This is a genomic window from uncultured Sphingomonas sp. (assembly GCF_936927845.1).
GTDB lineage: Bacteria > Pseudomonadota > Alphaproteobacteria > Sphingomonadales > Sphingomonadaceae > Sphingomonas.
This window is the reverse complement of sequence record NZ_CAKZHV010000060.1, coordinates 1-55,712: the sequence shown is the minus strand read 5'-3', so window position 1 is coordinate 55,712 and position 55,712 is coordinate 1. Positions and strand designations below refer to the sequence as shown.

Annotated in this window: 58 protein-coding genes and 1 pseudogene (1 of these 59 running past the window's edge); 27 read left to right on the top strand and 32 right to left on the bottom strand. The window is 67.7% G+C overall.

Translation table 11 applies throughout. From position 1 onward, the window contains the following. On the bottom strand, positions 1–48 hold the beginning of the coding sequence (locus Q0579_RS12110) for an ABC transporter ATP-binding protein/permease (protein WP_298813154.1). 1,770 nt of this gene lie to the left of the window's left edge; the window shows 48 of its 1,818 coding nt (coding positions 1–48); its start codon is at positions 46–48; the stop codon falls past the left edge of the window. 144 nt (positions 49–192) lie between these two features. Between Q0579_RS12110 and Q0579_RS12105 the strand changes: the two genes are divergently transcribed. After that, entirely contained in the window at positions 193–423 is a 231-nt protein-coding gene (locus Q0579_RS12105) for a hypothetical protein (RefSeq protein ID WP_298812641.1), read from the top strand. Between the two features lie 181 nt (positions 424–604). Here the strand turns inward: Q0579_RS12105 and ubiG are convergent, their stop codons facing one another. Continuing rightward, positions 605–1,435, bottom strand: coding sequence for a bifunctional 2-polyprenyl-6-hydroxyphenol methylase/3-demethylubiquinol 3-O-methyltransferase UbiG (gene ubiG, locus Q0579_RS12100; RefSeq protein ID WP_298812638.1), 831 nt, complete (start codon positions 1,433–1,435; stop codon positions 605–607). 53 nt (positions 1,436–1,488) lie between these two features. Between ubiG and Q0579_RS12095 the strand changes: the two genes are divergently transcribed. Next, the gene (locus Q0579_RS12095; RefSeq protein WP_298812636.1) at positions 1,489–2,757 is read left to right on the top strand and encodes an aspartate kinase; all 1,269 of its coding nucleotides are present in this window, start codon (positions 1,489–1,491) and stop codon (positions 2,755–2,757) included. Positions 2,758–2,951: 194 nt separating this feature from the next. On the opposite strand, the gene Q0579_RS12090 is transcribed toward Q0579_RS12095, so the two are convergent. Further along, positions 2,952–3,368 carry a secondary thiamine-phosphate synthase enzyme YjbQ gene (locus Q0579_RS12090; RefSeq protein ID WP_298812633.1) on the bottom strand — a complete coding sequence of 139 codons (417 nt, stop codon included), beginning with the start codon at positions 3,366–3,368 and terminating at the stop codon, positions 2,952–2,954. Between the two features lie 37 nt (positions 3,369–3,405). Between Q0579_RS12090 and Q0579_RS12085 the strand changes: the two genes are divergently transcribed. From Q0579_RS12085 to pal, 9 genes are all read left to right on the top strand, one after another. Further along, positions 3,406–4,437, top strand: a complete 1,032-nt coding sequence (locus Q0579_RS12085) for a nitronate monooxygenase (RefSeq protein WP_298812631.1) — start codon at positions 3,406–3,408, stop codon at positions 4,435–4,437. Between the two features lie 133 nt (positions 4,438–4,570). Next, positions 4,571–4,993 carry a hypothetical protein gene (locus Q0579_RS12080; protein WP_298812629.1) on the top strand — a complete coding sequence of 141 codons (423 nt, stop codon included), beginning with the start codon at positions 4,571–4,573 and terminating at the stop codon, positions 4,991–4,993. 65 nt (positions 4,994–5,058) lie between these two features. Then, positions 5,059–5,856: a hypothetical protein gene (locus tag Q0579_RS12075; protein ID WP_298812627.1), complete on the top strand. Its 798-nt coding sequence runs from the start codon at positions 5,059–5,061 to the stop codon at positions 5,854–5,856. A 94-nt stretch (positions 5,857–5,950) separates the two neighbouring features. Beyond that, positions 5,951–6,412 (top strand): YbgC/FadM family acyl-CoA thioesterase, encoded by a 462-nt coding sequence (locus Q0579_RS12070; RefSeq protein ID WP_298812625.1) that lies wholly within the window; start codon positions 5,951–5,953, stop codon positions 6,410–6,412. After that, positions 6,409–7,101 (top strand): protein TolQ, encoded by a 693-nt coding sequence (gene tolQ / locus Q0579_RS12065; RefSeq protein WP_298812623.1) that lies wholly within the window; start codon positions 6,409–6,411, stop codon positions 7,099–7,101. The genes Q0579_RS12070 and tolQ overlap by 4 nt, the downstream gene beginning before the upstream one ends. 12 nt (positions 7,102–7,113) lie before the next feature. Continuing rightward, positions 7,114–7,545: a protein TolR gene (gene tolR, locus Q0579_RS12060; RefSeq protein WP_298812621.1), complete on the top strand. Its 432-nt coding sequence runs from the start codon at positions 7,114–7,116 to the stop codon at positions 7,543–7,545. Next, positions 7,545–8,672, top strand: coding sequence for a cell envelope biogenesis protein TolA (locus tag Q0579_RS12055; RefSeq protein WP_298812619.1), 1,128 nt, complete (start codon positions 7,545–7,547; stop codon positions 8,670–8,672). The genes tolR and Q0579_RS12055 overlap by 1 nt, the downstream gene beginning before the upstream one ends. Further along, the gene (gene tolB, locus Q0579_RS12050) at positions 8,669–10,078 is read left to right on the top strand and encodes a Tol-Pal system beta propeller repeat protein TolB (RefSeq protein ID WP_298812617.1); all 1,410 of its coding nucleotides are present in this window, start codon (positions 8,669–8,671) and stop codon (positions 10,076–10,078) included. Before Q0579_RS12055 ends, tolB begins: the two co-directional genes overlap by 4 nt. Positions 10,079–10,165: 87 nt before the next feature. Beyond that, positions 10,166–10,693 carry a peptidoglycan-associated lipoprotein Pal gene (gene pal, locus Q0579_RS12045; protein WP_298812615.1) on the top strand — a complete coding sequence of 176 codons (528 nt, stop codon included), beginning with the start codon at positions 10,166–10,168 and terminating at the stop codon, positions 10,691–10,693. A gap of 118 nt (positions 10,694–10,811) precedes the next feature. Here pal and Q0579_RS12040 read toward each other — a convergent pair whose 3' ends face one another. Together Q0579_RS12040 and Q0579_RS12035 are read right to left on the bottom strand one after the other, a co-directional pair. After that, on the bottom strand, positions 10,812–11,633 hold the full coding sequence (locus Q0579_RS12040; protein WP_298812612.1) for an oxygenase MpaB family protein: 822 nt from the start codon (positions 11,631–11,633) through the stop codon (positions 10,812–10,814). 25 nt (positions 11,634–11,658) lie between these two features. Continuing rightward, on the bottom strand, positions 11,659–12,174 hold the full coding sequence (locus Q0579_RS12035; protein ID WP_298812597.1) for a MucR family transcriptional regulator: 516 nt from the start codon (positions 12,172–12,174) through the stop codon (positions 11,659–11,661). A 261-nt stretch (positions 12,175–12,435) separates the two neighbouring features. On the opposite strand from Q0579_RS12035, the gene Q0579_RS12030 reads away from it, so the two are divergent. From Q0579_RS12030 to Q0579_RS12020, 3 genes are all read left to right on the top strand, one after another. Continuing rightward, positions 12,436–13,869 (top strand): amidohydrolase, encoded by a 1,434-nt coding sequence (locus Q0579_RS12030; protein WP_298812593.1) that lies wholly within the window; start codon positions 12,436–12,438, stop codon positions 13,867–13,869. Next, entirely contained in the window at positions 13,866–15,170 is a 1,305-nt protein-coding gene (locus Q0579_RS12025) for an amidohydrolase family protein (protein ID WP_298812590.1), read from the top strand. Before Q0579_RS12030 ends, Q0579_RS12025 begins: the two co-directional genes overlap by 4 nt. A gap of 332 nt (positions 15,171–15,502) precedes the next feature. After that, positions 15,503–16,789, top strand: a complete 1,287-nt coding sequence (locus Q0579_RS12020) for a glycoside hydrolase family 130 protein (protein ID WP_298813152.1) — start codon at positions 15,503–15,505, stop codon at positions 16,787–16,789. A 573-nt stretch (positions 16,790–17,362) separates the two neighbouring features. On the opposite strand, the gene bchE is transcribed toward Q0579_RS12020, so the two are convergent. Next, the gene (bchE, locus tag Q0579_RS12015; RefSeq protein ID WP_298812587.1) at positions 17,363–18,904 is read right to left on the bottom strand and encodes a magnesium-protoporphyrin IX monomethyl ester anaerobic oxidative cyclase; all 1,542 of its coding nucleotides are present in this window, start codon (positions 18,902–18,904) and stop codon (positions 17,363–17,365) included. 78 nt (positions 18,905–18,982) lie between these two features. Between bchE and Q0579_RS12010 the strand changes: the two genes are divergently transcribed. Next, positions 18,983–19,369: a hypothetical protein gene (locus Q0579_RS12010; protein WP_298812585.1), complete on the top strand. Its 387-nt coding sequence runs from the start codon at positions 18,983–18,985 to the stop codon at positions 19,367–19,369. On the opposite strand, the gene Q0579_RS12005 is transcribed toward Q0579_RS12010, so the two are convergent. Next, complete coding sequence (locus tag Q0579_RS12005; protein WP_298812583.1) at positions 19,366–19,818, bottom strand: hypothetical protein; 453 nt, start codon at positions 19,816–19,818, stop codon at positions 19,366–19,368. The genes Q0579_RS12010 and Q0579_RS12005 overlap by 4 nt on opposite strands. A 119-nt stretch (positions 19,819–19,937) precedes the next feature. On the opposite strand from Q0579_RS12005, the gene Q0579_RS12000 reads away from it, so the two are divergent. The 4 genes from Q0579_RS12000 (at position 19,938) to Q0579_RS11985 (ending at position 24,280) form a co-directional block, all read left to right on the top strand. Continuing rightward, on the top strand, positions 19,938–21,872 hold the full coding sequence (locus tag Q0579_RS12000; RefSeq protein WP_298812580.1) for a heme lyase CcmF/NrfE family subunit: 1,935 nt from the start codon (positions 19,938–19,940) through the stop codon (positions 21,870–21,872). Between the two features lie 71 nt (positions 21,873–21,943). After that, entirely contained in the window at positions 21,944–22,420 is a 477-nt protein-coding gene (locus tag Q0579_RS11995; RefSeq protein WP_298813151.1) for a DsbE family thiol:disulfide interchange protein, read from the top strand. Next, positions 22,417–22,818: a cytochrome c-type biogenesis protein gene (locus tag Q0579_RS11990; protein ID WP_298812578.1), complete on the top strand. Its 402-nt coding sequence runs from the start codon at positions 22,417–22,419 to the stop codon at positions 22,816–22,818. The genes Q0579_RS11995 and Q0579_RS11990 overlap by 4 nt, the downstream gene beginning before the upstream one ends. A gap of 55 nt (positions 22,819–22,873) precedes the next feature. Continuing rightward, complete coding sequence (locus Q0579_RS11985) at positions 22,874–24,280, top strand: cytochrome P450 (protein ID WP_298812577.1); 1,407 nt, start codon at positions 22,874–22,876, stop codon at positions 24,278–24,280. A 36-nt stretch (positions 24,281–24,316) separates the two neighbouring features. Here the strand turns inward: Q0579_RS11985 and Q0579_RS11980 are convergent, their stop codons facing one another. The 8 genes from Q0579_RS11980 to Q0579_RS11945 all read right to left on the bottom strand — a co-directional run bounded on the left by Q0579_RS11980 (position 24,317) and on the right by Q0579_RS11945 (position 32,482). Then, entirely contained in the window at positions 24,317–25,342 is a 1,026-nt protein-coding gene (locus tag Q0579_RS11980; protein WP_298812574.1) for a response regulator, read from the bottom strand. 6 nt (positions 25,343–25,348) lie between these two features. Next, positions 25,349–25,804, bottom strand: coding sequence for a response regulator (locus Q0579_RS11975; RefSeq protein WP_298812571.1), 456 nt, complete (start codon positions 25,802–25,804; stop codon positions 25,349–25,351). Then, positions 25,801–27,315: a sensor histidine kinase gene (locus Q0579_RS11970; RefSeq protein WP_298812568.1), complete on the bottom strand. Its 1,515-nt coding sequence runs from the start codon at positions 27,313–27,315 to the stop codon at positions 25,801–25,803. The genes Q0579_RS11975 and Q0579_RS11970 overlap by 4 nt, the downstream gene beginning before the upstream one ends. 72 nt (positions 27,316–27,387) lie before the next feature. Further along, complete coding sequence (locus tag Q0579_RS11965) at positions 27,388–28,167, bottom strand: 3'-5' exonuclease (protein WP_298812566.1); 780 nt, start codon at positions 28,165–28,167, stop codon at positions 27,388–27,390. 17 nt (positions 28,168–28,184) lie between these two features. Further along, complete coding sequence (locus Q0579_RS11960; protein ID WP_298812564.1) at positions 28,185–29,282, bottom strand: MBL fold metallo-hydrolase; 1,098 nt, start codon at positions 29,280–29,282, stop codon at positions 28,185–28,187. Between the two features lie 436 nt (positions 29,283–29,718). Continuing rightward, complete coding sequence (locus Q0579_RS11955) at positions 29,719–30,405, bottom strand: DUF1013 domain-containing protein (protein ID WP_298812562.1); 687 nt, start codon at positions 30,403–30,405, stop codon at positions 29,719–29,721. A gap of 128 nt (positions 30,406–30,533) precedes the next feature. Then, entirely contained in the window at positions 30,534–31,556 is a 1,023-nt protein-coding gene (locus Q0579_RS11950; protein WP_298812561.1) for a glycosyltransferase family 1 protein, read from the bottom strand. Between the two features lie 5 nt (positions 31,557–31,561). Next, on the bottom strand, positions 31,562–32,482 hold the full coding sequence (locus tag Q0579_RS11945) for a UDP-2,3-diacylglucosamine diphosphatase (protein WP_298812560.1): 921 nt from the start codon (positions 32,480–32,482) through the stop codon (positions 31,562–31,564). 239 nt (positions 32,483–32,721) lie between these two features. Between Q0579_RS11945 and Q0579_RS11940 the strand changes: the two genes are divergently transcribed. Continuing rightward, the gene (locus Q0579_RS11940) at positions 32,722–32,985 is read left to right on the top strand and encodes a hypothetical protein (RefSeq protein WP_298812557.1); all 264 of its coding nucleotides are present in this window, start codon (positions 32,722–32,724) and stop codon (positions 32,983–32,985) included. 88 nt (positions 32,986–33,073) lie between these two features. Here Q0579_RS11940 and Q0579_RS11935 read toward each other — a convergent pair whose 3' ends face one another. Next, a complete protein-coding gene (locus Q0579_RS11935; protein ID WP_298812554.1) occupies positions 33,074–34,075 on the bottom strand; it encodes an NAD(P)H-quinone oxidoreductase in 1,002 nt (333 codons plus the stop codon). 67 nt (positions 34,076–34,142) lie between these two features. Here Q0579_RS11935 and Q0579_RS11930 point away from each other — a divergent pair, with 67 nt between their 5' ends. Next, on the top strand, positions 34,143–34,352 hold the full coding sequence (locus Q0579_RS11930; protein WP_298812551.1) for a DUF1192 domain-containing protein: 210 nt from the start codon (positions 34,143–34,145) through the stop codon (positions 34,350–34,352). A gap of 244 nt (positions 34,353–34,596) precedes the next feature. Beyond that, positions 34,597–36,906, top strand: coding sequence for an ATP-dependent Clp protease ATP-binding subunit ClpA (gene clpA, locus Q0579_RS11925; RefSeq protein ID WP_298812549.1), 2,310 nt, complete (start codon positions 34,597–34,599; stop codon positions 36,904–36,906). A 247-nt stretch (positions 36,907–37,153) separates the two neighbouring features. Here the strand turns inward: clpA and Q0579_RS11920 are convergent, their stop codons facing one another. The 8 genes from Q0579_RS11920 to rimP are packed head-to-tail and all read right to left on the bottom strand — an operon-like array spanning position 37,154 to position 44,492. Further along, positions 37,154–37,732: a thymidine kinase gene (locus tag Q0579_RS11920; protein ID WP_298812547.1), complete on the bottom strand. Its 579-nt coding sequence runs from the start codon at positions 37,730–37,732 to the stop codon at positions 37,154–37,156. Positions 37,733–37,744: 12 nt separating this feature from the next. Further along, on the bottom strand, positions 37,745–38,131 hold the full coding sequence (gene rbfA / locus Q0579_RS11915) for a 30S ribosome-binding factor RbfA (protein ID WP_298812543.1): 387 nt from the start codon (positions 38,129–38,131) through the stop codon (positions 37,745–37,747). Next, positions 38,124–38,504 (bottom strand): glyoxalase superfamily protein, encoded by a 381-nt coding sequence (locus Q0579_RS11910; RefSeq protein WP_298812540.1) that lies wholly within the window; start codon positions 38,502–38,504, stop codon positions 38,124–38,126. Before Q0579_RS11910 ends, rbfA begins: the two co-directional genes overlap by 8 nt. A gap of 6 nt (positions 38,505–38,510) precedes the next feature. Then, a complete protein-coding gene (gene infB, locus Q0579_RS11905; RefSeq protein ID WP_298812538.1) occupies positions 38,511–41,345 on the bottom strand; it encodes a translation initiation factor IF-2 in 2,835 nt (944 codons plus the stop codon). Beyond that, positions 41,342–42,073 (bottom strand): DUF448 domain-containing protein, encoded by a 732-nt coding sequence (locus Q0579_RS11900; protein WP_298812535.1) that lies wholly within the window; start codon positions 42,071–42,073, stop codon positions 41,342–41,344. The genes infB and Q0579_RS11900 overlap by 4 nt, the downstream gene beginning before the upstream one ends. Next, positions 42,054–42,296, bottom strand: a complete 243-nt coding sequence (locus tag Q0579_RS11895; protein ID WP_298812532.1) for a 4-oxalocrotonate tautomerase family protein — start codon at positions 42,294–42,296, stop codon at positions 42,054–42,056. Before Q0579_RS11895 ends, Q0579_RS11900 begins: the two co-directional genes overlap by 20 nt. Then, complete coding sequence (nusA, locus tag Q0579_RS11890; protein WP_298812530.1) at positions 42,296–43,930, bottom strand: transcription termination factor NusA; 1,635 nt, start codon at positions 43,928–43,930, stop codon at positions 42,296–42,298. Before nusA ends, Q0579_RS11895 begins: the two co-directional genes overlap by 1 nt. A gap of 1 nt (position 43,931) precedes the next feature. Next, entirely contained in the window at positions 43,932–44,492 is a 561-nt protein-coding gene (gene rimP, locus Q0579_RS11885; RefSeq protein WP_298812528.1) for a ribosome maturation protein RimP, read from the bottom strand. A 219-nt stretch (positions 44,493–44,711) separates the two neighbouring features. On the opposite strand from rimP, the gene Q0579_RS11880 reads away from it, so the two are divergent. After that, positions 44,712–45,947 (top strand): PQQ-dependent sugar dehydrogenase, encoded by a 1,236-nt coding sequence (locus tag Q0579_RS11880; RefSeq protein WP_298813149.1) that lies wholly within the window; start codon positions 44,712–44,714, stop codon positions 45,945–45,947. A 19-nt stretch (positions 45,948–45,966) separates the two neighbouring features. On the opposite strand, the gene Q0579_RS11875 is transcribed toward Q0579_RS11880, so the two are convergent. Both Q0579_RS11875 and Q0579_RS11870 read right to left on the bottom strand, forming a co-directional pair. Beyond that, positions 45,967–46,350 carry a PaaI family thioesterase gene (locus Q0579_RS11875; protein WP_174191958.1) on the bottom strand — a complete coding sequence of 128 codons (384 nt, stop codon included), beginning with the start codon at positions 46,348–46,350 and terminating at the stop codon, positions 45,967–45,969. Continuing rightward, the gene (locus Q0579_RS11870; RefSeq protein ID WP_298812523.1) at positions 46,347–46,829 is read right to left on the bottom strand and encodes a PaaI family thioesterase; all 483 of its coding nucleotides are present in this window, start codon (positions 46,827–46,829) and stop codon (positions 46,347–46,349) included. Before Q0579_RS11870 ends, Q0579_RS11875 begins: the two co-directional genes overlap by 4 nt. Positions 46,830–46,944: 115 nt before the next feature. Here Q0579_RS11870 and Q0579_RS11865 point away from each other — a divergent pair, with 115 nt between their 5' ends. Continuing rightward, complete coding sequence (locus Q0579_RS11865) at positions 46,945–47,751, top strand: crotonase/enoyl-CoA hydratase family protein (RefSeq protein ID WP_298812518.1); 807 nt, start codon at positions 46,945–46,947, stop codon at positions 47,749–47,751. 25 nt (positions 47,752–47,776) lie between these two features. Here Q0579_RS11865 and Q0579_RS11860 read toward each other — a convergent pair whose 3' ends face one another. From Q0579_RS11860 to Q0579_RS11845, 4 genes are all read right to left on the bottom strand, one after another. Next, positions 47,777–48,334 (bottom strand): hemerythrin domain-containing protein, encoded by a 558-nt coding sequence (locus Q0579_RS11860; protein WP_298812515.1) that lies wholly within the window; start codon positions 48,332–48,334, stop codon positions 47,777–47,779. A gap of 86 nt (positions 48,335–48,420) precedes the next feature. Beyond that, positions 48,421–48,867, bottom strand: coding sequence for a thioesterase family protein (locus Q0579_RS11855; RefSeq protein ID WP_298812513.1), 447 nt, complete (start codon positions 48,865–48,867; stop codon positions 48,421–48,423). Between the two features lie 370 nt (positions 48,868–49,237). Next, positions 49,238–50,020 carry an SDR family NAD(P)-dependent oxidoreductase gene (locus Q0579_RS11850; RefSeq protein WP_298812511.1) on the bottom strand — a complete coding sequence of 261 codons (783 nt, stop codon included), beginning with the start codon at positions 50,018–50,020 and terminating at the stop codon, positions 49,238–49,240. A 21-nt stretch (positions 50,021–50,041) separates the two neighbouring features. Further along, positions 50,042–51,223: an acetyl-CoA C-acetyltransferase gene (locus Q0579_RS11845; RefSeq protein WP_298812509.1), complete on the bottom strand. Its 1,182-nt coding sequence runs from the start codon at positions 51,221–51,223 to the stop codon at positions 50,042–50,044. Between the two features lie 81 nt (positions 51,224–51,304). On the opposite strand from Q0579_RS11845, the gene Q0579_RS11840 reads away from it, so the two are divergent. The 3 genes from Q0579_RS11840 to Q0579_RS11830 all read left to right on the top strand — a co-directional run bounded on the left by Q0579_RS11840 (position 51,305) and on the right by Q0579_RS11830 (position 54,503). Further along, positions 51,305–51,970 carry a nitroreductase gene (locus Q0579_RS11840; RefSeq protein WP_298812507.1) on the top strand — a complete coding sequence of 222 codons (666 nt, stop codon included), beginning with the start codon at positions 51,305–51,307 and terminating at the stop codon, positions 51,968–51,970. A 78-nt stretch (positions 51,971–52,048) separates the two neighbouring features. Then, entirely contained in the window at positions 52,049–53,119 is a 1,071-nt protein-coding gene (locus tag Q0579_RS11835) for a polysaccharide pyruvyl transferase family protein (RefSeq protein ID WP_298812505.1), read from the top strand. Then, on the top strand, positions 53,112–54,503 hold the full coding sequence (locus Q0579_RS11830; RefSeq protein ID WP_298812503.1) for a Coenzyme F420 hydrogenase/dehydrogenase, beta subunit C-terminal domain: 1,392 nt from the start codon (positions 53,112–53,114) through the stop codon (positions 54,501–54,503). The genes Q0579_RS11835 and Q0579_RS11830 overlap by 8 nt, the downstream gene beginning before the upstream one ends. Positions 54,504–54,542: 39 nt before the next feature. On the opposite strand, the gene Q0579_RS11825 is transcribed toward Q0579_RS11830, so the two are convergent. Together Q0579_RS11825 and Q0579_RS11820 are read right to left on the bottom strand one after the other, a co-directional pair. Further along, on the bottom strand, positions 54,543–55,031 hold the full coding sequence (locus Q0579_RS11825; protein ID WP_298812500.1) for a hypothetical protein: 489 nt from the start codon (positions 55,029–55,031) through the stop codon (positions 54,543–54,545). 328 nt (positions 55,032–55,359) lie between these two features. Then, positions 55,360–55,712 (bottom strand): annotated as a pseudogene (locus Q0579_RS11820) (hypothetical protein); the annotation flags it as partial.

The window sequence follows — 55,712 nt, the reverse complement described above, 5'->3', positions numbered from 1 at the left end:
CAGCAGCGGACGCTCCGGGCCGGTCTTGACGGTCGGATCGGGAGGCATTGCGCGTGATGTCGGGTGCGCGACCTGCTTCGTCAATGCGCGCAGGGTTGATCCGGAACGGCGCAAAGCCCCAGGCTTGTCAATAGTGCAGATGGAACCCCTCTACTAATCCCGCGTTTTGAACGACGTAGGAAAGGGCGGATCATGGAAGCTGCGTTCTTCGTCATGGCGATCATGGGCTGCGGTGATGCAAACACCGCGTGCACGGAGGCGCGAGTCGACACGGTGCGCTACAGCAACGTGGCGCAGTGTCAGGCGGCGATGCCGGCGGCACTCGCGCGCAACAACGACCTTTCGTTTCCGGTGATCAGCGCGACCTGCCGTTCGAGTGCGCCGCAATGGGCAAAGGCCGCGAAGGCGTCGCCGCGCGGGTAATCAACTTTTCTCGTCTATCGCTGCAGTCGCTAGCTTATGGTCGTGTTGCGGTGGCGAGGGTTACGACCGCCTCATGACGTTCGTTCAGGCACCACCAAACGCAGGTCTGGTGCGCCGCATTAGTGTCAGCACCAATCGTTGATCGCTCATTAGCCTGCTTCACCGGATTGCGCGGCAGCGCTCATACAGTTGTGTGTGAGGTCACCACCGGGTTGGGCAGCGTGACCGTGGCGACTTGATGCGACGATCCTTCGTCTGCGCGCCGTGCAGTCAGGAAGTAATCGAGCGTGGTCGATTGACCGAGCGCGAACCCGCTCGCCGACAGGATCAGCCCGGTCGTGTCGATCACCTCCAGCCCCGCGTCGCGCACCATCGCCGCGAGTTCCTCGGGGGTGAGGAACTTGTCCCAATCGTGCGTGCCGCGCGGGATGACGCCGGTGCGCTCCGCCCCCTCCACCAACGCCAGGCGGGTCAGCCAGGTGCGGTTGGGCGTCGACATGACGAGCAAGCCGCCAGGCGCGACCGCGTCGGCGAGCCCGCGCACGAAGGCGACGGGGTCGGCAACGTGCTCGATCACCTCCATCGAGGTGACGAGGTCGAAACGCTCGCCCGCCGCTGCCTCGACGCCGCCGACGCGGTAGTCGATCGCGAGCCCGCGGCGTGAGGCATGGTCGCGCGCAACCGAGATGCTCTCGCCCGCCGCGTCGATCGCGGTGACGCTGGCGCCCAGCCTTGCGAGCGGTTCGGCGAGCAGCCCCGCGCCGCAGCCGACGTCGAGCACGCGGCACCCACGCAGCGCCTGAAAGCTTTGATCGTCCAGATCCCAGTGGCTGTCGACGCGTTGGCGGATGTAGCGCAGCCGGACCGGGTTGAGGCGGTGGAGCATCGCCGACGAACCCTTCGGATCCCACCATTCCGCCGCCATGCGCCCGAAATGCGCCGCCTCGCGGTCAATCACCGATGCGTGAACCGGGCTGGAGGTCGTCGCGGTTGTTACGGTTGCGGTCGTCATGGCGCGATCCTATCAGGACCGCCCTCTTACCCCAAGGCGTTTGGACCAGCGGCATGGCGCGCATCGTGATGAAGTTCGGCGGCACCTCGATGGCGGGCATCGAGCGCATCCGTTCGGTCGCCGCGCGCGTCAAACGCGAGCACGACGCGGGCAACGAGGTGGCGGTGGTCGTCTCCGCCATGGCGGGCGAGACCGATCGGCTGGTCGGCTTCTGCCGCGAGGCGTCGCCCTTGTACGATCCGCGCGAGTATGACGTCGTCGTCGCCTCGGGCGAGCAGGTGACGAGCGGATTGCTCGCGATCGCGCTGCAGGCGATCGGGGTCAGCGCGCGGTCGTGGCTGGGGTGGCAATTGCCGATCCACACCGACCAGGCGTTCGCCAAGGCGCGGATCGGGGAGATCGACACCGAAGCGCTGAACGCGAGCCTGTCGGCGGGCGAGGTGGCGGTGATCCCGGGGTTCCAGGGCGTGAGCGAAGACGGGCGGATCACGACGCTGGGCCGCGGCGGGTCGGACACCTCGGCGGTTGCGGTCGCGGCGGCGATGAAGGCGGACCGCTGCGACATCTACACGGACGTCGACGGCGTCTACACCACCGACCCGCGCATCGTGCCGCGCGCGCGCAAGCTGCGTCAGGTAACGTATGAGGAGATGCTCGAACTGGCGTCAGTCGGCGCAAAGGTGTTGCAGACGCGTTCGGTCGGGCTCGCGATGAAGGAACAGGTGCGCGTGCAGGTATTGTCCTCGCTGACCGGCGAGGATGCACCCGCGGCGGATACATTGCCCGGCACGATGATCGTGGGCGAAGAGGAGATCGAAGACGTGGAACGCCAGCTCATCACCGGCATCGCGCACGACAAGAACGAGGCCAAGATCACGCTGACGGGCGTGCCCGACAAGCCCGGCTCGGTCGCGGCGATCTTCGCGCCGCTGTCGGCAGCGAACATCAACGTCGACATGATCATCCAGAACATCGCGCACAGGAGCAGCGGATCGACCAGCGCGACCGATGTCACCTTCACCGTGCCGTCGGCCGACCTGCCGCGCTCGATCGAGGCGCTCAATCAGGCGCGCGCCGAGATCGGTTTCGGCGAGCTGATCCACGACACGCGGGTGGCGAAGATCAGCGTCGTCGGCGTTGGCATGCGCAGCCACGCGGGCGTCGCCTCGACGATGTTCGAGACACTGGGCGCGCGCGGGATCAACATCCTCGCCATCTCGACCAGCGAGATCAAGGTCAGCGTGCTGATCCATGAGGACGAGACCGAACTGGCGGTGCGCGTGCTGCACACGGCGTACGGGCTGGACGCGGAGGCGGCGTAAGGGGCTTTCAACGCTGGCGCTTCGTGGGGCGCTGACGCGCTCTCCTCCCTGGAAGCGAGGGGAGATTAGGCTGGCGCATGTCGCCTGAGTAATGCGCTTCACCATCGTCACCCCGGACTTGATCCGGGGCCCCGCTTCAATCGGTCGGGCGCGAACAAGCGGGATCCCGGGTCAAGCCCGGGATGACGGGAGCGTCACTCGCCGATGACGTGGAGCGCGACGCGCCTGCGGTGCGGTGCGGCGCGGTGTTCGAACAGGTAGATGCCCTGCCACGTGCCGAGCACGGGCGCGCCGCGTGCGATCGGGATTGAGAGCGACACGTCCGTCAATGCGGTGCGCAGATGGGCGGGCATGTCGTCGGGGCCTTCGTCGTCGTGTTCGTAGTCGCGTGATTCAGGCGCAACCTTTGCGAAATAGCGCTGTATGTCGCGGCGGACGGCGGGGGCGGCGTTCTCGTTGATGAGCAGCGACGCCGAGGTGTGGCGGCAGAACACCGTCAGCAGCCCGGTCTCGATCGCCTGCCCGTCCAGCCAGCGCGTCACCTCGTCCGTGATCTCGACCAGCCCTTGTCCGCGGGTCTGGATCGCCAGTTCGCCCGATGCCTGCTTCATGCTTTCTCCATTGCGCCGCCCGCGCTAGGGCTTGTCCATGAACGAGATGAACAACGTCGGCGCCGATCGCCTGTCCCGCCGCATGGAACGCGGCTGCGCCTTTCTCGGGTCCGAGGTCGCGATCATGGCAGGCGCGATGTCGTGGGTGTCGGAGCGCAACCTGGTTGCCGCGATGTCGAACGCGGGCGGGTTCGGGGTGATCGCGTGCGGCGCGATGACGCCCGCGCTGCTCGACGCGGAGATTGCAGGCACCAAGGCGCTGACCAAGCGGCCGTTCGGGGTCAATCTGATCACGATGCACCCGCAGTTGGACGAGCTGATTGCGGTCTGCGCCAGCCACGGCGTCGGTCACGTCGTGCTCGCGGGCGGATTGCCGCCCAAGGGTTCGCTGGAGGCGATCAAGGCATCGGGCGCCAAGGTCATCTGCTTCGCGCCGACGCTGGCGCTGGCGAAGAAGCTGATCCGCAGCGGTGTCGACGCGCTGGTGATCGAGGGGATGGAGGCGGGCGGGCACATCGGCCCGGTGTCGACCAGCGTGCTCGCGCAGGAGATGCTGCCCGAGATCGCGGACAAGGTACCCGTCTTCGTCGCCGGCGGGATCGGCCGCGGCGAGGCGATCGCGGGTTACCTCGACATGGGTGCCGCAGGCGTGCAGCTCGGCACGCGCTTCGTGTGCGCGACCGAGTGCGTGGCGCATCCGAACTTCAAGCGCGCGTTCATCCGCGCGAGCGCGCGCGACGCGGTGGCGAGCGTGCAGATCGACCCGCGCCTGCCCGTCATCCCGGTGCGCGCGCTCAAGAATGCGGGCGGTGAGCTGTTCACCGCCAAGCAGCGCGAGGTCGCGCAGCGGCTGGACGAGAGTGCGGTCGCGATGGCCGAGGCGCAGCTCGAGATCGAGCATTACTGGGCGGGTGCGCTGCGCCGCGCGGTGATCGACGGCGACGTCGAGCACGGCAGCGTGATGGCGGGCCAGTCGGTCGGCATGGTGACCCGCGAGGAACCGATCGCCGACATCATCGCGCAGTTGATGAACGAGGCCGCCGACGCGCTGCGCGCCCGCGCGGCGTAACCGCGGGGTCGCGGCACTCGGGCCCAAGCGCCTCCGCGAGCGACGGTCGCGCCGCCCGCCGAATGCGCTAGGCTGGGTCTTATCGCGGGAGGACGGCATGGCGGTGATCGGTGCGGCGTTGATCGGGGCATGGTTGCTGATGCTGGTCGCGCCCGAGGCCCGTTACGTGCGGGGGTTGCGCCACCTGTTGGTCGAGCGTCCCGCTGCTGCGCTCAACCGGATCACGCCGTCGCACATCCTGATGGCCGTTGCGGTCACGGTCGTGGTCGGCACGGCGATGTGGTTCGAGGCGGGTGACCTGATCGGGTTCCTGTCGCTGGCCGCACCGGAATTCGTCTCATGGGCGCTGACATTCGAGATCGGCACGCTGGTGGAGGCGGGCGTCGCGGTGCTGACCATCACGGCATCGCGATGCAGCGGTGTTTCGGGCACGATGGCGCGCCTGGTGGGTCGTCGTATCGCCAGGGCCGGTCGGCAGCGCCGATCGCGGAGAGCTGCGGGCGAGCGCGCGGCGAACGACGATGCCGACGAACATCGGGAACGCTTCGCCGCATGATTACCGTGCGTTAACCATTGGCCGTGTAGTCAGCGAGTCCTGCCGGGGGGCGGGAAGGATTTGTGATGCGTAGGTTGCCGCTCCATCAACTCGCCGTCGTCGGTGTCGTCGCGCTGCTCGGTGGCTGCGCGAAGGTCGCCGCACCGCCGCCGGTCGTCGCGACGCTGCCAGCGCCCGCGCCGGCCGTGGCGCCGATGCCCAAGGGCGGGCGGCCGGGCATGGTCATCCCCGTGCGAATGGCGGACGGCAGCTATGCCACGCCGAATCGCGCGCTGACCGAGGCCGCGACGATGTGGCATTTGCGTACCGCGCTGAACGTCGCGGCGCTCGCGTGCCGTGACGGCGACGAGGCGCAGACGACGGCGGCGTACAACACGATGCTGACCGCGCGCAAAGCGGTACTGGCGAAGGCGGAGGCCAGCCTGTCGGCCGAGTTCAAGGCGCGTGGCGGCGACTGGCGCGACAGTTACGACGACGCGATGACACGGCTCTACAATTACTGGTCGCAGGATTTCGCGCGCGCTGGCTTCTGTGCCGCGGCGAAGCAGGCGCTGTCGGCCGCACCGACCGTGCCCGAGGCGGAGTTCGCGCAGTTCGCGAGCGTGCAGCTCGCGGCGCTGGACCAGCCCTTCACCAACTTCTTTCGCGCTTATGATGCGTGGCGGACGCAGGCGGCACTGGTGCCGGTCGGCCCGCGCCCGCTCGCCGCACCCGTGGTGGCAACCGCCGCGACGGTACAGCCGGTGCCGGGTGGTGAGCCACGCGCGCAAGTGGTGACGCAGGTCGTTCCCGCCGCGAGCGCGACGCCGCTGGTCGCAAAGGACCTGCCGCGGATCAGCGTGGACGCGTCCGCGCTGAACTAGGTCGCGCTCGACCGGCGTGTCGAGCCTGCCGCGAGCGGTCTTCCGTCGCGCCCAAGTCTTGGTTAAAGCGCGACGAATGTCGGATGGCGGACCAATGCCCGCGAGTGGAGGCTTCGAGGGCAGGGTGCACCTGTTCCCGCTGCGCGTCTATTTCGAGGACACCGACCTGTCGGGCGTCGTCTACCACGCCAATTACCTGCGTTACATGGAGCGCGCGCGGTCGGACATGCTGCGCGTTGCCGGCATCGACCAGCGCGCGCATTTCGAGGGCGGAGGCGGCGCCTATGCGATCCACGACCTCCAGATCCGCTATGCCGCGCCGGCGCGGCTCGACGACGCATTGGTGGTGGAGTCCACTGTGGAGGCCGTGACGCCCGCGCGCGTCGTCATTCATCAGACAGTCAGGCGCGACGCGCTCTTGTTGACGCGCGGCGTCGTCACCGCGGCGCTGGTCGGACCCGACGGGCGACCGCGGCGGCAACCGGCGGCGTGGCTCGACCTGTACCGCACGCTAACGCCTACCAACGATCTTGATACTGGGGAGCCTGTCACTTGAACCCGATAGTGAACACCGACGCGGCGACGCTGTCGCCGATCGCCTTGTTCCTTCAGGCCGACTGGGTGGTGAAGGGCGTGATGCTGGGGCTGCTGCTCGCCAGCATCTGGACCTGGGCGATCATTGTCATGTTCTGGCTGAAGGTCGGGCGCACGCGCAAGGCGACCGAGACGTTCGAGCGCGATTTCTGGAAGGCGGAGGATATCGACGCCTTCTACAAGGCGAAGGGCAATGCCGATCTGCCGTCGGCCCGCGTGCTGGCGGCGGGCGTGGCGGAATGGCGGCGCTCGACGCAGGGACAGGTGATCGACCGCGAGGGCACGCGCGACCGGCTTGCCACCACGATGGGCGCGGCGGTCGCGAAGGAGATCGACGAACTGTCCGACCGGCTGAACGTGCTGGCGACCGTCGGCTCGGTCGCGCCATTCGTGGGGTTGTTCGGCACCGTCTGGGGCATCATGCGCAGCTTTACCTCGATCGCGAGCCAGCAGAACACCAGCCTGGCGGTGGTGGCACCCGGCATCGCCGAGGCGCTGTTCGCGACCGCGATCGGGCTGTTCGCGGCGATCCCGGCGGTGATCGCGTACAATCGGTTCAGCCACGGCATCAACCGGATCGAGGCGCGATTGAACCGCTTCGCCGATGGCTTCCACGCGACCTTGTCGCGCCAGCTCGACCGCGAGCGCTGAGAGGCCGACGCGATGGCGATGCATCTTCCTTCCGGGCGGAGCCGCGGGCGGCGCGCGCCGATGGCGGACATCAACGTGACCCCGCTGGTCGACGTGATGCTGGTGCTGCTGATCATCTTCATGGTGACCGCGCCGCTGTTGACCGCGGGCGTGCCGGTGAACCTGCCCGACAGCCGCGCCAAGCCGCTCGACCAGGAAAAGCAGCCGACCGAAATCTCGCTCGACGAACAGGGCCGCATCTTCATCGCAAAGGAAGAGATGTCGTTCGACACGCTTTCGGCGCGGCTTGATGCGATCGCGGCGGCGGCGCGTGGGTCCGAGCCGCCGCAGGTGTATCTGCGCGCTGACCGCAAGCTCGATTACGGGCAGGTGATGCGCGTGATGGGCGAGCTGAACCGCGCCGGGTTGAACCGTGTCGCGCTGGTGACGGTCGGGGAGGATTGATGGACCGCACCGAGAAGGTCGGTCTCGGCGTTGCCGTCGCAGGACACGTCCTGCTGTTCGGCGCGATGTCGCTCGGCTTTCTCGACACGCCCAATCCGGTCAAGCTGAAGCAGACGCCGGTCGAGGTCAGCTTGGTGCCCGAGGTCGCGCTGGAGGCGGCCGCGCCGGCGAGCAGCGAGGCACCGTCCGAGCGCGTGTCGCCGGAAGAAGGCGAGCCCGAGGACGCGGCGCCGCCCGCCGCCGAGCCGGAGCCCGCGCCCGAACCGGCGCCAGCGCCTGCACCTGCACCTGCGCCGGCACCGCCGCCCAAACCGGCACCTAAGCCAGAGCCCAAGCCCGAACCGCGCCCGGAGCCGAAGCCTGCGCCCGCCAAGCCCGCGCCCAAGCCCGCGCCGCCGAAACCGCAGCCCAAGCTCAAGCCGGTCCCCGCGCCCAAGCCGCAGCCGAAACCCAAGCCCGCGGTGCGCGAGGCCGAGCAGAAAGCGCCGGCGAAATCCGCTGCGAAGCCCGCGGCCAAGCCGGCCCCGGCGAAACCTGCTGCCAAACCGGCGCAGAAGCCCGCGGCACAGACCGGCAGCGGTAAGGCGAGCGCGTCCAAGCCGAGCAACGCGACCAGCGATGCCAAATCGTCGGGCAAGCCCGCGGCGAAGCCTGCCGCCAACCGCGGCAGCGGCGCGACCGAGACCGCCAGGGCCGAGCGGCCGCGCGGCGGGCGGCTCGGTTCCGACTTCCTCAAAGGTCTGTCCGCCGAGCCGAGCAAGGCGAAGAGCAGCGACGCACCGCCGTCGGCCGCGCGGGTCGACGGTGCCGCGCTCGCTGCGATTCAGCAGGCGATCGCGCGGCAGATCCAGCCTTGCGCCGATCGTCAGGTCGACCCCGGTCCCGGCGCGAACCAGATCGTGACCACGCTGAGCCTGCGGCTCAACCGCGACGGTACGCTGTCGGCAACGCCGACCGTAGTGCGTCAGCGCGGCGTCGATGACGACAACCAGCGTTACGCGCGCCGCGTCGTCGACCTGGGGATCGCAGCGTTCAAGGGGTGTTCGCCGCTCAAACTGCCGGCCGAATATTATGCCACCGCCAACGGGGGGTGGAGCAACATCAACTATAATTGGAAATTGCGGTGAGGATTCGCGCGCTTCTTCTCGGGCTGACCTGTCTCGCGGCGCCAGCGCTGGCGCAGGACGTGCCGCCCGTTTCGTTCAACCCGCCTGCCGGTGCCCAACCGCCACAGTTACCCGCGCAAGCCGCGCCGGGACAGACGCCGCCGCCGCTGGAGGTGGATGTGACGGGCGGCATCTCCGCGCCGATGCCGATCGCAATCCCGGCGATGCCGACGCCCGCGGTCACCAGCACCGCGGCGGGATCGACCGATGCGCTGGGGCGGCAGCTCTCCGACATCATCGCCAACGATCTGCGCGGATCGGGGCTGTTCACCCCGATCCCGCCCGCGCAATTGCGCACGGTGATGTTCCCCGAGGTGACCGCGCCCGCCTATGATTACTGGGGCGGGACGGGCGCGCAGGCGCTGGTGCAGGGCTATATTCGTGCCAACGGCGACGGGTCGCTGACGGTCGGTTGTTACCTGTACGACGTGACCGCGCGCGCCGAGTTGGTGCGACAGGGCTTCGTCGTGCCGCCGTCGCAGTGGCGTCGTGCCGCGCACAAATGCGCCGACGCAATCTATGCGCGGCTGACCGGCGAGGGGCCGTATTTCGACAGCCGCGTCGTCTATGTCTCGGAGACGGGACCGAAGGGCAATCGCATCAAGCGGCTGGCGATCATGGATCAGGACGGCGCCAACCATCGCTTCCTGACCGCGGGGTCGTCGATCGTGCTGACGCCGCGTTTCGCGCCCAACCAGCAGTCGATCGTTTACATGAGCTATGTCGGCAAGAACCCGGCGATCTACGTCTACGATATCGGGACGGGCAAGCAGCGGCTGGTCGTGCAGAATGCGGCGACGACGTTCGCGCCGCGCTTCTCGCCCGATGGCCGCTGGATCCTGTTCTCGCGCGCGGACGGCGGCAACACCGACATCTACCGCGTGTCGAGCGCGGGCGGCGGCACCCCGCAGAAGCTGACCAACTCGCCCGGCATCGACACCGGCGGCAGTTACTCGCCCGACGGCTCCAGAATTGTGTTCGAGAGCGACCGGTCGGGCGGGCAGCAGATTTACGTGATGAACGCGGACGGGTCGAACCAGCAGCGGATCAGCTTCGGCGGCGGGCGCTACGCGACGCCGGTGTGGAGCCCGCGCGGTGACCTGATCGCGTTCACCAAGCTGTCGGGATCATTCCGCATCGGCGTGATGAGCCCCAACGGCTCGGGCGAGAAGCTGCTGACCGACGGGTATCAGGACGAGGGACCGAGCTGGTCGCCGAACGGCCGCGTCATCACCTTTTTCCGCACCGGGGGTGGCAGCGGCGGCAAGGCCGATCTGTGGTCGGTCGATCTGACCGGGGTCAATGCGCGGCGCATCCCGACGCCGCTCGACGGGTCCGATCCGGCGTGGGGACCGCTTCAGCCGTAAGCATTTGGTTCAACCAGCAGCGCGCGTTACCTTCGCGCAAACGCGCCGCCTTGGGGGCATCCAGGGGATCATCACGGGAGAAGCATGATGGCACGATTGACGACGACGATGTTGCTGGCGACTGCGCTGGTGGCGACCGCGGCCTGCTCCAAGAAGCGCCCCGCGGTCCTGCCGCCCGCCGCCGGCGAGGCGCCGCCGCCGGCGTACCAGGACCCAAATGGCGGGCTGAACGGTGGTGCGGGCGCGGTGACGCCGGGATCGTCGGCCGACTTCAAACGATCGGTGACCAGCGACACCGTGTTGTTCGGGCTCGATCAATATGACATCGACAGCGAGGCGCGCGCGGTTCTCGACACGCAGGTGCAGTGGCTGACGCGCTACCCCAATGTGCGGGTCACGATCGAAGGTCACGCCGACGAGCGCGGCACACGCGAGTATAATCTGGCGCTGGGTGATCGCCGTGCCAATGCGGCGAAGAATTATCTCGCGGCGCGCGGCGTCTCGCCGTCGCGGATCAGCGTGATCAGCTACGGCAAGGAACGCCCGGTCGCGCTCGGTTCGGACGAGGCGAGCTACGCGCAGAACCGCCGCGCGGTCACCGTGGTGGTGAACTGAGTAACTGATCCCACCGCCGTCATCCCGGGCTTGGCCCGAACCCCGCTTCTTCCTCGACCGACGCCGAGAGGAGCGGGACCCCGGATCAGGTCCGGAGTGACGGCGGGCTTGGGGCTGCTTAGCGCTTCAACGCCCAGCGCAGCACGCCACCCATGCCGTTCGCGCTCATGCGAACGGCGGGGCGGGCGAAGGCGGGCAGGCTGCGGCCGTGCAGCGCCTGCGCCCAGGGTGGCAGCAGGTCGATCGCGGCGGCGACCGCGAGGTTCATCGCCGAGGTGGTAGCCTTGTCATCACCGGGCGCGAGCAGTGCCGCTGCGACCTCGCGCGTGCGGTGGTCGGCGCGCAGCTCGGGGCGGATGCGCGCGAAATAGGCTTCGATCTCGGCGCGCGACCGCGGCACGTCCGTCGCGCCGAGTGCTTCGGCGACCATCGCGGTTTCGGCGACGTAGCGCTCCTGATCGGCCACGCTCATGCGGGGATCACGGTAGCGCAGATAGGCGCGCAGGAAACTGTCGACCTCGGCGACATGGACACAGGTGAGCAGTGCCGGATCGTTGGCGGTATAAGGTGTGCCGTCGGGCAGCGTGCCCATGACGCGATCGTGGATGCGGCGAACCTGCGCGATCGATGCCTCCGCGGTCGCGGTCGAGCCGAAGGTCGTGGCGGCGATGAAGCGTGCGGTGCGCTTCAACCGGCCGTGGCGATCGTCGCGGAAGCCTGAATGATCCCACACGCCCGCGAGCGCGAGCGGGTGCAGCATCTGCAACAGCAGCGCCGAAATGCCGCCGATCATCATGGCGGAGAAATCGCCGTGGACGCGCCACGCGGCCGAGTCCGGGCCGAACAATCCGTCGTCGCCGGGCGGGCGCGTCAGATCGACCTCGCCCGATCCGACCAGCGCGCGCACCCGGGTGGCGAGTGCGGCGCGTACGTCGATCAAGGGCGAGGAGAAAGGTGGCGAGGGATCAGGCCTCGGTGGCGGCAGGCTTGCGGCCGCGGCGCGGCGCGGGTGCTGCCTCGGCCTCGTCCGCCTGCTCGGACGCGTTGTTCTTGGTCTGACCCGCCTTGCGACCGAGACCGATCTTCTTCGCCATATCGCGGCGCGCTTCCGAATAGTTTTCCGCGACCATCGGATAGTCGGGCTTCAGACCGTAGCGCTGGCGATACTCGTCCGGGGTCAGGCCCTGGCCGGCGAGGTGACGACGCAAGGTCTTGTACGGCTTGCCGTCGATCAGCGAGATGATGTGATCCTTCGACGCCAAGGACTTACGCACCGACACCGCGGGCGTGTACTCGGTCTGCGGCTCTTCGGTGCTTTCGGGTGCGCCGGTGCCGGTTAGATTGCTTACTGCCTGATGCATCTGCTGCAGGAAGGCGGGCACGTCTTCACTGGCGGCGCGGGTGTTGGGATTGGAAAGCCAGGCGATGGTCAGTTCGGTTGCAAGCTCAACCGTGTTGTTGGTCGTCACGTCGTCGTTCACTTCGCCTGGCTCCTTGTTGTCGACGCTACAAATAACGTTGGATCGAAGTGCGTCAATATAGTCGTTTGTAAAAATCAACATAAGTGGATCAGCGTTAATCGATTAATCTTCGGTAACCTCTACGTCGATCAGCGGCGCATGATGTAACGTCTGTCTCAAATTGTTCATCGAACACGGCTTTGGCGAGCTCGATCGTTTAGCGCTTGCGCGGCCCCGGCGCCCGCGTCAGGATCGCTGCCACAACGAGAACGGGGGCAGGGAATGAGAACGGGGCGCGCCGGACGGGCGCTGGGGATGCTGGCGAGCGTCGCATTGATGCTGTCGGCGTGCACGCAGGGGAGCGCCCGGCCGAGGAGCGCGTCGAACGATGCACCGGCCCGAAAGGCGCCGCCCAAGCCTTACTCGCGCGATCCGTTCCCCTCGACCTATCACGCTTATCCGGGTGTGCCGACGCTCGTCACCAACGTCACCGTGTTCGACGGCGAGGGCAACCGGATCGAGCGCGGGCAGGTGCTGTTCGCCGACGGCAAGATCGTCGCGGTCGGGCAGAGCGTGTCGGCACCCGCTGGCGTCACGACGATCGACGGCACCGGCAAGTTCGTGACGCCGGGCATCATCGATATCCACAGCCACTTGGGCGATTACCCCAGCCCGCAGATCCGCGCGCTGAGCGACGGAAACGAGGCGACCGCGCCCGTCACCGCCGATGTCTGGGCCGAGCACAGCGTCTGGCCGCAGGATCCGGGGTTCAGCCGCGCGCTGGCGAACGGCGGCGTCACCACGCTGCAGATCCTGCCCGGCTCCGCCAATCTGTTCGGCGGGCGCAGCGTGGTGCTGAAAAACGTCTACGCGCGCACGACGCAGGGGATGAAGTTCCCCGGCGCGCCTTACGGCCTCAAGATGGCCTGCGGCGAGAACCCCAAGCGCGTCTACGGCTCCAAGGGTCGCGAGCCGTCGACGCGGATGGGCAATATCGCGGTCGACCGCGCGACCTGGGCGAAGGCGGCGGCGTACAAGCGCAAGTGGGACAAATATGACGCCGACGGCGGCGACATGCCCGACCGCGACATCGCGATGGACACGCTGCGTGGCGTGCTGTCGGGCGAAATCCTGGTGCAGAACCACTGCTACCGCGCTGACGAGATGGCCAATGTGCTCGATATGGCAAAGGAGTTCGCCTACCACGTCGAGGCGTTCCACCACGCGGTCGAGGCGTACAAGATCGCCGATCTGCTGCGCGCCAACAACACCTGCGCCGCGGTCTGGGCCGACTGGTACGGGTTCAAGATGGAAAGTTACGACGGGATCGGTGAGAACCTGGCGATCCTGGAGAAATCGGGCGCGTGCGGGATGATCCATTCCGACGACGAGAACGGTATTCAGCGATTGAACCAGGAAGTCGCCAAGGTGCTCGCTTCCGCGCGGCACGCTGGCATCGAGATCAGCGACGCGGCGGCGTGGAAGTGGCTGTCGCTCAACCCCGCCAAATCGCTCCACATCGCCGACAAGACCGGAAGCCTGGTCGCGGGCAAGATGGCCGACGTGGTGCTGTGGAACGGCAATCCGTTCAGCGTCTATACCCGGCCCGAGAAGGTGTGGGTCGACGGCGCGATGCTGTACGATGCGGACAATCCGCGACTGCGGCCGGTGAGTGACTTTGAGCTCGGCCAGCCGGGTTCGGGAGACGTCAAGTGAAGCGCGCTTTCCTTCTCGCTGCCGCTGCGTTCATCTCGGCCCCCGCAACCGCGCAGACTGTCGCGATCACCGGCGGTACCGTGGCGATCGGTGACGGCTCCGCGCCGATTCCGGGCGGTACTGTCGTGGTGCAGGACGGCCGGGTCGTCGCCGCCGGACGCGGGGTCGCGGTGCCCGCGGGTGCGCAGGTGATCGACGCCACCGGCAAATGGGTCGCGCCCGGCTTCGTCGCGGGCTTCTCCAACCTGGGGCTGGAGGATGCCGCCGGGGTCGAGGAAAGCAACGACGTGACCGCGCGGCAATCGCCGTTCAACGCCGCGATCGACATCGCACCCGCGATCAATCCGTCGAGCGTGCTGATCGCGAACGAGCGGCTGGGCGGGGTGACGCGCGCGATCGTCTCGCCGCGCACCGCGGGGTCGATCTTCGCAGGGCAGGGCGCGGTGATCGGGCTGGGCGGCGACGCCGACGCGGTGATCCGCCCGCGCGCGTTCCAATATGTCGAACTGGGCGAAGAGGGCGCGCAGCAGGCCGGGGGTAGCCGCCCCGCCGCTTATGCCGCACTTCGCGACGCCTTCGCGCAGGCGCAGGATTACCGCCGCAGCCCCGCCGCATTCGACGGCCGCGGGCGCGACGCGCTGATCAAGCGCGGTGACGCGCAGGCGCTGGTGCAGGTGCTCGACGGGCGCGTGCCGCTGCTCGTCCATGTCGAGCGCGCGAGCGACATCCGTGCGGTGCTGTCATTGAAGCGTGATTATCCGCAGGTGAAGCTGGTGTTGGTGGGCGTCGCCGAAGGCTGGCTGGTCGCGCGCGAGATCGCCGCCGCGCGCGTGCCCGTGATCGCGCAGGCGCTCGCCGATCTGCCCGCCTCGTTCGAGCAGGTCGCCGCGACCGAATCGAACGTCGGGCGCATGTCGGCCGCGGGCGTGACGGTGGCGCTCTCGACCCTCGGCTACAATGACGCGCCGGGCGAGCATGTCGTGAAGCAGTTCGCGGGCAATCTGGTCGCGATCACGCGCGTGCCGGGTGCGACCGGGCTCGACTGGGGGCACGCGCTCGCCGCGATCACCAGCGGGCCGGCGGCGGCGCTGGGAATGGACGGCGAGATCGGGTCGCTTCGCGCCGGCCGCCGCGGCGACGTGGTGATGTGGGACGGTGATCCGCTGGAGCTGTCGTCAAAGCCGGTCGCGATCTGGATCGACGGCAAGCCGCAGCCGATGCGATCGCGCCAGACCGAGCTGCGCGACCGCTATCTGACGCCGACCGAGGGTGCGCTGCCCAAGGCGTACGAGCGTCGTTGAGGGAGTGACGAACCGGCCGGGTGACGCTCGCGTCATTCGGCCAGGTTGCTGATCTGCATCATCGCATGCCCGCGCGTGACGTTTTGCATCGCGGCGGGAGCGGAATCTACCCAACGCCGTTGGGGGCGCGAGTGCGATGCGTCAGGCACCGCGCGCCGGAGTAGCTTTCCATGTCGCAGAGCCTCGAACAGCGCTACGCAGCCACCGAGCAGGCCGACCAGGCCGAGCCACCGGCCACCCAAGCTGCTGCCAACACGCAGGTGCCTCCCCACAGCGAGGCGCAATTGCGCGAGCAACAGCCGATCCAGGCGCCCGGGCTGCACCCCAAGGCGATGAAGGCGGCGGACGTGTTCCGCAAACTGGAGCTTGAACTCCACCCCGATCCGTCCCGCACGGTCGTGCGCCCGTTCTCGTTCGGCTACCCCGATGCGTTCGCCGACGGGCGTACCCCGCGCATCAAGGCGGCGGTGGAGCGGTTGCTCGCGCTGTCGCCAGACATGCGCGCGCGCATGCGGCAATTGCTGATGGTGCCGATGTGCGAGCGGCATCGAAACGTGCAGGACACGTTCCTGCGCCGCTACGATGCGATGCGCGGCGAGATCGGCGATCCGTGCACCGATGAGACCGACCGGCTGCTGGTCGGGGCTTATTTCAGTCAGGAATATGCGTTCGAGTCGGCCGCGCTGTTCAACCCCAGCGTGGTGGCGCTGCACGACCAGGCGCCGTCGACCCCCGGATCGGTCCGGTTCCTGATGTCGCTGCGCGGGATCGGCGAGGGGCATATCTCCTCCGTGACGTTCCGCACCGGCGAATGGGACGGCGGCGACGGCGTGACGCTCGATCCGCCCAGCAGCAACGGCGTGCCCCCGCAGGTCGAGCCGCACGACGACGGCTGGGTCCGGCTGATCTGCGAGGACAGCCAGGACGTGTCGGAAACGGTGATCTTCCCGGTGCTGCCGAGCCAGCGGCAGGGAATCGAGGATGTGCGACTGGTCAATTTCACCGACGACGACGGTACGCGCAGCATCCTTGGCACCTATACCGCCTTCGACGGCAAGGAGGCGCGGCAGGAGATGCTGCGCGGCGTCGACGCGCGTACAGTCGAGATGCGCGCGCTCAAGGGCCGGATGACCGGCTACAAGGGGATGGCGCTGTTCCCGCGGCGGATCGACGGCAAGTTCGTGATGCTGGGGCGGCAGGACAGCGAGAACATCTGGCTGCTCCGCTCCGACGACATGGACGTGTGGGAGGAGGGCGAAATCATCATGGCGCCCAAATACCCGTGGGAATTCGTCCAGCTCGGCAATTGTGGCTCGCCGATCGAGATCGACGAGGGCTGGCTGGTGTTCACCCACGGCGTCGGCATGGTGCGCGGTTACTGCGTCGGCGCGTGCCTGCTCGACAAGGATGATCCGTCCAAGGTGCTGATGCGCACCCCGTCGCCGCTGCTGTTCCCCAGCGCTGAGCAGCGCGGCGGCTATGTGCCCAACGTCACCTACAGCTGCGGCGGGCTGCTGCACGGGCGGCGCGTGCTGCTGCCCTACGCGATCGGCGACGAATATAGCGCGATCGCGGTCGGCGAGGTCGACGACATCCTGGCCGTGATGGAACCTGCGTGAGAGGGAGGGGCGGCGCGCTCAGCCCGCGTAGATCAGACTCGCGGCACCAAGCATATCGGTAGACGATGGCGTGAACTTGCGAGAGGTTGGCGTCAATGCGGAGTTAGCGATTATGCAAGGTTGATGATCTGATGATCACAGCTACTCTCTTTTTTCTCGCAGTATCCATGGCTGGCGATCAACCCACCATCGAGGATCTTCGGGGTGATCTGAATGCGTTTGTTGGATACCGGCTCACATTGTGCGGGGAGACGTCAGCGGATCGATCGATCCTTTATTCTGACACCGTTTCCCGCTTCCACGGCCGAATAGGCATCAAGCTGCGTGGTTTCAGACCGCTTGGTCGCCGCGGGTGCGTCACAGGCTATCTGGCACACGAAGATTACCAGAAGCCGCCTCGACGTAGCGAGCCACGAACGAGGTTGATGACAGATGCCGCAGTGCATCCGGACTATGTTTTCGTAGCGGCCGCTCGTTGAGTCCGACCTTGCTCGCCTTTTCAACACCCTAAAGCCCTGGCGCGACCTAAGCACCCTTCCGCATGTTGCTGCCGGTGGAGAGCAAGATGCGCCTCTATGCGGCTGACGCGGAAGCGGGAGCGGGAGTCCTAACCTTCCGCCGAGGCGCGACGCGTGATGCTTCTTCCTCGTGATCCTGAGCGGCGCCCAGATGGTCAGCGACCGTTCGGCCGTCGTTGCTCCGTCGATCACGGAACAGGAAACCTGCGATCTCGTGCAACCACACCCGCCGGCCCATCCGATAATACCACCTGATCGCGTGCCGGATCTTGGGGTCCGGATGCCACGCCCAACGTAGCAGGGCGCGTGGCCGCAGCTGCGCGACCGCTTCGATCAGCTTGACCCAGAGAAACAAGCGCCAGGGCGGCATCCGGCTGAGCCCGAGCACCTGATGCTTATAGTCCCACTTCGTCTTGTCCGCCTGCACCACGGGCCGGTCGGCCGCCAGACGGAAGAAGGGCGTCCAGCGATGCGGCGTCACGTAGAGCGCCTGAATCTGATCGGCGTCATAGGAGATGAGCTGCCGCAAGCCGCGGAACAGGTCTCGATCGGTCTGATCGTCGAACCCTGCCACCCAGGTCACCATCGACAGGATACCGTGCCGGCGAAGCAGCTGGATCGCCTCGCGATTCTTGGCGACGGCACCGCCCTTGCGGATCAGCTTGAGCGTCGCCTCGTCGGTGTTTTCCATCCCCATCAGGAAGCGCTCGAAGCCGGCGCGCTTGTACAGGTGCAGGATGTCGGCATCGCGCACGATATCGTCGGCCCGGGTCGAGCCGACCAGCGTGACCGAGACGTCCTCGGCGATAAGCGCCTCGAGAAAGGCACGCCAAGGCTTGCGCCCGGCGCTCGGATTCTCGTCGGCGAAGTTGAACACCTCGACGCCGTGTTCGCGGTGCAGGTGCGCGATCTCTCTAGCCAACCTGACCGGATCACGGTGACGCCAGCGCGTCCAGAAGCCGCGCTGCCCGCAATAATTGCACAGGTGCGGACAGCCGCGTGAGAACTGGATGACGACCGCGCGCTTGCCGCCCCAATAGCTGTACCGGCGGTGGTCGATCAGTTCCCAGCCGATCCGATAGGCGTCGAGATCGGTGATGACGGGCGCAGGCGCTGTTCCGACCGGCTCGTTGCCGCGGCGGAACGCGATACCGGGTACGTCATGCAGCGGGCCGCCCTGCTCGAGCGCGCGCATCAACGTGCGCGCGGTCTCCTCGCCCTCACCGCGAACGATCGCGTGAACATGGAGTTCGTCCCGCAGGATCTCACGCCAGAAATAGGTCGGGTGGACGCCGCCATATACGATGCGAGCCATGGGCAGCGCGTGCGCCACGGCGGCGGACACCTCTGCGATGATGGGATGACCTGACGACGACCCCGAATGGCCGAACAGCACCGCATCCGGTGCTTGACGGACGATTTCCGCTACTAAGGTCCCGAGCGGCATGGGGCCAAGCTCGCCATCGATGAGCGTCACGTCATGGCCGTCATCGATCAGCGGACCGCCTACACACAGCAGGCCGAAAGGAGGCAGTTGCTCCTTCGGGATGCGACTGCCGATCGCCGGATGTGGTACGTTCACCAGAAGAATACGCACATCAACTACCCCGTTGCCACCTTCAGACCGTCATCCCATCGCGCGGTCAAGGGAACGTGAAGAAGCCGAGGCAAATCCGTGCAGATCAGCGACAAGACCTTTGTGCAGTACCGGGTGTTGGCCGATCATCGACTGCACTTTGGACGCCTCTACTTTCAGGTGATCGGCCTCAACCTCGCTCTCGTCACAGGCGTGTTGACGGCGATTGCCACCACCAGACCGCTCTGGCTGGCTGCGGCGGGTCTGCTGGCAGGGCCGATCCTGTTCGGAACGGCGCTCGTGGCGCACCGCCTGCATGCACAAGAAGAGAGCTACGCATCCGCGCTGCGCGCCATCGAGCAGCATGAGCCGGGAATGATCACGCTTCCGAACCCGAAGCGGCTTGGCGCCCGTCGATTCGTCGTGCTCGCCCTCGTGGCAGCAGGTCTGCTGCTTACCTCGGTGAGCGTGTTCTACGTCGCCTAGGGTTGAAGTGCTTCATACCGGAAAAGGGGCACATCTGCCGCCGAAAAGCGGCCGAGCCGACCAAGCGATAATAGAGCTTCAACGAACGATCTCATCCCTGAAGTCGCATGCCTCGATCGAACATGCCAAACCCTCGGGATGATCGGGAAGCCAGTCGCCATGACGCGTTCACCTGATCTACCGCATCCATCGACGTCGAAACCGCCGTCATGGAACGCGAGCACCGCACCGTTCTCGCATCTCATCCAAATCGCCCGGTGCAGCGCGTCGTCAGCAATCGACAGCAGCTTGGCGTCGTTGGTTCGCGCCTGCCCACGTTCGCGCCGATCATAGAAGAACCACATCAGGCAGTCGGGATCGTCTGCCGCGGCTCCTAAAAAGCGATCCGTCCCTTGGCGCAGAGGGCTCATCGACCTCACCGTCGACAATTCAACACCAACGGTCGTCACCGAGCATCCCGTCGCCAAGAGCATGCGCTCGCGAAAGAATGATGCTCCGCTCCGCGCTGGCTCTCGGCGGCGCAGGCAGGTAAGGCGGCGGGTGACGTGACGCTTGATCCTTTCTCCGCATGACCGCTGAATTTGGCTTGGCCGCCTTGTGGTTCGCCGCGACCCTGGCGGTGTTGCAGATCGCCTTGTCGGTGATCGCGCTCAGGCGTGGGCGCGCCGATGTCGCGGCGGCGATGCGGCCGGTCGCGATCGTGCAGGGCGCGCTGGTCGCGGTCGCGATGGCGGCGTTGATCGCGTGTTTCCTCGGCTCCGACATGTCGGTCGCGCTGGTCGCGGCGAACAGCCATTCGGCGAAACCGTGGTTGTACAAGTTCGCGGGCGCATGGGGGAACCACGAGGGTTCGATGCTGCTGTGGGTGACGATCCTGGGGCTGGCGGGCGCGGCGGTCGCGCAGTTCGAGCGGCGGCTGCCCGAGCGTACGTTGATCGCCACGCTGGGTGCGCAGGCGGCGATCGCGCTGGGGTTCTACGCCTTCCTGCTGATCGCCTCCAATCCGTTCGCGCGCGCCGATCCGCCGCCCGCCGACGGCGCGGGGTTGAACCCGCTGTTGCAGGATCCGGGGCTCGCCTTTCACCCGCCGACGCTCTACGCCGGCTATGTCGGGCTGTCGGTCGCCTTTTCCTTCGCGGTCGGTGCGCTCGTCACCCGCGACGTCGGGCCGGTGTTCGCGCGCGCGATGCGGCCGTGGGTGCTCGGCGCATGGGTGTTCCTGACGCTGGGGATCACTGCGGGGTCGTACTGGGCCTATTACGAGCTCGGCTGGGGCGGATGGTGGTTCTGGGACCCGACCGAGAATGCGAGCCTGATGCCGTGGCTGGCGGCGACCGCGCTGCTCCACTCGGTCAGCGTGCTGGCGACGCGCGATGGCCTGCGCGCCTGGACGATCATGCTGGCGGTGGTCGCCTTCTCGATGAGCATGATCGGCACGTTCCTGGTGCGGTCGGGCATCCTGACGAGCGTCCACGCCTTTGCGGTCGACCCGACGCGCGGCAGCTTCATCCTAGCGTTGCTGGTGATCTACATCGGCGGGGCGCTGGCGCTGTTCGGCGCGCGCGTCGGCACGGTCAGGCAGGGCAATGTGTTCGATCCGCTGAGCCGCGAGGGTTCGCTGGTGGTCAACAACCTGCTCTTGTCGGTGATCCTGGGCGTCGTGCTGATCGGCACCTTCTACCCGATCGTTGCTGGCGCAATGGGCACGCAATTGTCGGTCGGGGCGCCGTTCTTCGACAAGACGGTCGGGCCGCTCGCGCTCATCCTGGTCGCGGTGATGGCGGCGGGGCCCTTGATGCGGTGGCGGCGCGATGAGGCCGCGGCGGTGATCGAGCGGCTGCAATGGCCGATCGCCGCCGCCTTGTTCGCGGGCGTGGGCGTGTTCGTGTTGGGCGGATGGATCGGCGTGCTGCCGACCGCCGGACTAGGGCTCGCCGCCGGGCTGGCGGTGGCGAGCGTCGCGCCGCTCGCGAAACGCAACCTGCGCCGCGCCCCGCTGACCTTGTGGGGGATGGTGATCGCGCACCTGGGCGTGGCGGTGAGCCTGGCGGGCATGGCGGCGTCGAGCGCGTTCACGACCGAGCGGCTGGCGGCGGTCTATGTCGGCGATCCGGTGCGCGTCGCGGGGTTCACGGTCACGCTCGACGGGGTGCGCCCGGTGATCGGCGATAATTGGACCGCGCTTGAGGCGCGGCTGTCGGTGCGCGAGGGCGACGACGCACCGTTCGTGCTTGCCCCGCAGGTGCGGTATTTCACCACGCCGGTGACGACCACCAACGAGAGCGCGATCGCGACGCTGGCCGGTGGGCAGCTCTACACCGTGCTCGGCGCGCTGGGTGACGATGGGCGTTGGCAGTTGCGATTGTGGTGGAAGCCATTTGTGACGCTGATCTGGCTCGGCGGCGCGATGATTGCCGCGGGCGGCGCGCTGTCGATCGTCGGGCATCAGCGGCGCGGGTGGCAGCGGCGGCGGCGCCGCGCCGAGATGGCGTGGTTCGCGTGAACCAGGGTAGGTCCAAGCGCTGGCTTGTGTGGCTGCCGTTATGCGCGTTCGGAGTCATCGTCGCGGTGGTGATGTGGGGGCTGTATCTGCCCGCCGATCGTACGGTCTATTCCGCGATGGTGGGAAAACCACTGCCCGCGTTCAGCCTGCCGCCCGCGGTTGCGGGGAAGGCGGGGCTGTCGGACAAGGACTTCCGGCAGGGGAAGCCGCGGCTGCTCAACGTCTTCGCGAGCTGGTGCATTCCCTGCATCGCCGAAGCACCGCAGTTGATGACGCTGAAGGCCGCGGGCGTGGGGATCGACGCGGTGGCGATCCGCGATACTGGGCCCGCGATCACCGGCTTTCTGCGTCGCAACGGTGATCCTTATGCGCGGATCGGCGACGACGCGACCAGCCGGCTGCAGCTAGCGCTTGGCTCGTCGGGGGTGCCCGAGACGTTCGTGATCGACGGCCGCGGGGTGATCCGTATGCAGCACGTCGGCGATATCCGGCCCGAGGACGTCGCCACGCTGCAACGGGCGTTGGCCGAGGCGGAGCGGGCGGAGTGAAGCGGCGCTTCCTCGTCGCGCTCGCGCTTGCGCTCGCCGCTGCGCCCGCGAGCGCGCAGCGGCCCCCCGCCGCGCTCGCCTACACGCAGCTTCGCGATCCGGCGCAGGAAGCTGAGGCGCGCGCGCTGATGGAAACGCTGCGCTGCCTCGTCTGTCAGGGGCAGTCGATCGCCGATTCGGACGCCGATATGGCGGGCGACATGCGCGCGCTGGTGCGGCAGCGGATCGCGGGCGGCGAGCGTCCCGATCAGGTGCGCCAGTGGCTGATCGCGCGCTACGGCGATTACGTGACCTTCGATCCACCGGTCGGGGGCAAGACCTGGCCGTTGTGGCTCGCGCCGATCGTGCTGCTGGGCATCGGCGTGCTGATCGCGCGCGCCTCGTTCCGCCGCCGCTAGAAAGCACTTTGCGCGCGCGACGAACGCGCTTAGTCTCGCCAGAACAAAAGTTACGGTGGGCAACAGCCTGCCGGGCGAGGAGGAGAGCCGCATGCATCTGGTCAGCGACCATATCGTCGAGGGGCGTCCGGGCCCGAACTTCCCGCGCACCTATCCGACGCTGCCGGACGTGCGGCTGACCGACATCCGCGCCTTTACCGGCGGTCAGCCCTGGGCCGATTACGCTGCCATGCGCGAACAGGCGCCGGTGATGTGGCACGAAGGACCGCGCACCGGCGGCGCGGACGCGGGCGTCGGTTTCTGGGCGGTGACCGGATATGAGGACGTGAAGCGCGTCAACGGCGACCCCGATACCTTTTCGTCGGAAGCGGGCGGCATCCTGATGGGGCTCGGGCCGGAGGAGACGCGCCACCCGACATTGTTCTCCGCCTCGACCAATTCGATGATCAACCTCGACGGGCGACCGCACCGGCAGCTTCGCCGCGAGCACATGCCATATTTCACCGCCAGCTACGTCAAGGCGTTGCGCGCGCGGGTCGGTGGGGAGGTGACGCGCTTGCTCGACGCGATGGCGCCGCTGGGCAAATGTGATTTCGTCGAGAAGTTCGCGCAGCGTCTGCCAATTTTTACATTATGCGAGATGCTCGGCGTGCCGGCGGAGGATCGTGAGCGGTTCATCGGCTGGATCCACTTCCTCGAACTCGCGCAGCAGGTCGCGGCCGAGCAGATCGAGCAGCTAGCCGGTCTGTCCGAGCCGAGCCCGCAGATCGCGGCCTTCATCGAATTGTTCAACAAGAACGTCGGTGAGATGTTCGAATACGGCCGCGACATGCTGGCGAAACGGCGTGCCGATCCGCGCGACGATCTGATGAGCGCGATCGCCAACGCCGAGGTCGAGGGTGAGCGACTGCCGGGCGAGTATCTCGACGGTGCGTGGCTGTTGATCGTGTTCGCGGGCAACGACACGACGCGCAATTCGCTGTCGGGCGCGATGAAGCTGTTCACCGAGCATCCCGAGCAGAAGGCACGGTTGCAGGCGGACGACGGCCTGCTGACCAACGCGGTGCACGAGATCACGCGGATGGTCTCGCCGGTCATCTACATGCGCCGTACCGCCACCCGCGACGTCGAGCTGAACGGACAGATGATCGCCGAGGGCGAGAAGGTGATCATGTATTACGGCGCGGCGAACCGCGATCCCGCGATGTTCCCCGACCCCGACCGCTTCGACATCACGCGCGCCAACGCGGAAAAGAACATCGCCTTCGGTTACGGCCCGCACATCTGCATCGGGCGGATGACCGCGCAGGTGCAGCTGGAGGAAGCGTACCGGCAGATTTTTCAGCGCTTCCCCGACATCCGCTGGTCGGGCGGGATCGACATCGCGCCGAACAATTTCGTTCACGCGTTGCGACGGCTTGAGGTTGAGTTCACGCCCGAGCGGCAGGCACGCGCGGCCTGACCGGCGGGCGGGGACGTCCGCGACGCGGTCTTGGCGTCAGAGCGTACCGGCGAGGATCGCGCGGGTGCCGCGGTGGGTCGAATCGTATTCGACGATCGTGTCGAGGCTCTGCGCCATCGCGCGGATCAGCTTGGTGCCGACCCCCGTTCCCTTGGGCACCGCGTCGCCGATGCCGACACCGTCATCCTCGACCGACAGGCGGAAGCGTGCGTCGCCCTCGCGCGTCAGCGCGACGCGCACCTCGCCCGGCCCGTGCGGATAGGCGTATTTGCACGCGTTGCTGACCAGTTCGGTGACGATCACGCCCAGTGACACCGCGCGGTCGGTCGGCAGCCGCACCGGCTCGGCCGCGAGCTTCAGCGCGCGCGGCGTGGCGGGGGTCGACCAGGTCGCGGTCAGTTCGTCGATCAGCGCGGTCAGATATTCGTGCATGTCGACGCTCTCGACCGCGTCGCCGGTGTAGAGACGACGGTGGACCTGCGCGATCGCGGTGATGCGGCGCTGCGTGTCCTCCAGTGCGGCGCGCGCGGCAGGGTCGGAGAGCGCGCTCGATTGCATCCGCACCATCGCCGAGACGAGCTGGAGCGAGTTGGCGACGCGGTGATTGACCTCGGCGAGCAATGCCTCCAGCCGCGCATTGCTGGCGCGCAGATCCTCCTCGGCGCGCAGCGTCTGCTGCTCCAGCGCGCGGCGCTCGATCACCTGCGCGAAGCTCGCGTCCAGTAGGTCGAAGAAATCCTCGCCCGGCGTCTTTACGACATAATCGGCGGCACCGGCGCGCAGTGCGGCAATCGCGACGCGACTTTCCTCCGATCCGGTGACGTAGACGATCGCGGGTGCATCGGGCAGCGCGCGCAACCGAGCGAGCGTCTCCAGCCCGTCGATCCCGGGCATGTAATGGTCGACCGCAACCAGATCGAACCGCTCGCTCGCCGCCGCGGCGACGCCCGCCTCACCGCCGTCCGCGGTCGTCACCGCGTAGCCGCGACGCTGCAGCGCGCGCGAGACCAACCGGCGGATACCGGCGTCGTCGTCGATGTAGAGGACGCGGCGCACGCTCACGCCAGCTTAGCGCCCGTCGTCCAGGTTGGGCACCTGGATCACCGACAGGAACAGGCCGAGCTGCCGGATCGCCTGCGCGAAGCTCTCGTAATTGACCGGCTTGGTGATGTAGACGTTGGCGCCCAGATCGTAGCAGCGCTGGATCTCGACCTTGTCGTCGGTGGTGGTCAGCACGACGACGGGAGTGCGACGCACCGGTCCGTCGCTGCCCTTGATGCGCGCGAGAATGTCGGTGCCGCTCATGTCGGGCAAGTTCAGGTCGAGCAGGACGAGCGCGGGGCCGTTGCGCTGCGGACCGTCTTCGGCGTTGAACAGGTAATCGAGCGCGGTGGTGCCGTCGGTGAAATGGCGGATGTCGTTCAGGATGCCCGCGCGGCGGATGTTCTTCTCGATCAGGCGCGCGTGGCCCTCGTCGTCCTCGATCATCACGATGTTGACGGATTGAGGATTGGGGGCGTTCATTCGGTTCGGTCCTGCGGTTCGAGCGAGAGCGGAAGCGTTAGGCGGAAGGTGGCCCCTTCGCCAAGTGTCGATGAAACATCGATATGTCCGCCGAGACGGAAGACGAGCGCGCGGACGGTGGCGAGCCCGATGCCCTCGCCGGGCCGATCCTGCGTGCCCGAACGGCGAAACAGGTCGAAGACGCGCGCATGATCGCGCGGATCGATGCCGCGACCGTTGTCGCACACTTCGATGACCGCGCGGCCGCCCAGCCGACGCCCGCGCACGGTGATTCGGCCGGGGACGCCCGGTTTCAGATATTTCACCGCATTGTCGACGAGGTTGGAGAGGATCTGGTCGATCGAGAACCGATCGCTGACGAGGTCGGGCATCGGCTGCTCGATCACCAGCTCGGCGTCGGCCTCGGTCAGCCGGTGCGTCATCGCGTCGCGAATGTTCTCGAGCAAGGCGACCATGTCGATCGGCTCGGGCGACAGCACGCGACGCCCCTGGCGCGACAGCATCAGGATGGCGTTGATCAGCCGGTCCATCTTCTGCGTCGAGGTGCGGATGAAACCGATCGCCTCGGGCAGATCCTCGCGCACCGCCAGGCGCGCGTCTTCGCTGACGAGCTGCGGCGCCTCCGCCTCGGCACGATCGATCAGCGTGGAGAGCGACTGGGTCGAGGCTTCGAGTTCGGCGGTGAAGCCCATCACGTTGACGAGCGGGGAGCGCAAGTCGTGGCTGACGATATAGGCGAACCGCTGGATCTCCTCGTTCGCGCGCGTCAGGTCGGCGGTGCGATCCTGCACGATCGTCTCGAGATTGGCGTTCAACTCGTTCAAGGTGTCGCGCGAGCGGGCGAGGTCGCGGGTATAGGACAGGACGGCCGCGAGCGAGATCGCCGCAACCAGAACCAGCAGCACGCCCGTCAGCGCCAGCATGATGTAGAAGGTGCGGATCGCGTTCTGCAATTCGCGATCACGCTGCGTGAGCAGGACGCGCTCGATCCCGATCATGCGGTCCATCGTGCGGCGCACGCCGATCATGCGACGCGAGGCGGTTTCGGCGCGGAACAGGTCGCGCGCTTCCGCCACGTCGCCCCCATCGATCAGCGCGATAGAGCGCGCGCGCGCTTCGACGATCGGGACGAGTTGGCGGTTGAGCGTCACCAGATTGCGGCGCTGCAAATCGTTGTCCGCGATCAGATCGTTGAGCGCGGCGAGCCGCAGCGGCAGGGCCTGGGCCGCCTTTCGGTACGCATCCTTGAGGATCGGGACGTCGGGTGCGAGCAGATATCCGCGCCGCGTCGTTTCGCCTTCCTCTATCAGGCGACGCAGGTCGAGGATGGTGTTCTCGACACGGTAGGTGTGCTCGACCCAGCGTGCGTGGACCTGATTGCGCTGCGTCATCCACGCCGCCGCGATCCCGGCGGCGACGAGCGCGAGAAAGCCGATCGACATCAGCGCGGTCAGCCGCTTCCCGATCGGGCTCTCGGCGGGGGACACGAACAGGGTGGACGAACGGGCCATCGCGCCCGCGATAAGCAGCTAAACGGACCTATCACAAGTGCGATAGGTTATGATCGCCGCCGGTTCCGGTGTTTACAGCAGCAGTTCCTGCGCGGTCGCGCGGCCGACATGACCGCCACCGCGCCGCCGTGCCATCTCGGTTTCGGCGGTGAAGCGGATATCGGGATCGCGATCGGTCATGAACTTGACCAGGCTCTCCTCCTCGATCTCGCGCCATTCCTTGCCACGATCGGGGCCGTAGCGGACGCGCGGCAGCAGGCCTGGCTCGTTCGACCATTCGACCAACTGCGCGACGCTCGCCTCGTTCAACTGATCACGCACGTGATGCGCGGTGACATAGGCATCGGGGAAGGCGCGGTGCGCCGGCAGGCCGCGTTCGTGCTCAAGCCCGTGCGGCTTGCGCCAGTAACGCAGCACCTGATTGGAGAAGGACGGGCTGTCGGGCCAAAGCCGCAGCGCGCATTTCCACGTGCAGATCCAGTCGGCGTTGCGCGTGAACGCGGGCGTGCAGAACTGCTCCTCGAATGCGGCGCGGTGGGCGGCGAGCGCGATGCGGCGCGGGTAGGGGTCGAGCACCTGGCGCGCGACGTCGTGCCAGTAAGGCGCGTCGGCGACGTCCTCGTCGCGGATGTGGTGGATCGCCTGCGTGACGGGCGGCATCGGGCGCCCTGGGTTGACCAGGATGTTGCCGCCGTCACCGTGAAGCTCCCAACGACCGTCCTCGCCCAGTGCCACGTCCTGCCAGCCGACCTCGCACACGGCGTGCGCGGGCGGGGCGGAGCCGGTGGTTTCCAGGTCGATGACGCGAACGATCTGCGGCAATGGGCGGGGGCGGGTGGTGAAGCTCGACACGGAACGTAAATGGTGTGTCAGGCGCGCGAATACCACCACGCGCCGTCCCGCGTGGTGCGGACCGCGCGGGCGGTGACCTCCAGGTGGCGCAGATGCGCGAGCGCTTCGCCGGTCGCCATGCCGATCACGTCGGGGCCGATCGGACGGCGGAACAATTGCGCGAAGCAATCAACCGCGCGGCGCGGCTCGGTCATGTGCGCGACGAGCGCGTCGAGCCGGTCGCGATGCTCCTGTTCCAGCGCGTCGAGCCGCGCGTGGAGGCCGTGGAACGGGTCGCCGTGGCCGGGCAGGACGAGCAGGTCGTCGGGCAATCGCCGGAACCGCGCGATCGAGGACAGCCAGTCGCCGAGCGGGTCCGCGCCGGGCTCGCCGGCGTGGAGCGAGATGTTGGAGCTGATCCGCGGCAACACTTGATCGCCCGCGATCAGGATGCGGCGCTCGTAGTCGACCAGGCAGGCGTGCTCGGGCGAGTGGCCGCTGCCCACCACCACGTGCCAGTCGGCGTCGCCGATGCGCAGCACCTCGCCGTCCCGGATGCGGGTGTAGCCGAGCGGCAGCGCTGAGATCATCTTGGCAAAGCGCGCGAAGCCGCCCTTGCTGGCCTCGGCGATCTGGTCGTCGTTCCAGCCCGCGCCGCGCCAGAAGGCGACCTGCTCGTCTGGCACCTCGGGTCGCGCGTCGGACGATAGCATTCGCGCGGTCAGCCATTCGGTGCGCGTCATCAGGATCGGTGCATCGTCGAACCGCCGCGACAGCCAGCCGGCGAGCCCGAGATGATCGGGGTGCATGTGGGTGCACAGGATGCGCCCGATCCGCTCTCCGGCGAGCGGACCGTCGAGGATCGCGCGCCACGCCTCGGTCGTGCGCGGGCTGGCAGTGCCGGTGTCGATGGCGAGCAGCGCGGGGCCGTGCTCGTCGTGATCGTCGAGGACCAGTCCGTTGACGTGCTTGAGCGGCCCCGACATCGGCACGCGCCACCAGCGGATGCCGGGCGCGATCGTCACCAGCTCGCCGGGACGCGGCGCGTGGTCACCGAACGGATAGGTGAGGCCGGCGGCGCTGGTCGGGGTCAGTCCCTCGTCGCCGATCAATCCGCGCTGGTGGTGTATCGCCATGCCGCGGACGCTAGCGGGCGTGAGTGGGCGGCGTCACGCAGATAATGAAGCGGGCGGCTTAATGCGGGCGTCGGCGGTCGGGCGTGCCGGCCGGGTGGGCGACGCGGAAGGTCACGCGAAAGCAGGATGTCGGATAAGTGAACGGTCACTTCGGACCGTTTCGCTGCGGCCCTGACGCACATCCATTCGTCACCCCGGACCTGATCCGGGGTCCCGCTTTCTGGACGGGGCGGGAGAAGGCAGCGGGATCGCGGATAAAGTCCGGGATGACGGTGGTGGTCGCGTGTGGGTCTGACATCGCAGCCCCGGCGATCCGCTTCGTGGCGTTCCGAGATGACGGTCGACCTGGATCGATGATGCAAAGAACCGCGACCGGCGTTCCGGTCGCGGCTCTCGTACGTCGCACGGCCAGGCTGTCAGACAGCCGGCGCGTGGCTCAGCGGCGGAACGGGTCCTCGAACGCCGGGCGCGCGGTGGCGCCCTCGTCGTAGCCGTTCTCGATGTTCTCGGCGTCGCGCGCGGCCTGATCGCGCTCGGCACGCAGCGACGCGATCAGCGCCTGACGGTCGCCGTCGAGACGGGTGTCGGTCTGCTGCTGCTCGATGCCTGCCGCCTTTGCCGCCTTGTTGACCGCAGCGTCGAGCTCGCGCTGGCTGGTGAGGCCGAGCGTGACCGGGTCCTTCGGCGTGATGTTGGCGATGTTCCAGTGGCTGCGATCGCGGATCGCGGCGATCGTCGTGCGCGTGGTGCCGATCAGCTGCGAGATCTGCCCGTCCGAAATCTCAGGGTGGTTGCGGATGATCCAGGCGATGCCGTCGGGCTTGTCCTGCCGCTTTGACACCGGGGTATAGCGCGGCCCCTTGGTGCGGCGGACCTGCTCGGGCCCCTTGGTCATCTGCATGCGATAGTCGGGGTCGGCCTGCGCGCGGTCGACCTCTTCCTGCGTCACCTCGTGCGCGCGGATCGGATCGCGCCCCGTGAGCTTGGTCGCGGCGGTGTCGTCCGCGATCGCCTGCACCTCCAGAATGTGGAGGCCGCAGAAGTCGGCGATCTGCTCGAACGAGAGCGCGGTATTGTCGACCAGCCAGGAAGCGGTGGCGTGGGGCATGAGCGGCTGGGCCATGCGGGAACTCCATAAATGCAAAGGGCCGCCCCTTACCGGAGCGGCCGCAACATTTTGGACTTAGTGCGTGGGGCGGGCGAGGGCAAGCGGGGCGTGCAGGTCGCGGCGGCGCCGCGCGTCCGCGCGCTTCAGGCGGCGAGGCGCGCCGCGCCGATCGGCTGGAGGGCGGCGAGGAACTGTTCGGTGCTGGCAGCCCAGGTGAAGCGCTGCCCGGCGGCGGCGCAGGCGGCACGATCGAGCGTCAGCGCGGTGTCGATCGCGCGGCCGAGATCGTCGTTCATCGCCCCGGTCGCGCCGGTCAGCACGTCGATCGGCCCGGCGACCGGAAAGGCGGCGACCGGCGTGCCGCAGGCGATCGCCTCGATCATCACGAGCCCGAACGTGTCGGTGCGGCTGGGAAAGACGAACGCGTCGGCGCTGCGATAAGCGGCGGCGAGCGCGGCGCCCGACCGGCGGCCGAGGAAGTGGGCGGCGGGAAAACGCTGTTGCAGAGTGGCAAGCGCGGGACCGTCGCCGATCACCACCTTGCTGCACGCAACGGGTGCGGCGAGGAATGCGTCGAGGTTCTTCTCCACCGCGACACGCCCGACGTAGAGCAGCACGGGGCCGGGCAGCGCGCGGATCGTCGGGTCAGTCGCACCGGTGGGCGTGAAGCAGTCGAGGTCGACGCCGCGCCCCCACAGTCGTGTGTGCGCAAGACCGTGGTGGTGGAGCGTGTCGGCGATCGTCGGGGTGGAGACGAGCACGGCCTCGGCCGCGGCGTGGAACCAGCGAACGTAGCGCCACACCCATTCGGGATCGACGCCGGTGCGCGCAGATACGTAATCGGGGAATTGCGTGTGATAGGCGGTGGTGAACGGCAGCGCGCGCACGCCGCACCAGCGCCGGGCCGCGAGCCCGAGCGGGCCCTCGGTCGCGACATGGATCGCGTGCGGCGCGAAGGCGGCCAAGCGGCGGCCGACCGCGGATCGCCCCGCGAGCGCGAGACGGATCTCGGGATAGGTCGGGCACGGCAGGCTGGCAAAGGCGTCGGGCGCGATCACCAGCACCTCGTGTCCCGCCGCGAGCAGGTGCGCACGCGTTGCCTCCAGCGTGCGGACGACGCCATTGACCTGCGGTGCCCAGGCATCGGTGACGATCGCGATCCGCACAGGGTTCAGGCCGCGAGCGTCAGCGGCGCGACCGCGGCGCTCTCGCGCGTGCGACGCGCGATCTCGTCGGCCCAGTGAAGCAGCTCCATCCGTCCGTCGTGATGCTCGACCAGCGCGGTGCATCCCTCCACCCAGTCGCCGTCGTTGTAATAAGCGACCCCCGCGATGTCGCGGATTTCGGCGGTGTGGATGTGACCACACACGACGCCGTCGACGCCGCGCGACCCCGCCGCCTGCGCGACGACCTCTTCGAAGCGCGAGATGAACGCGACCGCGTTCTTCACCTTCGCCTTGGCGTGTTTCGACAGCGACCAATAGGGCATGCCGGCGCGGCGGCGGAAGGCGTTGACCCAGCGGTTCACCTCCATCAGCGCGTGATAGGCGACGTCGCCCACGTGCGCGAGCCAGGTGTGCGCCAGCGTGATCGCGTCGAACTCGTCGCCGTGCAGCACCAGCAGGCGGCGGCCGTCGGCGGTTTCGTGGATCGCACGGCGCCGGATCTGGATGCCGCCGAAGTCGAGACCCGCGAACTGGCGGAACATCTCGTCGTGGTTGCCCGGAATGTAGATCATCCGCGTGCCGCGGCGCGCGCGCTTCATCAGCCGCCACACCACGTCGTTGTGCGCGGCGGGCCAGTAGAAGCGCTTCTTCAACCGCCAGCCGTCGATCATGTCGCCGACGAGGTACATCGTGTCGCTGTCGACATGATCCAGAAAGTCGATCAGCAGGTCTGCGTTGCACCCGCGCGTGCCGAGATGCACGTCGCTGATCCACACGGTGCGGTAACGGCGACGCGTATGACCCTCGGGTTCCGGGGTGTCGAACTCGGATTTGGGCGGGCGCGCGGCGACGAAGTCGAACAGGTCGGTGATGTCGGCACTGCTGGTCGGTGCCGTAGCAAGGCGCGCGATCGTCTTGGCGGTCATGGCGAGGCTCTCCCGGTCGAGAAAGGTCTTAGACCGGCCATGTTACGTCCGCGTCTCGGGCGCATGACGCGGTCACGACAAGGGCGTGACGGTTCCGCGTCAGCGCGGGCGCGACGCAGGATTGTCTCACGGTTGCAACATGCTTCTGCTTATACGCGCGCCACGCGTCTCGGGGGCGTGCGGCCGTGTTGACTTGCGCGCCGGCACGAAGGAAGCGAGCGCCAACAGGAGGAATTATCATGGTTTCGTTCAAGTCCATGCTGGGTGGCGCCGCTGCGGCCGCGCTGATGACCGTTTCGACCGGCGCGATCGCCGCACCCGCGCCGGTGCGCGCCAATCCGGCGCAGTCGCTGTCGATCCGCGCCGCGGCGCCCGCGGCCAAGTCGAGCCAGATCGGCGCTGCCGTGCCCGGCACGACGCTGATCAACATCGGCATCCTGGCGGTGATTGTCGCGGTGGTGCTGGTCGCGACCGATGGCGGCGATAACAGCGACAGCAACTAAGTCGCTTCCGCTGCGGCGGGGTTGAAACAAAAACGGCGCGCCGGGGATGCCCGGTGCGCCGTTTCTCGTTGGGGTGAAGGGCTGAAGCTCAGTCGAGCGTCAGGACGATCTTGCCGACATGGTCGCCGGCCTCCATCCGCCGGTGCGCTTCGGCCGCTTCGCTGAGCGGAAAGCTACGATCCATGACGGGCTTCAACCGACCCGCCTCGACGTGCGGCCACACTGTCTTGTGCAATTCGTCCGCGACCAGCCCCTTGAACGCCGCATCGCGCGCGCGCAGCGTCGAGCCCGTCAGCGTCAGGCGACGGCGCATGATCTCGAAGATCGGCACGGTCGCGGTCGCGCCGCCCTGAACCGCAATCGAGACGTGGCGGCCGTCGTCCGCCAGGCATTGCATGTTGCGCGGCACGTAATCGCCGCCGACCATGTCGAGCACCGCGGCGCAGCCCTTGCCGCCGGTGATCGCCTTCACCTCGGCGGCGAAATCCTGCGTCTTGTAGTTGATCGCGTGGTGCGCGCCTAGGCTGCGCGCGGCCTCGCATTTGGCGTCGGAGCCGGCGGTGACGATGATCGTCAGCCCGAACAGATTGGCGAGCGCGATCGCCATCGTGCCGATGCCGCTCGTGCCGCCGTGGACCAGGACGGTGTCGCCCTCGACCGCGAAGGCGCGCTCGAACAGATTGGTCCACACGGTGAACAGCGTCTCGGGCAGCGCGGCGGCTTCGGCCATCGACAGCGCCTCGGGGACCGGCAGGCATTGCGCGGCCGGGGCGACCGCATATTCGGCATAGGCGCCGCCTGCGACAAGCGCGCAGACCGGCTGGCCGATCATCGCCGCGTCAACGTCGTCGCCGACCGCGACGATCGTGCCTGAGAGTTCGAGCCCGAGCGTGCGCGGTGCGCCCGGCGGGGGCGGATAACCGCCCTTGCGCTGCAGCACGTCGGGACGGTTGACCCCGGCGGCGGCGACACGGATCAGCACCTCGCCGCTCGCGGGGGCGGGCACGGGGCGCTCGACCGGCACCAGCACTTCGGGTCCGCCCGGCGCATCCGGGTCGATCGCCAGCATCGTCTCGGGCACGTCACCCATCACCGATTTCCCCCATTTCGCGGCGGCCTTATTGACTTCGCGTCGGGCAGGGTCAACGTTCATCGCCGTGGACCTGGACGATATCCTCGGTCGCCGCGGCGACGATCCATTGACGGCCTTGCTGGCCGAGGATCTCGATCGTCTCTCGGTCGCCGAACTGGAGGCGCGCGTCACCGCGTTGCAGGGCGAGATCGCGCGCTGCCGCGCCAAGATCGACGGGGCGGTCAGCCACCGCGCCAGCGCGGACGCGCTGTTCAAGTCGGGGTTCCGATCGTGAGGCGCCGCGCGCGATGATCGGCCTCGCCCGCCCGCACGCGCCGATCACGGCCGCGACGAGGTGGGTGGGCGATCGTTCGACCGATGGTCGACGCTTGTGTTCGGGTCGGAGCCAATCGATCAACGTGCACGTTTATTCCAGCAATGGCGCAGAGGGCGCGCGGCTTGATGCGGCGGGCACCACTACCGACATAGGTGCAAAGGGCATCGCCTCCCGGGCGGCGCCCGACAGGAGTAAGTAACAAATGCCTTCTTTCGCCAGCGCTCTCGAGACCACGCTGCACAAGGCGCTCGAGGCCGCGTCCTCGCGTCGTCACGAATATGCGACGCTGGAGCACCTTCTACTCGCCCTGATCGACGACGAGCACGCCAGCCAGGTCATGGCCGCGTGCGGGGTCGACACGGGTGAGCTGAAAACCACCGTCGCGCATTATCTCGATACCGAATTGGGGGCGCTCAAGGTCGACGCTGCCACCGATCCGTCGCCTACCAGCGGCTTCCAGCGCGTCGTCCAGCGCGCGATCCTCCACGTCCAGTCCTCGGGCCGCGACGAGGTGACGGGCGCGAACGTCCTCGTCGCTTTGTTTAGCGAGCGCGAGAGCTACGCGGTCTATTTCCTCCAGCAGCAGGACATGAGCCGGCTGGATGCAGTCAGCTACATCAGCCACGGCGTTGGCAAGGGCAACGCCACCCCGGAGGCGACCAGCGTGAAGGGTGCGGAGGAAGAGAAAAAGGAAAAGGCCGAGGGGAAGAAGGGCGAGAGCGCGCTCAAGCAATTCACCGTCGACTTGAACGAGAAGGCAAAGACCGGCAAGGTCGATCCCTTGATCGGGCGCTCGGCCGAGGTCGATCGTACGGTGCAGATCCTGTGCCGTCGTTCCAAGAACAACCCGCTCTATGTCGGCGATCCCGGTGTCGGCAAGACCGCGATTGCCGAAGGATTGGCGCGCAAGATCGTCGAGGGCGACGTGCCCGAGGTGCTGCTGCCCGCGGTCATCTACTCGCTCGACATGGGCGCGCTGCTCGCGGGCACGCGCTACCGCGGCGACTTTGAGGAGCGGTTGAAGGCGGTTGTCAACGAACTGGAGAAGATGCCCGACGCGGTGCTCTTCATCGACGAGATCCATACGGTAATCGGTGCGGGCGCCACGAGCGGCGGCGCGATGGATGCATCCAACCTGCTCAAGCCTGCTTTGTCGGGCGGCACGATCCGCTGCATTGGCTCGACTACCTACAAGGAGTTCCGCAACCACTTCGAGAAGGATCGCGCGCTGCTGCGCCGGTTCCAGAAGATCGACGTCAACGAGCCGTCGGTCGAGGACACGATCAAGATCCTCGCGGGCTTGCGCTCCGCGTTCGAGTCGCACCATTCGGTCAAGTACACGCCCGAGGCGATCAAGTCGGCGGTGGAACTGTCGGCGCGCTACATCAACGACCGCAAGCTGCCCGACAAGGCGATCGACGTGATCGACGAGGTCGGCGCGATGCAGATGCTGGTGGCGCCGAACAAGCGCAAGAAGACGATCACCGCCAAGGAGATCGAAGCGGTGATCGCGACGATGGCGCGCATCCCGCCGAAATCGGTGTCGACCGACGACAAGAAGGTGCTCGAGCATCTCGAGACCGATCTGAAGCGCGTCGTGTTCGGGCAGAATGCCGCGATCGAGAAACTGTCGTCGGCGATCAAGCTGGCGCGCGCTGGGCTGCGCGAGCCGGAGAAGCCGATCGGCAACTATCTGTTCTCGGGTCCGACCGGCGTCGGCAAGACCGAGGTCGCCAAGCAGTTGTCGACCATCCTCGGCATCCCGCTCCAGCGTTTCGACATGTCGGAGTACATGGAGCGCCATTCGGTCAGCCGGCTGATCGGTGCGCCTCCGGGCTACGTCGGGTTCGACCAGGGTGGTCTCTTGACCGACGCGGTCGACCAGAACCCGCACTGCGTGCTGCTGCTCGACGAGATCGAGAAGGCGCATCCCGACCTGTTCAATATCCTGTTGCAGGTGATGGACAACGGTCGCCTGACCGACCAGCACGGCAAGACGGTCGATTTCCGCAACGTCATCCTGATCATGACGACCAACGCGGGGGCGAGCGACATGGCGCGCGAGACAGTCGGCTTCGGCAATCTGACACGCGAGGGTGAGGACGAGCAGGCGGTGCAGCGGATGTTCACGCCCGAATTCCGCAACCGCCTCGATGCGGTGGTGCCGTTCGGTTACCTGCCGCCAGAGGTGGTCGCGCGTGTGGTGGACAAGTTCATCCTCCAGCTCGAACTGCAGCTCGCCGACCGCGACGTCCACATCAAGCTGGACGACGAGGCAAAGACGTGGCTGACAACCAAGGGCTATGACAAGCTCTACGGCGCGCGTCCGATGGGCCGGTTGATCCAGGAGAAGATCAAGCAGCCGCTCGCCGAGGAGTTGCTGTTCGGCAAGCTCGTCCACGGCGGCGAGGTGACGGTCAAGCTCAAGGACAACGCGCTCGCCTTCACGATCGAGCCCGCGGCGCCCAAGCCCAAGAAGAAGGGCGGCAAGGCGGCAACCGTCAAGGCGTGAGCCGCACCGAGTGGTGAATGAGATGAACCCCGGCCGGGCGACCGGCCGGGGTTTTCTTTTGCTTGATCCGAATCACTTGCGTCATCCCGGCCTTGAGCCGGGATCCCGCTTCTCGCGCACTCCACCGCTGCAAGAAGCGGGACCCCGGATCAGGTCCGGGATGACGAGTGGGTGGGGAGGTGATTGGTGCGGAACCGAGCGGGTCCGGCGGTACATGCGGGTCAGGCGACGCGAGCACGCCCGCGGGTCACCCCGCCAGTGCCTCGCTGAAATGCCGGCGGCACAACGCGACGTAGCGGTCGTTGCCGCCGATCTCGGTCTGCGCGCCTTGCGCGATCGGGCGACCGCTGTCGTCGACGCGCAAATTCATCGTCGCCTTGCGCCCGCACGCGCAGACCGACTTGATCTCGATGAGCGAGTCGGCGAGCGCGAGCAGCCGCGCCGAACCGGGGAACAACTGCCCCTGAAAGTCGGTGCGCAGGCCATAGGCGAGCACGGGTATGCCAAGTGTATCGGCGAGCCAGGCGAGCTGGTCGACCTGCGCGTCAGTGAGGAACTGTGCCTCGTCGACCAGCACGCACGCGATGGGTGATTGCGCGTGCTGGCCTGCGACCTGCGCGGCGATGTCGGTCGCGGTGTCGAACGGGGTTGCCGGAGCGGACAGGCCGATGCGCGAGGTGATCGTGCCCGCGGCGAAGCGATCATCGATCGCGGCGGTGAACAGCATCGTCGCCATGCCGCGCTCGCGATAGTTGAAGTCGGCCTGGAGTAGGTTGGTCGACTTGCCCGCGTTCATGCTGGCATAATAGAAATACAGCTTGGCCACGGCGGAGGCGCGTTATTCGGCGTCGAGGTCGCGCGCGACTTCCGGGCGACGCAGCAGCGCGTCGATATGGCTCCCCTCGTCGAAGCTCTCGTCGGCGAGGAACTTCAGCTTCGCGGCATATTTGTTCTGCACGCGGTGCGCGACCTCGCGCTGGAGATAGGCGGTGTTGGTGCGCAGCGCCTTCAGCACCGCTTCCTCATCGCGGCCGAGCAGCGGTTTCACGAACACCGTCGCGTGGCGCAGGTCGGGCGACATGCGTACCTCGGTGACGCTGACGACGTGGCGAGCGAGCGTCTCGTCATGCACGTCGCCGCGCTGGAGGATCTCGGACAGGACGTGGCGCACCTGCTCGCCGACACGAAGCGTGCGGACCGAGCGTTCGCCCTGCTGGTCATTCATGATCGTCACCATTCATGTCGGTAAAGAAGATTAGCCGGTTGTGCGAGGGATCGTGCACCGCGAACTCGCGCGTGCCCCATGGCGTCGGCTGCGGCGCGCCCGGTCGTGCGTTTCCGAACCCCTTGTCACGAAGCGTGGCGGCATAGGCCGTCACGTCGTCGCACGCGATCCGCACCGCGGCACCGGGCGCCGCGTCGCCGTGATGTTCGGACAGGTGGATCACGCATTCACGCCGTCGCACGCCCAGATAGAGCGGCATCCCCGGCTCGAACCGGTGTTCGAACACCAGCTCGAAGCCGAGAAAGTCGAGGTAGAACGCCCGCGTACGCGCTTCGTCGAAGCTGCGCAGCACGGGCGTGACGGGGCCGAGCATCGCTGCTTAGAGCGTGCGCTCGCGCAGCTCGACCTCGTAGGTTTCCAGGTAATCGCCCGCCTTGATGTCGGTGAAGTTCTGCGTGAACGTCACACCGCATTCCAGCCCGGCGCGGACCTCGGCCACGTCGTCCTTGAAGCGACGCAAGCTGGCGATCTCGCCCTGGTAGATGATGACGTCCTGACGCGTGATACGTGCCTTGAGCGCCTTGCGGATGACACCGTCGGTAACGAGCAGACCCGCCGCGCGACCGTGCTTGCCGGCCGAGAAGACCTCGCGGATTTCGGCGCGACCAACGACGGTTTCGAACGCTTCGGGACCGAGCTCGCCCGCCATGCCGGCGCGGATCTCGTCGATCAGGTCGTAGATGACGTCGTAATATTTCAACGCCACCTTCTGCCGCTCGGCGATCTCGCGTGCCTTGGCGTTCGCGCGGACGTTGAAGCCGATGATCGGCGCGCCCGAGGCGCCCGCCAGCGTCACGTCGCTTTCAGTGATGCCGCCGACGCCCGAGTGGAGCACGCGCGCGCGGATCAGGTCGGTCGAGATCTTGTTGATCGACGCGACGATCGCCTCGACGGTGCCCTGCGTGTCCGCCTTGACGACCAGCGGATATTCGATCGCCTTGTTCGCGGCGAGCGCCGAGAACATGCTCTCCAGGCTGGCCGGGGCCGAGGTGGTGCGCTTCTGCGTCAACACGCCCTGGCGATATTCCGCCACTTCGCGCGCGCGCTGCTCGTTCTCGACCACCTGCAACTGGTCGCCTGCCGATGGCGTGCCCGTAATGCCCAGTACCTCGACCGGCATCGACGGTTCCGCCTTTTTAAGCTGGCGGCCCTTGTCGTCGACGATCGCACGCACCTTGCCGCTCTCCGCACCGACGACGAACACGTCGCCGACCTTGAGCGTGCCGCGGGTGACGAGCACGGTCGCGACCGGGCCGCGGCCCTTGTCGAGCTTGGCTTCCACCACGCTGCCTTCGGCGTCACGGTCGGGATTGGCGCGCAGTTCAAGCAGCTCGGCCTGGAGCTGGATCTTCTCGATCAGCTCGTCGAGCCCGGTCTTCTTGAGCGCGGAGACCTCGACGTCCTGCGTCTCGCCGCCCATTTCCTCGACCTGCACGTCATGCTCGAGCAGACGCTCGCGCACGCGCTGCGGGTTGGCGTCGTGCTTGTCGACCTTGTTGATCGCGACGATCATCGGCTTGCCCGCCGCCTTGGTGTGGTTGATCGCCTCGATCGTCTGCGGCATCAGCCCGTCGTCGGCGGCGACCACCAGCACCACGATGTCGGTCACGTCCGCACCGCGCGCGCGCATGGCGGTGAACGCCTCGTGGCCCGGCGTGTCGAGGAAGGTGATCTTCGACTTGTCCTTGAGCGTCACCTGATACGCGCCGATGTGCTGCGTGATGCCGCCGGCCTCGCCGCGCACCACATCGGTGCCGCGCAGCGCGTCGAGCAGGCTCGTCTTGCCATGGTCGACGTGGCCCATGATGGTCACCACCGGCGGACGCGGCTGCAGATCGGCCTCCGCGTCGGGCGCGGTGTCGAGCGCCAGGTCGATGTCCGAATCGGAGACGCGGACGATGTTGTGGCCGAACTCGGTCACCAGCAGCTCGGCGGTGTCCTGATCGATCGTCTGCGTCATGGTGACGGGCGAGCCCATCTTGAACAGCGCCTTCACGAGATCAGCACCGCGCTCCGCCATGCGGTTGGCGAGTTCCTGCACCGTGATCGCCTCGGGCACCTGCACGTCGCGGACCTGCTTGGCCTGCGGCTCGCGCGGGCCGCCGAAGCCACGCTTCTCCTTCTCGCGCGCGCGCTTCAGCGCGGCGAGGCTGCGCGCGCGGGCGCCGTCCTCGTTGAGCGCGCGGTTGACGGTCAGCTTGCCGCCGCGGCGCTCGTCCGACTTGCGGTCGCGCTGCTGCGGACGCGTGGGCGGCGCGGTGCGTGACGCCATCGTGCCCGCGGGCATCGGACGCGCGGCGTTGCCGCTCGTGCCCGAGGCGGTCTGCGGAGCAGCCGCGGCGGGCGCGGGCTTCGGCTCGGGCTTGGGCTGCGGCTTGGGGATTTCGGGACGCGCCACCGGCGAGAAGCGGCGCGGCGCCGGCATCGCGGGGTCACGGGCGAGCTCAACCGTCGGCCGCGGTGCGGGTGCGGGAGTCGGCGCAGGTGCAGGTGCCGGCGTCGGCGCGGGCGCAGGCGTCGGCGCGGGTGCCGCGGCCTCGACCGGCGCGGGCGCAGGGGATGCAGCGGGCGCCGGCGTCGGCTCGGGCGCCGGCGGCGTCTCGCGCACGACCGGGCGGAAACCGCGCGCGCCCATCGGCGTCGCGACGGTCGGCGCCGGCGGAGCCTCGGGAGCAGGCGTGGGCGCGGGCGCGGGCGTCGGCTCGGGCGTCGCAGCCGCAGGCGGTGCCGCCTGCGCTTCTGCCTCGGCGCGACGCTTTTCCTCGGCGCGCGCGCGCTCGGCCTCGGCGGCCTGCTGACGCTCGACCTCCTGGCGACGGCGCGTTTCCTCCAGCGCGTGCATGCGCTGTTCCTCGGCCTCGCGCAGCAGGCGAGCCTGGCGCTCCTGCGCGGTCTCGTTGCTCGCGGCGGGACGCTGCGGCGCGGGCGCCGGCGGTGCCGCCGGGGTGGGTGCAGGCGTCGGCTCGGGCGCGGGCGCCTGCTCGGGTGCCGCGCCTTGCGGACCGAGCACGCGGCGACGCTTCACCTCGACCACCACCGTATTGCTACGGCCGTGGCTGAAGCTCTGCTTCACCTTGCCGGTCTCGACCGTGCGCTTCAGCCCCAGCGGCTGGCGCATACCGAGCTTCGGCTTGTCGTTGTCGGTCTCGCTCACTCAAATTCCTCGTTCATCGTCACGGCCGTATGGGCCCGGTCGGGACCGGGCGCCGATGCGCCTTGCGAGGCCGTTTCGCAAGGTGCCGGGATAGGATCAGGGCCGATAAAGTGCAGCCAGCGACCGAGCGCCTCGCCCAGTCGTTCGGCCGCCGCGCGGTCGGTGACGCCGATGTGTACCACATTTTCGCGGCCCAGCGCCAACGACAATATGGGGCGCGGAAGGGCAAGAACCAGACCCTTCAACTCGCTTCCTTCGCGATCGGAGCCGACGCGCCACGCCTGCGCCAATTTGCGCGCACCGTCCGCGCCCGCATCGGCGGCATGATAGAGCGCGCGCAACTGCCCGCCGCGCGCCGCATTCTCGATCCGCTCGGCGCCCGTCAGCAGATGGCCGGCGCGCGCTTCCAGGCCGAGCCGGTCGAGCGCGTTTTTCTCCAGCGCGGTTTCGATCTGCTGCGGCAGCGTGTCCGGTACCTGCACGTCGTTAGACTTGAACGCGCGCGCCAATGCGCCACGAAGGCGGCCCTTAGCATAGGCTGCTTCGAGTTCGCCGCGGGTCACCCTGATCCAGGCGCCGCGACCGGGCGCCTTGGCGCGCACGTCGGGGTAGACCTGTCCATCGGGGCCGAGCACCAGCCGCACCAGCGCGTGCTGCGGCGCACGGTCGCGGGTCAGGATGCAGGAACGGGTGGGGCCGTCTATTGCCTCATGGTCGGGGTTCCGCATGTGCGTCTCCCTTGCCAGAGGGGGCAGGCGCGGGCGAGTCGCGATCAACGATCAACTGCCCGCCCGCGCCATAGTTTTCGGTGCTCACTTCCTCGATCACGATCTGCACCGCGGCCGGGTTCTTGCCCAGCCGCGTGACCAGCGAGGTCGTGACATCGGCCACGATCCCCGCCTTCTGCTCCTTGGTTGCAGCGCCTGCGAGTCGGATCGACACGAACGGCATCAGTCGCGCGCCGCCTCTTCAACTGCCGGCTCGGCGTCCTCGTCGGCCCGATCCGCCGCCGGCTCGTCCTCGAACCAGTGCGCGCGCGCGGCCATGATCATCTCGTTGCCCTGCTCCTCGGTCAGGCCATAGGCACCGAGCACGCCGCCCTTGTGCTCGGGACGCTTGGGCGCGTCGTCGTTGCGGCGGCGCGGCTCCTGGCGCTTCTTCTCGATCAGTTCGTCCGTTGCCAGATCGGCGAGGTCGTCGAGCGTCTTGATCCCCGCCTTGCCGAGCGTGACCAGCATCGCCTCGGTCATGTACGGCAGCTCGGCGAGCGCGTCCTCGACGCCCAGCGCACGGCGCTCCTCGCGCTGCGCGGTCTCGCGGCGCTCCAGCGCTTCCTGCGCGCGGCTCTGCAGCTCCTGCGCGAGATCCTCGTCGAAGCCCTCGATCCCGGCGAGCTCGTCGAGCTCGACATAGGCGACCTCTTCCAGCTCGCTGAAGCCTTCCGCGACCAGCAACTGCGCCAGCGTCTCGTCGACGTCGAGCTCGTTCTGGAACGTATCCGAATTCTTGACGAACTCGGCCTGGCGCTTCTCGCTGGCGTCGGTCTCGGTCAGGATGTCGATCGCCTTGGCGGTCAGCTGCGAGGCGAGGCGAACGTTCTGGCCGCGGCGACCGATTGCGAGGCTGAGCTGATCGTCGGGCACCACCACCTCGATCCGATCCTCCTCCTCGTCGATCAGCACGCGCGCGACGTTAGCGGGCTGCAACGCGTTGACGACAAAGGTCGCGGTGTCGGGCGACCAGGGGATGATGTCGATCTTCTCGCCCTGCATTTCCTGCACCACCGCCTGCACGCGGCTGCCCTTCATGCCGACGCAGGCGCCGACGGGGTCGATTGAGGAATCGTGGCTGATGACGCCGATCTTCGCGCGGCTGCCAGGGTCGCGCGCCGCCGCCTTGATCTCGATGATGCCGTCGTAGATCTCGGGCACTTCCTGCGCGAACAGCTTCTTCATGAAGTCGGGATGCGCGCGGGACAGGAAGATCTGCGGCCCGCGGTTCTCGCGCACCACCTTCAGGATCAGCGAGCGGATGCGGTCGTTGACGCGCACCACCTCGCGCGGGATCTGCGCGTCGCGGCGGATCACGCCCTCGGCGCGGCCGAGGTCGACGACGATATGGCCGAACTCGACCCGCTTGACGACGCCGGTGATGATCTCACCCGCGCGGTCCTTGAACTCCTCATACTGGCGCTCGCGCTCGGCGTCGCGGACCTTCTGGAAGATGGTCTGCTTGGCGGCCTGCGCCTGGATGCGGCCGAACTCGATCGGCGGCAGCGGATCGACCAGGAAGTCGCCTAGCTCGGCGCCGTTCTGCAGCTTCTGCGCGCCCTTCAGATCGACCTGCTTGTAGATGTCGTCGACCTGCTCGACCACCTCGACGACGCGCCACAAGCGCAGGTCGCCATTGTTAGGATCGAGCTTGGCGCGGATATCCATTTCCTGGCCGTAGCGCGTACGCGCCGCGCGCTGGATCGCGTCCTCCATCGCCTCGATGACGATGCCCTTGTCGATCATCTTTTCCGACGCGACCGAATTGGCGATCGCGATCAGTTCCGCGCGGTTCGCAGTGACGCCCGTGGCCATCTTAAGCGTTGTCCTCTTCTTCGAATTCTTCTTCTTCCGCGCCTTCTTGCGAGAGCGGAACGGTGGCGGCGATCAGCCGGTCGGTGAGCAGGAGCTTCGCATCGGCGACCTGGTCGAACCCGATCGTCATCGGCTCGTGCTTGCGCACGTCGATCGTGATCCGGTCGCCGTCGATCCCGACAAGGTCGCCGGTCAACTGCTTGCGCCCGTCGACGGGGGCGGCCAGGTGGATCCGGGCCTCGTGCCCCTTCCAATCCTCGAAATCCTGCAGGCGCGTCAGCGGGCGGTCGATGCCGGGGCTCGACACCTCGAGTCGGTACGCGCCGTCGATGTAATCACGCCCGGCCGCTTCCGCCGCGTCGAGCTGGTCGGAGATGCGGCGCGACAGATCGGCGCAATCGTCAATCGTCAACTGACGCGTGTCGGGACGCTCGGCCATCACCTGCAACGTGCGCTCGTCGCCCTTGCCGAACAGGCGCACGCGCACCAGCGCGAAACCGAGTGCCTCGGCCTCGGGCGCGATCATGACAGACAGGGCGTTTACATCGTCCAAGCGGATCATCCGAACATGCGTTTCTTGCCGCCGCGGAGCGAGCCCCGCAGCCCCTTGCACCTCGCGATGTAAGAGAAAGCACGGTTGATATAGACCGATCGCGGCTACCTCGCAACCCGGCAACGCTTCGTGACGGGGCTTCGTGACAGGCCCGCGCCGGAACAAGTGTGCGACCTTCGTCTTTGTGGCGGAAGAAACATTGCTATCCGGGGGAACAAATCCGTGCGCCTGATCGCCTTCACCGCCGCGCTGCTCGCCTCGACCGCCTGCTCCGCCGAGCCGCAGGCACAGGCCGGCGCGAACACCGCCGCCGCGCCCGGTGACGTGACGCAGGAGCCGCAAGGTCCGCAAGTCACCGGCAGCAATGCCCCCGTGCCGAAGAACGCGTCGGCGCCGACGGCGCGCAACGTGCCCGCGACCACCGGACGCGCCAACATCGTCGCAACCGAGCCGCCCGTCACGATCACCGCGATGGGCCAGTTCGGCGACCCGTTCTCGATCGCGTTCCTGCCCGACGCGAGCCTGCTGGTGACCGAGAAGGCGGGCGCGCTCAAGCTACGCGGCGGCGACGGGCGCGTGTCGGATATCGCGGGCGTTCCCGCGGTGGCGGGCGGCGGGCAGGGCGGGTTGCTCGACGTCGCGCCCGCGCCCGATTTCACGACCAGCCGCACGATCTACCTGAGTTATGCCGAGCCGCGCCCCAACGGCGGGTCGAGCCTCGCGCTGATGCGTGCGCGCCTCGATGGCACTAGCCTGCGCGACCAGCGCGTGATCTGGCGCGCGGGCTCGGACGGCCCGGGCGGGCAGTTCGGCGCGATCATCGCCTTCGCGCCCGACGGCAAGTCGCTGTTCCTGACCTCTGGCGAGCGCCAGCGCTTCACCCCCGCGCAGGATCCGGAGCAGGCGCTCGGCAAGATATTGCGCCTGACGCTCGACGGCGCGGCATGGCCGGGCAACCCGATGTACAAGGCGGGCGGCGTGCGCGCGATGACCTGGTCGAGCGGACATCGCAACCCTTACGGCCTCGTCTTCACGCCCGATGGTCGGTTGTGGGAGGAGGAGATGGGACCGCGTGGCGGCGATGAGCTCAACCTGATCCAGCCGGGCAAGAATTACGGCTGGCCGCTGGTATCGAACGGCGACAATTATTCGGGAGTTGAGATACCCGATCACCCGTCGCGCCCCGAATTCCAGGCGCCGGTCGCGTGGTGGAACCCGGTGATCTCGCCGGGCGGGATGATCGCCTACACCGGCGCGATGTTCCCGGCCTATCGCGGCTCGCTGTTCATTGCGGGACTGTCGAGCAAGTCGCTGGTCCGCGTCGCGGTGAACGGCGAACAGGCCCGCGCCGCCGAGCAGTGGAACATGGGCGAGCGCATCCGCGACGTGGCGCAAGCGCCCGACGGCGCGATCTGGGTGATCCAGGACAACGGCAAGCTGCTGCGGCTGACCCCGAAGCGCTGACGCGCGCGGCCCGCCGGGGTCAGTCGCGCTCGATCAGATAGTTCATCCGCGCCGCCGCGATCGGTTTGGCGCGGTCGTCCTGCCACGCGAACGCCTCGACGTTGGCGACGCGGTTGCCCAGCCGGGTGATCGTCCCCGCCGCGCGCGTCTCGCGGTCGCGCCCACCGCGCATGAAGTCGATCGTGACGTTGATCGGCTTGATCCGTCCGCCTCCTTCCTCCGCGAGCGCGTGGTGGAGCGCCGCGATCGCCGCGACTTCCAGCAGGCCGGAGATCGCGCCGCCTTGCAGAAAGCCGGGACGACCGACCACGCCGTCGTGGAACGGCATCATCATGACGGGCGTGCCGTCCTCGGCATGTTCCAGTTCGGCGCCGAGCACCGCGGCATAGGGCGGCAGCTTCATGCCTGCTGCTCCTTCGCCGGCGCGGAGGCGCGCGTCGGGCGCGGATATTGCCCGCTCGGGATCATGAAGGTGGCGGCGACGTGCGCGACCGGGTCGTCCAGGTCGCCGTCGTGCGCGATGCCGCGCGTGAACGCGATCGAGCGCGCCACGCGCAGGCATTCGGCGCGGCCGATCACCGTGCGCTCCGGGCGGGCAGGGCGCAGATAATCGATCCTGAGATCGAGCGTCGCCTGCGGCACGAACACTTTGATCTCGTTCCAAATCGCGAAGCTCGTCGCCATGTCCATCATCGCGATGATCGGCCCCGACGCGATCACCCCGCTCTCCTCGTCACCGATCAACTCCGGCGAGTAGGGCAGCGCAAGTTCGATCCAATCATCGCCGCGCGCGTGAAAGCGGATGCCGAGCCGCCCGCCGTGCCCGCCGAACTTGGCAAGGTCGAGCTGGTCGAGCGTCATCGAGAACGGGTCCCATTTCATGCGCCGTCACCTACACGGCTGCCGCGCCCGCGCAACATCGCGCCGCCGCGGTTGCGACGCGCACGCCCACGCGCTAGCCGTTAAGCCGTCAGACTTAAGCGGGGGACCCACGCCGATGACCGATATTCAGCCAAGCGAAGTCGCGGATCGCGTCTCGATCACGCTTGCAGACGGCATCGCCGACGTCCGCCTGACGCGCGCGGACAAGATGAACGCGCTCGACCCCGCGATGTTCGCCGCGCTGATCGACGCGATCGAGCGGTTGAAGACGATGCGCGGGGTGCGCGCCGTGGTTCTGTCGGGAGAGGGCCGCGCCTTCTGCGCCGGACTCGACATGGCGTCGATGACAGGCGGCGGGTCGGGGCTGAAGCTCGACGAGCGGACCCACGGCATCGCCAACACCGCGCAATATGTCTGCACCGGCTGGCGCGACCTGGGCGCGCCGGTGATCGCCGCGGTCCACGGCGTCGCGATGGGCGGCGGGTTCCAGCTTCTGTCGGGCGCCGACATCCGCGTCGCACACCCGGCCACCCGCATGGCGATCCGCGAGACCTATTGGGGGCTCGTCCCCGACATGGGCGGGTTCGTGCTGTGGCGCGGCACCGCGCGCGAGGACGTGCTGCGCGAGTTCGTCTATACCAGCCGCGAGTTCACCGCCGCGGAGGCGCAAGGCTGGGGCCTGGTCACGCATCTCGACGACGATCCGCACGCCCGCGCCATGAGCATCGCGCGCGAGATCGCCACGCGCAGCCCGAAGGCAGTGCAGGCGTCCAAGCGCATCTTCAACGCGGTGCCAGACATGGACGCCGCCGCGATCCTGCTGGCGGAGAGCGAGGAACAGATGGCGCTGATCCGAAAGCCCGAACAGATCGAGGCCGTGCGCGCCAACATGGAAAAGCGCGCACCCATCTTCGACGACTGACGCGCGCCGCCGCCGCGCCCGCGCGTCAGGCGAGTTTCAGCCCTTCCTTGTTCATCGCGCGCGTGATGTGCTTGTTCTGCTTGTCGCTCAGCTTCGCGCGCATCTTGGGGAAAAGGTCGTCCTCCTCCTCGCGCATGTGCTGCTCGATCATGGCACGGAATTCCCTGACCTTGGGCAGCCAGGCGGGATCGCTCTTCGGCATCTCGGTCAGGTCGAAGAAATACTGCTTCACGTAGCCGTGCTCGTGGTTGAGGTGGTCCGCCGCCTCGGTCAGTCCCTGGTCGCGCATCATCGCGTAGACGACATTCTCTTCCTGGAACGCGTGCTTGCCGATTGCATGCTTCAATTGCATCAGCAGCACCGCGCGCCGGCCGGGATCGGCCTCGTCGCTCGCCTCGATCAGGTCGAACAGCTTGAGCGCCGCGGCGTGCTCCGCCGCCAGCGCCTCGTCCCAATTGCCCGCCATGACGGTCGGCGCCTGCACCGCGGCCTTGCGCGCCAGATTGACCGCCAGCCCGGCCACCACTCCCACCGCCGCGCCGATCGCGATGGTGCGGCCGGTGCTGTTCGTCTCGCTCGTCATGGTGTATCTCCCGTACGGAATTGCCAGTCGAACGAAGCGTCTAGGTGCGCGTTCCGGCGGCCGGTCGGCAGAAGTATTGATGAAGATCAGCCTGCCGGCTCGTGCGAGGCAAGCATCAACTGGCTCTGTAGCGCGGCGCGGAAGTCGTCGGGGATCGCGCCTTCTTTCGGGTCGGTCATGACGAGCACCGTGTCGCACGTCGCGATCGCGCGGCCGTTCTGGTGCATGACCGCGTGGATTTCCCACGACCGCGTGCCGATCCGGCCGATGCCGGTCGCGATCTCGACGTCGGCGGGGAAGCTGCCTTCCGCCAGGTAATTGACCGCATTCATCGCCACCACCGCGCGAAAGCCGTCGTCGCGGTTGAAGCGGCCGAGCACCCAGTTGAACCGCACCCGCGCGGTCTCGAACAACGCGGCGAAGGCGACGTTGTTGATGTGCCCCATCGCGTCGAGGTCCTGGTAGCGCGTCGGCACCGTCTCGCGAACGGGATAGCTGGCGAGGTCGAGACGGTAGGGTGCGGGGCGGGGCATGGCGGCTTTCTGATTGGGGAAGGGTAGTCACCCCGGCCTTGATCCGGGGTCGCGCGGCTTTGGCGGGGGCGCAGAGTGTCTGGAGCCGCCAGGGCGATTCCTGACCGGCTTACCGCACCGTCATCCCGGACTTGATCCGGGATCCCGCTGCCTTCTCCTGACCGTCCGAGAAGCGGGACCCCGGATCAGGTTCGGGGTGACGAGCGGTGCGAACCGGCTGGTCGGAAAGCGCTCCACTTGACCGGTTCAGCCAAATCGCTCCGGGCAAGCCGGCGCGGGAGCAAGTCTCGCGCCGTCGGACGGGGTCGGCAGGGCCGACCCGCCGGCCGGCCTTGCGCGAGGGCGGCGCGGGATGCGCCGGTCCCGCGCTTCAGCGCGGCGCCATGCGGATCGCGCCGTCCAGCCGCACGTCCTCGCCGTTGAAATAACCGTTCTCGATCATGGTGAGCGCGAGGCTGGCATATTCGGGCGGGTTGCCCAGCCGCTTGGGGAAGGGGACCTGCGCGCCCAAAGCATCCTTCACGTTCTGCGGCGCGGCGGCGAGCAGCGGGGTGTTGAAGATGCCGGGCAGGATCGTGTTGACGCGGATCGCCTCGCCCATCAGGTCGCGCGCGATCGGCAGCGTCATGCCGACGACCCCGCCCTTTGACGCCGAATAGGCCGCCTGGCCGATCTGCCCGTCCTCGGCCGCAACGCTCGCGGTGTTGATGATGACGCCGCGATCGCCGTCGTCCAGCGGGTCGAGGCTCATCATCCCCGCCGCCGACTTCGCGATGCAGCGGAACGTCCCGACCAGGTTGATCTGGATGATCATGTTGAACGCGTCGAGCGGGAAGTGCTTGATCGAGCCGTCTTCCTTTGACCGGCTCGCGGTCTTGATCGCGTTGCCCGTGCCCGCGCAATTGACCAGGATGCGCTCCTGACCGATTGCGGCGCGTGCCTTCTCAAACCCGGCGTCGACCGATGCCTCGACGGTGACGTTCACCTTGCAGAACACGCCGCCCAGTTCGGCCGCGACCGCTTCACCCTTGGCCTCGTTCAGGTCGAACAGCGCGACCTTGACGCCCTTTGCCGCCAGTGCGCGCGCAGTCGCCTCGCCCAGGCCCGACGCGCCGCCGGTGATGACCGCGGAGATGGTGTTGTCGAGTTTCATGATATCCCCTTTCTCGTGTTTTCAGGCCGCGTCGACGCGTTCAATGATCGTCACGTTGGCGACCCCGCCACCCTCGCACATCGTCTGCAACGCGTATTTTCCGCCGCGGCGTTTCAGTTCGTGCACCAGCGTCGCCATCAGCTTGGTGCCGCTCGCGCCCAGCGGGTGGCCGAGCGCGATCGCGCCGCCGTTGACGTTCAATTTCTCCGGGTCGGCACCGGTGTGCTTCAACCACGCCATCGGCACCGGCGCGAACGCCTCGTTGACCTCGTACAGGTCAATGTCGTCGATCGAGAGCCCGGCGCGCGATAGCGCCTTGTCGGTCGCGAACAGCGGCTCCTCCAGCATGACGACCGGATCGCCCGCGGTAACGGTCAGGTTGACGATGCGCGCGAGCGGGGTGAGCCCGTATTTCTCCACCGCCTCGCCGCTCGCGATCAATACCGCCGACGCGCCGTCGCAGATCTGGCTGGAGGAGGCCGCGGTCAGCACGCCCTTGTCAGACAGCAGCTTGACGCCTGCCATGCTCTCCGCGCTCGCGTCGTAGCGGATGCCCTCGTCCTTGTCGTGATGGGCGTTCCCTTCCGGCGTCTCGATCTCGATGGGCACGATTTCGTCGGCGAAGCGGTTCGCCTGCGTCGCGGCGATCGCTTTCTTGTGCGAGCCGAGCGAGTAAGCGTCGGTGTCCTCGCGCGAGAAGCCGTATTTGCGCGCGATCATCTCCGCGCCCGCGAACTGGCTGAACTGGATGCCGGGGTATTTCTCCTCCAGCCCCGGCGACTTGTTCTTGCCGAGCCCGGCGTCGTAGAACAATTTGTACGTCGACCCCATCGGCACGCGCGTCATGCTCTCCACGCCCGCCGCGATCACCACGTCCTGCGTGCCCGACATCACCGCCTGCGCGGCGAACTGGATCGCCTGCTGCGACGAGCCGCACTGCCGGTCGATCGTCACCGCCGGGGTCGATTGCGGCAGCCGCTTGGAGGCGAGCACCGCGTTGCGCCCGACCTGTCCCGCCTGCTCGCCGCCCTGGCTGACGCAGCCCATCACCACGTCGTCCACGGCCTCGGGCGGGATGCCGCTGCGTTCGACGAGCGCGTCGAGCACGTGCGCCGCCAGATCGACCGGGTGGACGCCCGCCAGCTTGCCGCCACGCCGCCCCCCGGCGGTGCGCACCGCATCGACGATAAAAGCCTCGGCCATCTTCCGCCTCTCCATAACAGATGTTATCCCGCGTTCTAGTTACGCAAATTGACGCGGACGGCAAGAGCGGAGACGGTGCGAATGGATGTGACACACGCGATCGCGGCCAGGCGTTCCGTACGCGGCTACCTCGACCGCGCCGTCGACCCGGCTCTGCTCAAGGACATCGCGATCAAGTCGGCGCGCGCGGCGACCGGCGGCAACATCCAGCCGTGGCACGTCGACATCGTTTACGGCGAGACGATGCAGCGCCTCAAAGAGATCATGGCGGGCAAGACCGCGCGCCGCGAAACCGAAACGCCGGGGTATGACATCTACCCGAAGGAGATGGACGATCGCTATCGCCAGCGCACCTTCGCGATCGGTGAGGAGATGTACGGCCGGCTCGGCATCCCGCGCGAGGACAAGCGCGCGCGCGCGATCTGGTTCGCGCGCAACTTCCAGTTCTTCGGCGCGCCCGCGGCCTATTTCGTGACGGTCGACCGCCGCATGGGGCCGCCGCAATGGGCTGATCTCGGCATGTATCTGCAGAACTTGATGCTGCTCGCGGTCGAGCATGGGCTCGCGACCTGTCCGCAGGAATGCTGGGCGGTGTTCCCGCAGACGATCGAGGCGTTTCTGGAAACGCCGGCGGAGCGGATGCTCTTCTGCGGCGTCGCGATCGGGTATGAGGACAGCGATGATCCCGCCAACCTGACGCGATCGGCGCGCGCACCGGAAGATGAGTGGCTGACAATCAAAGGGTGAGCCTCGATCGGGTCGATTGATCGAGATCAATGTCGGTCGCGGTTGGAACGCGTCACCGTTGCTGCCATGAGGGCGGCAATGGCTTCCCATCTGCGCGTCGGCGTCCTCACCTTCCACCGCTGCATCAACTACGGGTCCTACTGGCAGGCGCGCTGTCTGGTGGAGGGCTTGCGCGCGCGCGGGCACGATGCGGTGCTGCTCGACCACCACGATGACGCGGTTGCCCGCGCCGAGTGGCGCTGCGCGTTCCAGCCGAGCCTGCCCGAGCGCTCGCGGATCGAGGATCTGCCGCGCTATAAGGAGAAGGGGCGCAAATTCCTCGCCGCGTTCGACGCGCTGCCGCAGAGCGCGCGTTTCCGGCTCGACCGGCCCGAGACGCTGGAGGGCTATGACGCGATCGTCGTCGGCAGCGACGAGGTGTGGAATTTCCGCCATCCCTGGTACGGCGGCAAATCGATCTTCTTCGGCGAGGGGCTGCGTGCGCCGCGGCTTGTTTCCTACGCCGCGAGCTTCGGCAACCACGACGCCGCCGACGGGATCGGCCCTGAGTGGGCGGCGCGGCTCGCGCGTTTCACCGCGGTGTCGGTGCGCGACGAGAATGCGCGCCGGCTGGTGGTCGAGGCGCTCGGCGAGGAGCCGGCGATGGTGCTCGACCCATGCCTGCAATTCTCCGAGGTCGCGCGCGCTGCGCCCGCCGAGACCGGCCGGCCCTACGCGCTCGTCTACGGTCACGTGTTCCCGACGTGGTTGCAGCAGCAGGTGACCGCGTGGAGCAAGCGCAGCGGGGTCGAGCTGGTCAGTCTCGGCTACCGCAACGACTGGGTCGACCGCCACCTGATCGAGGTGGGGCCGCACGAATTCGCGCAGCTGATGGCGGGGACGAGCGCGGTGGTGACCAATTTCTTCCACGGCTGCGTCTTCGCGCTCGTCAACAACAAGCCGTTCGTCACCTCGCCGAGCGAGTATCGCTTCAACAAGGTTCGCGACCTGACCAACGCGCTCGACGCGCGCGCGCACGTGGTCACCGCCGACAGCGACGCGGCCGCGTTCGACCGCCTGCTCGGCACGCCGCCCGCGTCGCAGGTTGCCGCCGCGATCGATGGCTGGCGCGCGCAGTCGAACGCCTTCCTGGACCGCGCGCTTGGCTGAGGCACCCGCGCCCGCCGCACCCACGCTCGCTCCGCGCGACATCGTCCGCTCCGGTCTGTGCATCGGGTGTGGCGGGTGCGCGGCGGACGAGCCGCGCGCAGGCATGGCGTGGGACGCGTTCGGGCAGTTGAAGCCGCACGGGCCGGCCGACTGGTACGCGGCGCCGAGCGCGACCTTCGCCGCGCGCTGCCCGTTCTCGCCGAACGCCGCCAACGAGGACGTGATCGCGGCCGAGCGGCTGCCCGGCGCGCCTCACGCCGATGCGCGGATCGGGCGCTACGAACATGCCTGGGTCGGGCACGTCGCGGAAGGCTCGTTCCGCGCTGACGGCAGCTCGGGTGGATTGGTCAGCTGGGTCGCCAACGAATTGCTGCGCACCGGCCGCGTCGATGCCGTGGCGCACGTCGTGGCGACCGATTCGGGCGAGGGGCGGCTATTCCGCTATCGCCTGTCGCGCACCCGCGCCGAGATCGCGCAAGGGGCCAAGTCGCGTTATTACCCGATCGACCTGGCCGAGATCATCGCCGAGATCCGCGCGACCCCCGGCCGCTACGCGATCGTCGGCGTGCCGTGCTTCATCAAGGCGGTGCAACTGCTTCGCCGCACCGATCCCGTCATCGCCGAGCGGGTGACGCACACGCTGGGATTGTTCTGCGGTCACATGAAGAGCGCGCGGCTGGTCGAGAGCTTCGCCTGGCAGCTGGACACCCCGATCGAGGACGTGCGCGCGGTCGATTACCGCATCAAGGACGCAGGAAGGCCCGCGAACTGGTATCGCGCGCATCTGACGCTCGCCGATGGCCAGGCACGCGCGCAGGATTGGTGGCATCTGGCCGATGGTGACTGGGGCGCGGGCTATTTCCAGAATTCGGCTTGCAACATGTGCGACGACGTGGTGGCGGAAACCGCCGACATCGCGTTCGGCGATGCCTGGGTTGAGCCGTACTCGTCCGACGGGCGCGGCAGCAACGTCGCGGTGGTACGCTCGGCGGACCTCGGTCGCATGGTGGCCGATGCGGTGGCCGACGGACGGCTCGCACTGACACAAGTCGACGCCGATTACATCGTCGCGACCCAGGCGGCGGGCTTCCGTCACCGGCGAGAGGGGCTGGCGTACCGGCTGACATGGTGGCGGCGCGGGATCACGCCGGTCAAGCGCGTCGCGCCGGGGGCGGCCACGCTGACGCCGCGGCGACGAATGGTCTATCGCACCCGCGCCGTGATCGCGTGGTGGAGCCATCGCCTGTTCTGGCTTGGACGGCGGACCGGCTGGCATGGCGTGTACCTGCGCCCCGCAAAGGCCGCGCTGACCTTCTATCAGGCGCTCGCCTGGTCACAAGGGAAGCTCGGCGCGTGGTTCGACCGCGTGGAGAAACGCGGCTAGGCCGGTGCCTGTCTGGTGGGTCAAACGTGTCTAGTGGATTCAGCCGCCCAGCGCGGCGGAGATGCGCGCGAACGGCACGCTTAGCGCCACGTAGAGCTGCGACGCGAGCAGATACGCACCGCCGCCGGTCGCGGCGGTCAGTGCGGCGAATTGCAGCGCTGACGACATGCGCCGGCTCCGCTCCGCCTTCATCGCGGGCGACAGCGCCACCCGGTCACGCGTCGGCCCGCGTCGCTCGCTCGCTGCGGCAGTTGGCCGCTCCGCAAGCCGCGGTTCGTTGACGAGCATCGTGGCACTGACCGGATCCTGCGTGCGGATGCCGATGCGATCACCGCGCACCCAGATCACCCGACCGATGATGATCAACGTCCCGCGACGCACGTCGACGTAGCGGCCGACACTCATCGCAGTCTTGCTGGAGATGACGATGGTCTTTGGCGCGACTTCGTGCACGCACGCGTCGCTCCATGTCGCGCCGACATTGATGCGGCACGGGACGAGCACGGCAGTGGTTGCAGTTGAGGTCATGCCGGGCTCCCCTGCAACGCCTAAGTCATTGCAGGCACATCCGCATCAGGTCTTTCTTACACTTGAGAAGCGGGAGCCTTGATTGAGCCGGCGAGTGTTCGCCGAGTACCATTGATCGTTGCCGCGAACATCAGGTTTGCAAACTCTGATGTGCTGTCTCGGATCGTTCGACGATAGCCGGTCCACCGTGGCGGACACGGTGAAAAGAGCTTGGTAGTCCGCGATGATGGTGCCCCCGGCGAGATTCGAACTCACGGCCTGCGGTTTAGGAATTCGCGGAACGCGAGCGTCGTGACGCTACCAGCAGCCCCGGATTTCCGCGCATTTTTCATGCCTGCGGCGTTCCTGACCGCAGGCCGTGTGCCAGCTCTTGTGCCACCGCCGTCTTCGCAGCCGTCACCTGCTCGGGCAGCAAGCAGTCGAGATACCGCTCGGTGACGAGGATTGTGCTGTGTCCCAGTTCGCGCTGAAGGTCGTAGAGCGAACCGCGACGATTGCGCAGATACTCGACTGCGAAAAGGTGTCGGAAGTCGTGGTGGCTGAAAGGGTGAAATGTGGATCGGCGTGGAAAAGGGACCCCGGTAGCGGAGTGATCGGCGTCGAAAAGGGACCCCTCATCCCGTTGGTCTAGGCTGTTCGCTTGGCGGTGTGTCAGGCGGCGAGATCGGGATGCTGGTATTG

Coding starts and splice junctions, on each gene's coding strand:
- Q0579_RS11945 (WP_298812560.1), bottom strand. CDS start 32,482: ATGACCGCCAAGACGATCGCGCGCCTTGCTACGGCACCGACCAGCAGT.
- Q0579_RS11955 (WP_298812562.1), bottom strand. CDS start 30,405: ATGGCCCAGCCGCTCATGCCCCACGCCACCGCTTCCTGGCTGGTCGAC.
- Q0579_RS11910 (WP_298812540.1), bottom strand. CDS start 38,504: ATGCTCGGCCCCGTCACGCCCGTGCTGCGCAGCTTCGACGAAGCGCGT.
- Q0579_RS11870 (WP_298812523.1), bottom strand. CDS start 46,829: ATGAAATGGGACCCGTTCTCGATGACGCTCGACCAGCTCGACCTTGCC.
- Q0579_RS12070 (WP_298812625.1), top strand. CDS start 5,951: ATGCCCGCGAGTGGAGGCTTCGAGGGCAGGGTGCACCTGTTCCCGCTG.
- Q0579_RS11875 (WP_174191958.1), bottom strand. CDS start 46,350: ATGAAGCTGCCGCCCTATGCCGCGGTGCTCGGCGCCGAACTGGAACAT.
- nusA (WP_298812530.1), bottom strand. CDS start 43,930: ATGGCCACGGGCGTCACTGCGAACCGCGCGGAACTGATCGCGATCGCC.
- Q0579_RS11940 (WP_298812557.1), top strand. CDS start 32,722: ATGGTTTCGTTCAAGTCCATGCTGGGTGGCGCCGCTGCGGCCGCGCTG.
- Q0579_RS12020 (WP_298813152.1), top strand. CDS start 15,503: ATGAAGGCGGCGGACGTGTTCCGCAAACTGGAGCTTGAACTCCACCCC.
- rbfA (WP_298812543.1), bottom strand. CDS start 38,131: ATGAATGACCAGCAGGGCGAACGCTCGGTCCGCACGCTTCGTGTCGGC.
- ubiG (WP_298812638.1), bottom strand. CDS start 1,435: ATGACGACCGCAACCGTAACAACCGCGACGACCTCCAGCCCGGTTCAC.
- clpA (WP_298812549.1), top strand. CDS start 34,597: ATGCCTTCTTTCGCCAGCGCTCTCGAGACCACGCTGCACAAGGCGCTC.
- Q0579_RS12095 (WP_298812636.1), top strand. CDS start 1,489: ATGGCGCGCATCGTGATGAAGTTCGGCGGCACCTCGATGGCGGGCATC.
- Q0579_RS11995 (WP_298813151.1), top strand. CDS start 21,944: ATGTGGGGGCTGTATCTGCCCGCCGATCGTACGGTCTATTCCGCGATG.
- Q0579_RS11835 (WP_298812505.1), top strand. CDS start 52,049: ATGGCTTCCCATCTGCGCGTCGGCGTCCTCACCTTCCACCGCTGCATC.
- Q0579_RS11970 (WP_298812568.1), bottom strand. CDS start 27,315: ATGGCCCGTTCGTCCACCCTGTTCGTGTCCCCCGCCGAGAGCCCGATC.
- Q0579_RS11825 (WP_298812500.1), bottom strand. CDS start 55,031: ATGACCTCAACTGCAACCACTGCCGTGCTCGTCCCGTGCCGCATCAAT.
- tolR (WP_298812621.1), top strand. CDS start 7,114: ATGGCGATGCATCTTCCTTCCGGGCGGAGCCGCGGGCGGCGCGCGCCG.
- Q0579_RS12030 (WP_298812593.1), top strand. CDS start 12,436: ATGAGAACGGGGCGCGCCGGACGGGCGCTGGGGATGCTGGCGAGCGTC.
- pal (WP_298812615.1), top strand. CDS start 10,166: ATGGCACGATTGACGACGACGATGTTGCTGGCGACTGCGCTGGTGGCG.
- Q0579_RS12075 (WP_298812627.1), top strand. CDS start 5,059: ATGCGTAGGTTGCCGCTCCATCAACTCGCCGTCGTCGGTGTCGTCGCG.
- Q0579_RS11960 (WP_298812564.1), bottom strand. CDS start 29,282: ATGGCGATACACCACCAGCGCGGATTGATCGGCGACGAGGGACTGACC.
- Q0579_RS11935 (WP_298812554.1), bottom strand. CDS start 34,075: ATGGGTGACGTGCCCGAGACGATGCTGGCGATCGACCCGGATGCGCCG.
- Q0579_RS11855 (WP_298812513.1), bottom strand. CDS start 48,867: ATGCCCCGCCCCGCACCCTACCGTCTCGACCTCGCCAGCTATCCCGTT.
- Q0579_RS11865 (WP_298812518.1), top strand. CDS start 46,945: ATGACCGATATTCAGCCAAGCGAAGTCGCGGATCGCGTCTCGATCACG.
- Q0579_RS11895 (WP_298812532.1), bottom strand. CDS start 42,296: ATGCCGTTCGTGTCGATCCGACTCGCAGGCGCTGCAACCAAGGAGCAG.
- Q0579_RS12055 (WP_298812619.1), top strand. CDS start 7,545: ATGGACCGCACCGAGAAGGTCGGTCTCGGCGTTGCCGTCGCAGGACAC.
- Q0579_RS11840 (WP_298812507.1), top strand. CDS start 51,305: ATGGATGTGACACACGCGATCGCGGCCAGGCGTTCCGTACGCGGCTAC.
- Q0579_RS12105 (WP_298812641.1), top strand. CDS start 193: ATGGAAGCTGCGTTCTTCGTCATGGCGATCATGGGCTGCGGTGATGCA.
- Q0579_RS11900 (WP_298812535.1), bottom strand. CDS start 42,073: ATGCGGAACCCCGACCATGAGGCAATAGACGGCCCCACCCGTTCCTGC.
- Q0579_RS12090 (WP_298812633.1), bottom strand. CDS start 3,368: ATGAAGCAGGCATCGGGCGAACTGGCGATCCAGACCCGCGGACAAGGG.
- rimP (WP_298812528.1), bottom strand. CDS start 44,492: ATGATCCGCTTGGACGATGTAAACGCCCTGTCTGTCATGATCGCGCCC.
- Q0579_RS11860 (WP_298812515.1), bottom strand. CDS start 48,334: ATGACGAGCGAGACGAACAGCACCGGCCGCACCATCGCGATCGGCGCG.
- Q0579_RS12000 (WP_298812580.1), top strand. CDS start 19,938: ATGACCGCTGAATTTGGCTTGGCCGCCTTGTGGTTCGCCGCGACCCTG.
- Q0579_RS11845 (WP_298812509.1), bottom strand. CDS start 51,223: ATGGCCGAGGCTTTTATCGTCGATGCGGTGCGCACCGCCGGGGGGCGG.
- Q0579_RS11850 (WP_298812511.1), bottom strand. CDS start 50,020: ATGAAACTCGACAACACCATCTCCGCGGTCATCACCGGCGGCGCGTCG.
- Q0579_RS12085 (WP_298812631.1), top strand. CDS start 3,406: ATGAACGAGATGAACAACGTCGGCGCCGATCGCCTGTCCCGCCGCATG.
- Q0579_RS11975 (WP_298812571.1), bottom strand. CDS start 25,804: ATGAACGCCCCCAATCCTCAATCCGTCAACATCGTGATGATCGAGGAC.